Genomic DNA, 57,671 nt, shown 5'->3' on the forward strand with positions numbered 1-57,671 from the left:
TCGGATGGACAGAAGGTAAACTGGTTTTCGATAACGAACCCATTACCGAAGTGGCAGAGAAACTTAGCCGGATGTTTAATGTTGATATTGAAATTTCTGACAACATTAAAGACTTAACCTATACGGTTACGTTTATTAATGATCCTCTCTTTTTTATCCTCGACTTGATGAAGGAAACCACCCCTGTAACATATAAAACATTTCAACGGGAAAAGTTACCTGATGGAACCTATACAAAACAAAAGATTCGAATCATGAAACGACAATAAAATTAAATCAAACTTAAAAAAAATATGCCTATGAAATGAAAAAGCAATCTTCTTGAAGAGTCTAACTCCTTTGCATAACAAACAACAGGGAAATGCAGCAACACTTCCCTGAAGATTTTAAAAACCAACCCTGGAAAAACAGGGTAGTTTCAAATTATAACATCGTAAAAATATGAAAAAAAGCAATCGGTTTACGTGGGAATGCTACATTTCCAGGGTTAAAAAATTATTTAGAATAATGAAAGCGACAATTTTCTTATTGTTGATATCGGGACTAAGTGTTTTTGCCAGTGAAACTTATGCGCAAACAAAAACAATTACGCTTCAATTAAAAAACGCAAGCCTGAAAGAAATCCTTAAAAACATTGAGGATCAAAGCGAATTTTATTTCATGTACAGCGAGAAAATTATTGATGTAAACCGTAAAGTAACGGTTGACATCAAGAATAAAAAAATAGATGACGCGCTGAATCAATTATTTGCCGGGACTAATGTAATGCATTCCGTAAGAGATCGTTTTATTTTGCTTACTACTCCCGAAGTTTCAGATGTTCAATTTGCGGGTCAGCAGCAAAGGTCTGTTTCCGGAACTGTTACCGATGATTCAGGCCAGCCTTTACCCGGTGTTACGGTTGTGGTTAAAGGTACCACTGAAGGAACAGTAACCAATGCCGACGGAGTGTATACACTTGCCAACCTTGCCGGAGATGCCATCCTACAATTCTCGTTTGTAGGAATGCGCACGCAGGAGATAGAGGTTAATGACAGAACGGCCATTAATGTTAGCCTGGTTACGGATGCTATAGGCATTGATGAAGTAGTTGCAATTGGTTACGGTACAAAAAGGAGAGCAGATATAAGCGGTTCTGTTTCTGTGGTAGGTACCGAACAATTGGCAAAAGCGCCTCCTTCCCGTTCTGCAGAGCAGGCACTTCAGGGAATAGCTTCTGGTGTTACTGTTATTACTTCAGGTGCACCTGGTTCCTCCAGTCAAATCTTTGTGAGAGGTGTAACAAACTTCGGAAATACCCAACCACTTGTTATTGTAGATGGAATAGAACAGAGCTTAAACAATATAAGTCCTAAAGATATTGAATCCATGCAGGTGCTGAAAGATGCCGGTTCTGCCTCTATTTATGGAGTGAGGGGAGCTAATGGAGTAATATTGGTTACCACAAAAAAAGGAAAAACAGGAGCCCCTGTCATTACATACGATGTTACTTATGGCATCCAATATCCTAAAGGTAAAAATCCATTCAATTTGTTAATGGGTGAGGATTATATGAATATTTATAATAAAGTATTTCCCGCTAATGCGAAATTTCCGGATGGAATAATGCCTGATTATATGTACCGGGGACCGGGAGGTGCAGGTACTGCAATGGAAGGGGATCCTCGGGTTGATCCCTCGTTATATCACTGGGAATCTCCCAACAGAGGGAATAATTATATTATTCAAAAGATCAACAAAGAGGGAACAGACTGGTATAACGAATTATTTAAAAGGGCTCCAAATACAGAACACAATTTTTCTGCAACCGGAGGAACTGATAAAGCCAAGTACTTTTTTGGTTTGGGGTATATTAACAACCAGGGTACAATGGTCAAAAGTTATCTGAAAAGATATTCTCTCCGTGTAAATACCGAATTTAATCTGGGGAAACATATACGGGTTGGTGAAAATCTTAACATTATGCACCGGGATGTTAACCCTGCTGGTGGGATCGTCGGTGGAGTTATCAAAATGAATAATATGGTACCCCTGAAAGATATTATGGGAAATTGGGGAGGTGGATTTGGTGGCCCCGAGTTAGGGGATGCTGGTAATGCTGTTGCCGAAATGTACCGAAGGGACAAAAATATTAATTATGCGTGGTATACAGTAGGTAATATTTATGCTGAAGCTGATTTCCTGAAATATTTTACAGCGAGGAGTAGTTTGGGGTACAATATTAGTAATTCGTTTAATCAAAGTTTTTATTATACTCCTGTTGAAGGTCTTCAAACACATACTAATGATAATAGTCTTGGTGTAAGTTCAGGTTACGGGAGTACTATGACGTTTACCAACTCATTAAATTTCAAGAAGAATTTTGACAAGCATAATGTTGAAATAATTGTAGGTTCTGAAGCCATTGAATATAATGGGAGAAGTGTTTCCGGAAACAGAAGGAAATTTTTCTCTGATGATCTTAATTTTCTGATTCTGGGTAATGGTACTGATGCCATATCCAATAGCAGTTCTATTAGCTCCAATGCTCTGTTCTCTCTTTTTTCCAGACTGGATTACGGTTATAATAATAAGTATTTATTCTCTGCTACTGTCAGAAGGGATGGTTCCTCGGTGTTTGGGCCTAACAAACGATATGGAGTTTTTCCTTCTTTCTCCCTTGCATGGAGGATGAGTGAAGAGAAATTTATGGAAGGTATATCCTGGCTGGATGATATGAAAATCAGGGGTAGTTATGGTGTGTTAGGATCTCAAAGTAATGTCAGTGCACAAAATGCATTTAGCTTATTTGGCAGCGGAATGACCAGCACTTATTATGACATTACCGGATCGAGCAATTCAATCGTACAAGGTTTTGCTACAAACAGAATTGGAAACCTTGCCACAGGTTGGGAAGAAAATATTGTAACAAACATTGGTTTTGATATGGTTTTATTCGATAATACCATAGATTTTGCTGTAGAATATTACAAGAAAAAAATTGAAGGATTATTATTTACGGAGCCACTACCCGCGGTAGTTATTGGGGGTTCAAACGCCCCTTCTGTAAACATTGGGGACATCCAGAACACAGGGGTTGATGTTACTTTTAAGTATAATGGAAAAATCAAAACTGATTTTAATTATTCTATTGGAGCTAATATCACCAGTTACAATAATAAGGTTGTGGACATTCCCGATCCCGGATATTTTTATGCAGGATTTATGGGGACAATTTCCCAACAAGTAGGTAACGCGGTTCGCAATGAGGTTGGACATCCGGTAAGTTCATTTTACGGATACAAAATAATCGGACTGTTCAATAGTGATGAAGAAGTTGCGGCTGCTCCGCCTCAGGATGGTGCTGCACCTGGTCGCTTTAGGTATATGGATGTTGACAAGGATGGTGAAATTACAGGGGATGATCGTACACATCTGGGAGATCCTAATCCTGATTTCACATATGGGATAACTTTTAATATGGATTATAAGAATTTTGATTTTTCAGCATTTTTTTATGGTTCACAGGGTAACGAAATCTTTAATACAACGAGGGCTTATACTCATTTCTTTGCATTCTATCCTCCTACCAATAAAAGCAATGACTTATTGAATGCGTGGACCCCTGAAAATAAAAATACGAACATTCCAAAGATTGAGACAACTCCGTCTTTCAGTACAACCATGGCTCCTAATTCATTTTATGTTGAGGATGGTTCCTTTTTAAAATTGAAGTCCGTAATGCTTGGATACACCATGGATGCCGGATTTTTACAGAAGGTTTACATTTCCAAAATGAGGTTGTATGCCCAGGTTGCTAATTTGTTTACGTTGACTAAATTTTCAGGACTGGATCCGGAATTAGGAGGCTCTGCACGTAACTTTGGTATTGAGAGTGACGGAGGAAACTATCCGAACGAAACCAGCCTTAATTTTGGACTTTCCGTAACTTTTTAATAGTGTTTACTTTAAAATATGAAATCATGAAAATGCATATAAGAAAAGCGTCCTTTTTTTTAATATTATTAATGATACTATCTTGCCAGGAGAGCTTTCTGGAGATTAACCCTTTTGGATCAGTAAGTGAGGCTACGTTATCGAATGAAATGGGGGTTAATAAACTATTAATAGGCGCATATTCTTTATTGGATGGTGCGGGTGCCACAGGAGGAGGAATATGGGTTGGGCATTCATATCTCCGTGGAGGGGACGATGCCAATGCAGGCACTGAATTTGGCCCTTCCGGATATAGTGCTTTTTTGTACACGGAATTTGATCAGCGTATTGAAGATAACTGGAAATTTGGATATGCCGCTGTGGGACGGGCCAATGATGTATTAAGAATACTTCCCAAAGTGGAAGATTCAACACCCGAAAAATTATTACAAATAGAAGCCGAAGCAAAATTTTTACGTGGTGTTTTTTATCTGGAACAATTAGTGAAGTTTTACAGAAACGTTCCGTGGATAGACGAAACCATAAATTATTCTGATGGAAATTATCTGGTTCCCAATACAATTGATATTTTTCCGGAAATTGAAGCAGATTTTACATTTGCCGCAGAAAACCTGACAGAAACAAAAAGCGAGGTTGGAAGGGCCAATAATTGGGCAGCTAAAGCATATTTAGCCAAGACGTATATGTTTCAGCATAAATATGCTGCAGCTAAAGATTTGTTGGACGATATTATAGCGAATGGGCAAACTTCCAATGGGCTAAAGTATGCTTTGCTTGAACAGTATAACCATAACTTCATAACCCGGACGAAACATGGTGCTGAGGCTGTTTTTGCTGTGCAAATGTCTGTTAATGACGGAACAACAAGTGGGAATGGTAATCCAAGGGATCAGTATAATGGTACCTATGGCGGCCCGGCAACCTGCTGTTATGGTTGGTTGCAAGCTACATTCGACTTAGTTGATGCTTACCAGACGGATGCCGAAACTGGTTTACCTTTGCTGGATACCTACCAGGATTCACCTATTCCGCATGATAATGGTTTGTCTTCTGCTCAACCTTTTACTCCTTATGCAGGCACCCTGGATCCCCGGTTAGATTGGGTTGTAGGCAGGAGAGGAATCCCTTATCGTGATTGGGGAGTTCATCCCGGGATGGCTTGGGTCAGAAATCAAATTAATGCCGGTCCATATAACTGTCTGAAAAATATTGTGGAAAAAGCAAGAGTAGATACTGATCGAGGAACCGGAGGGGCTTCAAATAACCCATATAATTTGATTCGTTTTGCAGATGTATTGTTATGGGCAGCGGAATGCGAGGTTGAGGTTGGTAGTTTACAGAAGGCAGAAGATTATGTAAATTTAGTGAGAGATCGTGCAGCTAATCCCGAAGGTTTTGTGAAAAAATATATAAATCCTGACGATCCTTTAGCCGGATTTACGGATGAACCTGCTGCGAATTATAAAGTAGGTCTTTATGATGGACAATTTGTTGCAAATGGTAAAACCTACGCACGTAAAGCAGTTTATTTCGAACGGAGACTGGAATTAGCCATGGAGCATCATCGCTTTTTTGATATGGTGCGTTATGATGGACTTGATTTCGACATAAAAACTACGTTTGAAAAGTTATTTGTGCGCGAAGGAAATGAAATTACAAACCCAAGTAACAATTGGCTGGCAGGAGTGTTTGTGAGAAATAAACACGAATATTTCCCTATTCCACAAGGCCAGATTGATTTGAGTGTTGATAAAGACGGGAATTCGGTATTGGCACAGAATCCAGGTTATAATTAATGGTGATCAAAAATAGTTTTTGATTCGAATACTTGGAGATTAGTTATCAGCACTTTCGATTTCTAATAAAGTGCTGATAACTAAAAATAAAGGGGAATAATATTAGCAGATGGGATTTTATTGCAAAGAATATTATGTAGGCGGAAGGTTTGGCAGATGTTTTAAGGGAACGAACGTGCTGATTGTATCGTGGAGGCTGTCAGCGACCTCATACCGGAGAGCGGAAAAGTACTGATGAAATCCTGCAAATTAAAACTTTATAAACAAAAAGGGATTTCGTTTTTTTTTTTTTTAATAGCCATAATATCCATATATTGAAAGGATTAGCTTTCGTCTCTTTTGTTGTGTATTACAAATTTCCCAGTTGAATTATTTCGATATTAAATTTCAAAAAATGAAAAAAGAGAAGTCTAACATATCCCGGCGTAATATGCTTAAAAGTGCGACACTCGCTGGATTGGGCAGCACCATGATACCTTTTTCGGGGTATTCCAATCCTACACGTCAAAAAAGTGGTGTTGTAGCTGAGGAAAACAGTAAACCCGGTTCAGTAGAGTGGCAACTTCAGTTTACAGGTTTTACAACCCCGCCCACAATGGCTTCGTACCCTCTTATCCGGTATTTACGTTCTATAAGCATTGAGGGGTTTGCCTCCAAAACGAGTGTTTATCCGGGCGAGACTATAGATTTCAAAGTAAGTATGGATCCTCCCGGAAGGTTTGTGATTGATATCTACCGAATGGGATGGTATGGTGGAACAGGTGGCCGGCATATGGCGCGTTTGGGCTCTTTTGCAGGCCGTACCCAGGATGTGCCAATGATGTCTGTAGAAAGATTGAGAGAGTGCAACTGGGAAGCGGCTACTACATTCACAATTCCAGCGGATTGGCCAAGTGGGGTTTATCTGGGCAAATTATCACGGGATGAGAAATTTGGAAAGCAGAGTTATATCATTTTTGTGGTTAAGGAACGCCGGAAGTCGGATATCCTTTGTCAGGTAAGTGACCTGACGTGGCAAGCTTATAATAAATGGCCTGAACGGGATTCATTGTACGACGATGGAGGCCCATCCGTATGGTATACCGGGCCAAATGTCAGGGTCAGTTTTGATCGTCCGTATACTAAATATTGCCAGCTTCTTGATGCGCCGCTTTCAGCAGGATCAGGAGAATTCCTGTTGTGGGAACATCCATTGGTTTTCTGGCTGGAAGAACAAGGGTATGACGTTACATATTGTTCAAACCTTGATCTGCATTTTGATCCGGAAGTATTAAATCGGAGTAAAGCTTTTATATCTGTGGGGCACGACGAATACTGGTCACGGAAAATGTTTGACGAGGCCATTAAAGCGCGTGATAACGGTTTAAGTTTTGCATTTCTGTCCGGCAATTCTATTTCAGGAGAAATACAGTTTTATGATAGTTACCTGGGGACACCGGGTCGCGTTTTTGCCAAAACGAGCAATGTGCTTTTCGGAGACGAAGAAAAATTGATGGGGCTGACATCCTATGGCGTTGGATACGGCGATTGGGTAGTGAAAAACGCAGATCATTGGGTATATGAAGGAACCGGGCTTGAAGAGGGAGATAAAATACCTGCTGTTATAGGCTGGGAATTTCACGGGCCACCTGCGCTAAACATACCGGGGCTTGTTGTGCTGGCCGAAAGTGAACTTTCACAAACGGATAAGCTGCATTCCGGCATCATATACCCCGGGCCAAAAGGGAACTGGGTTTTTAATGCAGGCACATGCTGGTGGAACGAAGGTTTATCTCAACCGCCGGGTCATGTCCCGGCAGGCGACGGAGGAATGGAAGAGCCTCCATATCAATATGCTGAAGATCCATACGGACGTTCTGCTCCTGCCGGACACAATCCGGGGGGGCGTACATTCGGCGTTAATCAGCATGTACAAAAAATTACTGCAAATATTTTAAACCGGATGATAAAGGATTCACCCAGGTAAATATAAAAACAAAGTCAATATGAATTATTCACCATTAAAGTAGCGAAGAATGAAAGAATTAAATAATCAATCAAACAGGCGTAATTTTATAAAATTAACGGGCATCGGCATTGGAGCTGGTATATTAGGTATGAACCAGATTGCCTGCACCAATAGAGAAAAGGCTGCAAAAACCACAATTCAGGGGTTTGAAGACACCGGATCTGCAGCTGAAAGTTCAAAAATATGGACTCCGGTTTCAAGTAGAAAAGTTCGTGTTGGACTTGTGGGGTATGGGGTTTGTAAATTTGCAGCCGCCTTTGGTTTTCAGGATCATCCCAATGTAGATATTGTTGCGGTCAGTGATCTTATTCCTGAACGTTGCGCGAAACTGGCAGAAGTTACAAAGTGCAATAAAACCTATCCTTCTTTGGAAGAAATGGTCAAAGACGATAACATTGAGGCCATTTTTGTTGCCACTGACGCACCCAGTCATGCCCGGCATTGTATCGAAGTACTAAATCACGGTAAGCACGTTGCCACTGCGGTACCAGCCGTGTTTGGTTCATTGGAAGATGCAGAAAAATTGTTTGAAACGGTCAAACGAACCGGACTCAAATACATGATGTTTGAAACTTCGATGTTCCGGGAGAATCTATATGCCATGCGCCAGATATACAATGCAGGAGCTTTTGGCACCGTTGTTTATGCAGAAGGTGAATACTGGCACTATTCTGAAAATGGTATCGATTCCTTCAAAAAATGGCGGGAAGGTTTGCCGCCTCAATGGTACCCAACGCATTCTGACGCCTACTATATTGGGGTGACAAATGGAACATTTACCGAAGTTTCATGTCTGGGAATACCAAGTGCAATGGAACGTTATCATAAAAATCAATACAACAATCCATTTGCTACCGAAATTGCTTTGTACCGTACCAGCGAGGGAGGAACGGCCAGAATGGGTCGAAGTGCTGATACCCCGGGGCATGGTTATGGTTCTGAAACAGGAAGGGTAAGGGGAACTAAAGGTTCTTATTATGATAAGTATGATGGTATTGTTGAAAACCTTCCTGATTTGGAGCGCCCTCCTCTTCCTCCGGGGGTAACTTCAGGCGGACATGGTGGTTCTCATGGTCGATTAACTGATGAGTTTGTTTCAGCGATTCTTCAAGACAGAAAACCGCTTGTGGATGTTGCAATGGCTTTGAATATGACTGTTGGTGGGGTTGTTGCTCATCAATCGGCGATGAAGGATGGAGAGTGGCTGAAAGTTCCGCAATTTAAATTTTAGTCGCTGTAAAGAATTACTACACAAACAAGAGTGTTGTGGATGCACAATTGAAAATTAGCTGGATGTGTAAATGAATATAGAAGCAATCATTAAAAAATACCTTGCTTTCAGGTGGTATATCTTTATTCCTGTACTGATTGGTTTTTGTTCCTGTACATTTAAGGATAAATCGGATGAACAGGTTAAACGGTATAAATTTCCCGAAGGAGAAGTGTCTCATTTTACTCTGAAGAATAAAAATGGAGTAGAGGTGAAGATAATAAATTATGGAGCTACTGTTACACATGTTAGGGTTCCCGACCGACTTGGCAACTTATGCGATGTGGTGTTAGGTTTTGACTCAGTACGAAATTACCTGAGTTCGCCTAACCCATATTTCGGTTGTGTGGTGGGCAGATATGCCAACCGGATTGCAAATGCTCAATTTGTGCTAAACGGTGATACAATCAGACTGGCCAAAAACAACGGCGAAAATTCAATACACGGCGGAATTGAGGGTTTTGACCATAAAATTTGGGATGTTAAATCATTTACGGATTCTTCTTTAACCTTATCCTATCTGAGTAAGCATGGAGAGGAAGGCTTTCCCGGTAATTTGAAAACCCGGGTAACGTACACCCTTTCTTCAGATGATGAATTGATTATTGATTATTGGGCAACCACCGATAAACCAACGCCTGTTAACCTGACGAATCATAGCTATTTCAACTTGTCGGGTGGTAGAGATTCTACCATTCTTAATCATGAACTTTATTTGAATGCAGACCAATATACTGAGGTAAATGAAGTGTTGATTCCAACGGGCAACATTGTTGATGTAAGGGATGGCGCAATGGATTTTACCCTATCCAAAAGAATTGGCCGGGATGTGAGTCAGGTTGAAAATGGATACGATCACAATTGGATAGTAAATAAGCAAAAGGAAAAACTTTCGCTGGCTGCAGTGCTATACGATCCGGTTTCCGGAAGGAAAATGGAGGTGAGAACGACCCAGCCGGGGATACAGTTTTATTCAGGAAATTTCTTGAATGAATCAATTGTTGGGAAAAAGGGGATCCGGTATCAGAAATATAGCGGTTTGTGCCTGGAGACACAATACTATCCTGATTCGCCAAATCATCCTGAATTTCCATCCACCATTTTATATCCGAATGAGAAATATCGTGAAACAACTATTTACAGATTTTTTGTTGAATGAAAGACTCAATTGAAATAGCCTGGGGGCGACTTCATCCCTTTAATCAAAAGAACCGGTTAAAGAAGGTTTTACTTGGTTCGATATTTATTTTTTTGATTGTATCCGGTTGCCGGAACAATTCACTCTTGTTTATTCCCGGCGGCTTATTCGGGAACTGATTGGTATTTTGTAACTTATGATTGTGTTTTATTAATTAGATATAAAAAATTATGAACGGAAAATCTTTAAGACTGGAAAAACTCTTTAACAAAAGTGACAATGCAGTAATCGTTGCCATCGACCATGGCATGTTTGACGGCCCTATTCCGGGGATGATAAACCTGCAGGAGACGGCAAAAAAAATTAATCCCTGTGTCGATGGAGTGCTGCTAAGCCCCGGTATGCTAAAACATCTCCGGCCTGCTTTTAACAGCAAAGGCGCTCCCATGCCGATAGTGAGGTTAAACTGGAGCTCTGTTTACTGTTTTCACTGGAATTATAACCAGGCCTATACGGTTATTGCACAAACAGTGGAAGAGGCGGTAGCCAACGGAGCAGAAATAGTGTTGGTGTCGCTGACCCTGCAAACCGGGAGTGAGAAAACCGATACCGACAATGTTAAAGTTTACAGCCGGCTGGTAAACGATGCAGCCAAACTGGGGATTCCGGTTATCGGAGAATATTTTCCCACCCACTCCGGCACTATTTCGAAAGAACAAATGCATGAGCAGGTATTTTCGAGTTGCCGGATTTTAAGCGAGCTGGGTTGTGACATGATAAAAACATTTTACACCAATGACTTTAAAAAGGTAACCGAAAGTTGCCCGGTTCCGGTTTTTGGTTTGGGCGCAGACAAAACACCTACCCAGGTTGAGGCATTACAACTGGCATACGATGAAATCAGGGACGGTGCTAGGGGTGTTGTTTTCGGGCGGAATGCCATTCAGATCCCCAACCCTGCCGGTTTCCAGGCCGCCTTATGCGACGTGGTAAAAAACAACCTTTCTCCCCGGGATGCCATGGAAAAGCATGGGATTTCAGATGAAGGATAAAGTCGTTTGAGCAAAAATCAGCTAAATGGATAAAGAGGGAACCACTTATGTGATTGGCATCGATGCAGGGACCACCTCCATCAAGGGAATGTTGATGGATAATAAGGGCAAAATTATAACCACTGCAAAACAGGAATACGTTCTGGATACGGATGGGGAAGATATTTGTGAGTTGGACGCAGAAATCTATTGGAACGTTACCTGTCAGATTATCCGGGACCTGGTTTTTACATCAGGAATAAAATCAGAACACATCAGTGGGGTGAGTTTTTCCAGCCAGGGAGAGACATTCATTCCGGTTGACATTTCGGGGAACCCGCTCCGGAAAGCAATTATTTGGTTGGATAACCGGTCGGGGGAAGAAGCTGTTCAGATAAAAAATAAATTCGGGGCACAAGCCATCATGGCCAAAACCGGTCAGCCGGAAGTGCTTCCCACCTGGACGGCTACCAAAATCCTGTGGTTAAAAAAGAATGAACCTCAAGTGTTTAGCCAGGCATATAAGTACCTGTTGGTTGAAGATTTTCTTATTTTCCGGATGACCGGTACTTTTTGCACCGAGTATTCAGTGGCATCCTCCACACTCTGTTTGGATATTCTGGAGAAAAAGTGGTGGAAGGAGATGCTTGATTTTATTGGCATTTCGGAGAGTCAACTGCCTGATTTATGCAGCTCAGGTGTTCCTGTCGGAACGCTGACAAAGCAAGCTGCCTCTGCCACAGGATTGAGTATAAAAACCCAGTGTGTGACCGGAGCTTATGATCATGCCGCCGGCGCTATCGGATCGGCAAATATCCACCCGGGCAATGCAACCCTGACTATCGGCGCTTCGATGGCCATGTGTGTAACTGTTAACAATCCGGTGGTTGACTTTTCCACTCAACTCCCCTGCCAGTGCCATGCGGTGGACGGGTTATACTTTCTGCAGCCCTATGCGCAAACGGCAGGAATGGTGTTAAAGTGGTTTAAGGATGAGTTTTGTACACCGGAAATGGAAGAGGCCGGCCAGACAGGAAAAGATGTGTATGATTTGCTTACCGGGCAGGCGGAAAAAGTAGCCCCGGGCGTCCACGGGCTGCTGATGTTACCTCACCTGATGGGAACCGGCTCACCGGAGTTTAACCCGAAAGCAACAGGTGTTTTTTTCGGGATTAAAATGGGAATGGGCAAAGGGCATTTTATCCGGGCCATCATCGAGGCGGTGTGCCTGATGATACGCCATAACCTGGAGACGATGAAAGGCAGAGGGATTCATGTCAGTACCCTACATGCCCTGGGGGGGGCTTCCGGGAACAGGTTCTGGAACCAGGTACTGGCTGATATTACCGGGTTACCGGTAGTGACCCCTGAAAATACGGAGACCTCTGTAACCGGCGCCTGTTTGTTGGCCGGTATCGGTACCGGGATTTTTAAGGATCTGGAAATGGCATGTAAAATCTCGGTGAAACCCGGCTTTGCCTTCGAACCAATAATGGAGAATCACACATTGTATAACAGGCACTATAAGAGGTATGTGAAATTATATGAATCACTGGAGAATTTTTGGGATTTATAAAGGATGAAAGAAATGGAGTCAAAATCAAATTTTAAACGCCGCGACTTTCTAAAAACCAGTACCGGTGCGGGTTTGTATCTTGCAACCGGAGCTTACGGGAACCTTTTAGCCGGTTGTTCTCCGGAAAAACCGGTGCGCATTGGTTTTGTGGGTGTTGGTGGAAGAGGTATGGGAATGTTAAAAGTCGCCCTTTCTATCGAAGGGGTCGAAGTTCCCGCTGTTTGTGATATCGTGGAAGAAAAAGTGGCCAGGGCACAACGGCTGGTGGAGGAAGCCGGGCAGTCAAAACCAACCGGGTTTACCGGTCCGGAAGACTATAAGAAACTGGCAGAGTTAAATAACCTGGATGCCATTTATACCGCGACTCCCATTAATCTGCATACCCCGATTATGCTGGCTGCCATGCGCGGTGGAAAATACGGCGGGACGGAAATGCCTGCCTGCGTGGAATATGACCAGGCGTGGGAGTTGGTTGAAACATCTGAAAAGACGGGGAAACCATGTATGCTGATGGAAAACTATGCCTATATGCGAAACGTAAAAATGGTTCAGGTAATGAATCAATTGGGGCTATTCGGGGATCTTACCCATTGTGAGTGCGGCTACCAGCACGATGCAAGATATGCTGGTTTTGGCCCGGATGGTGAAATGCGCTGGAGAGCTTACGGAGGCCAGACAAACGGGAACCCGTATCCTACACATGCCATTGGCCCGGTTTCCCAATGGATCAATATTAACCGCGGAAATAGGTTCGAATACCTGGTTTCAATGAGCAGCCGTGCTCTCGGACAAAACTATTACGCTGAAAAGAAATTCGGGGCAGGGCATCCGGCCGCAACAAAAAAATATGCCCAGGGAGATGTAAATACGTCTCTTATACAGACCCATAACGGGATAACAATAACCCTTTATTATGACACGAAAAATCCGAGGCCGATGGATTGGATTTACCGGATACAGGGCACCAAGGGAATATACTCCGGGTCGCTGAATAAAATTTACCTGGAAGATAAGAGCCCGGTCCCGCATCAATGGGAAGAGATAGATAACTACGCATCGAAGTATGAGCATCCTTTATGGAAGCAATATGGAGAAAAAGCCAGGGAAACAGGTCACGGGGGCAGCGATTATTTGTGTATGCTGGATTTTGTTCAGGCAATACGGAATGGGACCGATACACCGATAGATGTCTATGATACTGCTTCGTGGAGTATCATTACCAAACTTACAGAAGAGTCGGTTGCCAGTAAAAGCAGGCCGGTCGATTTTCCCGATTTCACCCGCGGAAACTGGCAGGTGCGCAAGCCAGTAAAATTTGAATAAAATGAGGGCCCTGTTTGTATACATATTGACTCTGTTTCTTTTGGGGTGTTCCGGCGCAGGTAAAAAACAAGCCGGCGGGAGAGCTTTGCTGTTTACCATTTCTCTGGAGCCGAATATTTATGAAAAAAGCGATTACGGAGAGCCCCCGCAATTTGCAATCTGGCTCGAAAATAAAAAAACAGGCGGGATACAAACTGTGTTTGTTACCTATCGTACCGCAACTGGGAATTTTGAAGGGAAGGCAGAGTGCCCGGTTTCCCTGCCGGCCTGGATTGGGGCATTCCGGAAAGAAACCGGGAGGGATGATATTCCGTCATTAAAAAATCCGGCACCCGAAGCAATTACCGGGCCCACCCCAAAGGTAAAAACATTCAGTGTGGATGTACAAATACCGGAAGAATCCAACTGGTACTACTATATCGAAATGAATGTTTCCGGTGATTATACCCCGGACTTTCCACGGTTGAAATCGGACGGATGGTTCGATTTTCAGGGGAACGGGCAGCCATCGATTATTTACCGGGGAGAAATAACCGGCACGCCCGGAGAAAAATCCAGGCCTAAGCTCATTGGCCGTACGGAACAGATGTACCTGTCAACCGCGATAAATGAAGACCTTACCGGTATTGTAAATGCAAAGGAAGTGTTCAGTATGATAAAAGTCGAGTGTATAAACAAAGGAGGGTAAGGTATTTATTATGAGTAAAATATGGATGTTGGGATTACTGGTTGTGCTTTTTTGCAGGTGTCAGTACGAAACAAACAGAAAAGGAGAAAATATGTCTAAAACTTCGAATATGAATGTAATAAAACTAATGAAAAAGCAAATCTTGTTGGATTCTTCACCCGTTCTGTATGATAAAAAGGTAACTCCGGAAGAATTTGCAAAAAACTGGACCGTGCACCATAGTGAATGGAAAGTGGAAGGTGACTGGCTGGTGGGCGAAAACAGGGGAAACTGGCCGGGAATGGCGATTCCGAAACAAGATTTCCCGGGCAACGTGCTGGTGGAATTTGAGGCCCAAACCATCCTGCCCTCTTCGCATGACATCAATGTCATGTGGAACGGGGAATGGCTTGCCGAAACCGATCAGCGGGGAATAGCTTACGTGGCAGGCCTGCAGGGCTGGTGGACCGGCAAGGTAGGAATTGAAAAATCGAACGACTATAAATTTATGGTAGGTACCCCTTTATTTGACTTTGTTCCCGGGAAGGTATATAAAATCCAGGCGGGAAGCATCGACGGGCACTGTTTTATCCTGGCCAACGGGAGGTTGCTGCTTGAAGCGATGGACCCGGAGCCAATCGATACTGAAAAATATACAAAGGTGGGGTTTGAAGCCTACTGCAGTAAAATCAAAATACGCAATATCATTATCCGGCAGATTCATTGGGAACCTGTTGAAATGAAATATGAACCTGAATTCTAACAAAAAGATAACCAATATGAAAAAGATTAGAGTAGGATATGTATCCTTTGGAACGATGTTTTATGAGCCCGCCAATTTAAAAATGATAAGCGCCAGGGCTGAAAAGCAGTTGACCGATGCCGGGCTGGAGCTGGTAAAAACGGACCCTGTCTTTGGAGAAGGGACTGAGCCGGAGCGGGCCATCCGGGAGCTGAAACTACAGGAATGGGACTTTCTGTTTATAAATATTATTAACTGGATAGATACACGGGGTGTATTCAGGGTGTTACACGAGTTTCGGAATGAACCCATGATTCTTTACAGTTTGGGAGGTTTTACCGATCACGAAGGACAGTTTGGGGAAAAGGGGACCCTCATTTCCCCGGCAGCAGGGGCGGGTTCTACCTCTTTGCGTTTCCCCATGGAGCAGTGGGGAATAAAATTTAAATACCTGTTTAATGCCCCTGATTCTCCCATGGATATCGAAGGGATACTCTCTTTTGCAAAGGCCGCTGCCGCCATGAAAGGGTTACGGCATGCAAGGCTGGGAATGATTGGCTACAACGACATGGGACTGTATTCCACCGGTATTAATCCAACCAAATTGCGCGACCTGATTGGGCCCGAAGTTGAAAGTATGGATATGCTTCAGCTTCAGCGAAAGATGGATGCAATTCCTGAAGAGGAAATCAGGGCGGAAGCAAAACGGGTTTCGAAAGATTGGGAATACCCGCTTGGAAAACCCGGTGAAGAGGTGATTCAGAAGGCAGTCCGTATGTATATGGGAACGGTTGCTTTGTGCAAAGAGAAAAAGTTCGATACCTTCTCGTATAAATGTGTGGATGGCGTTGACCTGGAAATGGGGCTTACCCATGCTGTCCCGTCGTCTCTTGTGGCAGATGCCGGTTATCCCTATGTGGATGAAAATGATCTGGGAAATTCGGTGGCACAACTAATCCTGAAATGGATTTCCGGGAAGCAGGTCACCTTTATTGAACATTACGAACATCACCCTGAATGGATGTTGCTGGGAGAAGATGGTTACTGCCCTTCTGATTTTATTGAAGGGAAACCACAGATAAAAGATGTATCAACCGTGCTTCTGAAAGGAATTGCCCACTGCTCAAACATGAAAAAGGGGCGCATGACCCTGGCGTGTCTTTCCGAAACGAAAGAAGGATACCGGATGCATATTGTTACCGGCAAAGGGAAAGAACGGCCCCGGTGGGTTGAAATGGGCGTACCACTGCCGTCGTGGCCAAGTGTTACGTTTTATCCGGACGTTCCGGTCAGGCAGGTACTGGATCATGTTCAGTCGCAGCATTTTGCGGCGGTATACGGTACTTATGTAAACGAACTTGTCGACTTGTGCAAGTTGCTGGAGATTGAAGTTGTACTGGATGCCAGGATTTAAACTAAAGAAATGAAACATCAATACAAGCCTTTGTCTCTTCTTTGTCTTATGTTCCTGACCGTGGGGTCAATGTTTGTGATGAATGACATTTTGTTGCCTGCCGTGGTCAAACATTTTGAGTTGAGCTACTTTCAGGCCACCATGATCCAGTTTTCCTTTTACATCACTTACATTATCTGGCCACTGCCCATTGCCTGGATGATTCATAAATACGGGTATAAAATAAGCCTGGTAGTTGCCCTGTTTTTTAGTGCACTTGGATGTGCCATGGTGGTGCCGGCCAAAATGCTGGATTCGTATGCAATTGTGCTGATGGCTATTTTTACCTTGTCAACAGGCATAACAATAATCAATGTGGCCGCCAATCCTTTTGTCGTTTTACTGGGTGACAGGGAAGGGGCGCATATCCGGATGAATTTTGTCCAGATGTTTTCCCGGATAGGATATGCTGTTACGCCAATCGTTGCCACCTCCCTTATCTACAACGGTACTGGGGAATTGAGTTTTCAGAAGCCGTATGCATTGTTGTCATTGGTAATAATAGTTATCGGAACACTGATATACTTTTCCGGAATGCCACACATGAAGGCAGAAGAAGAGGACACATTTTCAGTGAAAGGAGTATTTAAAGGGGCGCGGCGTTACCCTCATTTGTTGTTTGGGATTTTTGCCATGTTTTTTTATGTTGGCGCCGAAGCCTGTACGGCAGGTTTTTTTATCCCATACCTGCAGGACATGGGTTTTACCCCGGAAGAGGCTTCGCGGTACCTGACGCTGTATTATGTTTTTGCTGCGGGAATGGGACTGGCTGCCGTTTTTATCCTCCGGTTTATCAAAGCACATTTGCTTGTCGGAATCTATGGCGTGGGCATGGTAGCCATATACGTTATTCTTATTTTCTTTCAAACAGGCTATAACGAATTTTTTCTTGCCGGCCTGGGGCTGTTTCTTGGGATAATGTTTCCAACCCTGTTCAGCCTGGGGATAGAGGATGTGGGAGCTTTCTCGGGCAGGGCATCGGCGCTTCTTAATTTTGCTATCGTGGGGGGTGCGTTTTTCCCTCCCATTCAGGGGGTAATTACCGACCAGTTTGGAGTGGAAGTCTCTTTTCTGGTTCCCGCTTTTTGTTTTGTAATGATTACCATTTATGCCTTGTTTTTTTCTAAGGCACCGCTCATGAAAAGGGTTTCGGAAAGGTATGTTTAAAATAAAATCAGTATGTACAAAGGATTAACGATAAAGCCGCCATTTTTCGAGATTGGCCCCAAAGCTTTTATGTACGGGGAGCGGATACTGAAGCTGGCACTGGCTGCCGACAAAGCCTCGGAAAAATATGATGTGCGCATCATTTTTACCCCGCAATATACCGATATCCAAATGCTGGCGGAAGCCACGCAGCACCTGCTGGTGTTTGCCCAGCACATGGACCCTCTGCCCGTTGGCAGGGGACTGGGCTCGGTACTTCCCGAAGCGGTGAAGGCAGCAGGGGCAGTGGGGGTAATGCTCAACCACGCCGAGCGTCCCATGACGGTTTCGGATTTAAACAAAGCCATCAAACGGGCCGACGAGGTTGGCCTGGTCTCCATTGTTTGTGCCGACACAATTGAGGAAGCAGAAGCGATTGCCCGTTTTTCGCCCAACATCATAGTGGCGGAGCCGACCGAATTGATTGGTACGGGCCAGCCCAGCGACAGGAAATACATCATGGAAACCACGGCTGCTATCAAAAAAGTCAACCCTGAAATACAGGTTTTGCAGGGCGCGGGCATATCCAACGGCCAGGATGTGTATAACGTAATAAAAGCGGGGGCAGATGCCACCGGCACCACCAGCGGCATTATGAAAGCAAAAGACCCGGAGGCCATGCTGGATGAAATGATCCGGGCAGTGCGAATGGCATGGGATGAAGTTCATAACTAAAAAATATAAAGTATAACGTAAAAACTAAAAGGAGGAATAAAAAATGAAAGTTTACAGAGGAACCATTGAAGTACAATCCAAAGACCACCGTCCGGATTTTCATAACGTAACGGAAGAGGTAAAAAAAGTCATTGAAGACTCAGGTGTAAAAAACGGGATATGCGTGGTGTATTCGCATCACACTACCTGCTCGGTGATGACGCAGGAGTGTTCCCACGACCTGAATTACTTTGGCCGTGAATTTTTGCAGCAGGATTTGAACAATATCATGGAGAGGTTAATCCCAACGTGCAGGACAGAAGGACAGTACCTGCATCCGGGTCCGAAACACATTGATTTTGCCCTTTCTATTCCGGGGGAAGAGGCCAAAGGCAGCCTGAACACGGATGCACATTTGCGTTCAGTGTTTTTCGGACGTTCAGAAACAATCCCCATTGTAGAGGGAGAATTATCGCTGGGCGATTTTGGGTACATCTATTTTATTGACTGGGACCAGGTTCGCGAACGTAAAAGGGTTTGTGAAGTACAGATTTTGGGAGAATAACAAATTGTATGAATAAGGTGCTAAGATCAATTCGATATTAAAAATTCCGGTTCCATCTTTTGTTTCATTAATGACAGAAGAATTTTGAAGGTTGAATAGAATCGCACGGGTTCATAAGAACATGAAAAAATGAAAAGAGAAAGAACCATCTTCTGCCCCGTTTTATCGCGTAACCCCGATATCCCGGGATATTCTGTCAATTTGTTAAATAAAAAATCAATCGGAAACCAGAGAGTTAAAATGGTACCCTAAATCATCGCAGTATATTCATTCATTTTTTGAAAATTTTATAAAAATTATACAAATGAAAAAGAAATCTATGTCCAGGCGTAACTTTATCGTTAAGAACGCAATGCTGGCGGGAACAGCCATCATAACCCCTTCTTTGATGGCAATAGAGCCTTCATTAAAAAAAATAAGAATAGGAATCGTGGGTGGGCGTTTTGGCAGCTCTTTTCATTGGCATGAACATCCCAATTGTATTGTAGAGGCGGTGAGCGACCTGGTGCCGGAGAGAAGAAACAGGTTAAAGGAAGTTTATAAATGCAGCAAATCTTATCCTTCACTTGAAGAGATGGTAAAAGACAAAAATATTGATGCGATCGCTGTATTTACGGAAGGCCCTAATCATGTAAAGCATACCATAGAATGTATGAAACATGGGAAACATGTTATCAGCGCTGTTCCTGCATGCTGGGGGTCTGTAGCCGAGGCCGAGTTACTTTTGGAAACGGTAAAAAAATATGGCTTAACTTATATGATGGCTGAAACCAGTTACTACCAGCAACACACGATTTCAGCACGGAAGATGTATGAAAAGGGGGAATTCGGTAATTTATATTATTGTGAATCGGAATATCAGCATGATGGTCTGGAGAATTTGTATATCGTAGATGGTGAAAGGACCTGGCGATATGGAATGGCTCCAATGCATTATCCGACGCATTGTACTGCTCACCTGGTTAGTGTTACCGGAGAAAGACTGACAGAGGTGGTTTGTAATGGCTGGGGTGACGACTCGCCCTACCTGAAAGATAATGTTTACAATAATCCTTTCTGGAATGAGTCTGCTCATTTTAAAACCAGTAAAGGAAATGCTTTTAAGGTTAATGTTTGGTGGAAAGGCGCTCACTTAGGTTTGGAACGGGCAAGTTGGAATGGAACAAACATGAGTTTCTATTGTGATAATCGTAGAAGTGGCGCAGCTTTGGTAAAGAAGACAAAAGAATTGGGGAAAGATGATGCAGGATTTGTTCAGAGTAAACCCAAATTAGAAAATTATGACCAGCCGGAATGGTGGAAAACAGATATGTTGCCGGAACCATTAAGGCATGATAGCGGGCATCATGGTTCACACACTTTTATTACGCATGAATTTATTGATGCATTACTAAACGAAAGAAAACCCACTGTTGACATCTACGAAGCATTAGCATATACTGTCCCTGGAATTATTGCTCACGAGTCTGCACTCAAAGGAGGCACATTGTTAAAGATTCCACAGTTTGGTTAATGAGGATAGGTATTGGTTAAGTGGCTGTCGTGTGGGTTTCTATGTGCCGGGTTTGCTATGGGGAAGGACAAAGCTGAATATTTGCCGGGATTAGAAATGTTGCAAGGCTGATTATTGTAAATATAATTCCAGGAGTATCAGTTGTGTCAGTGCTGTTTTTGTTTTGCACAATCCGTTTGCAGGCGTCACTACCTACACGGCAGCTTTTTTTGCTCATATTCATTGTAAATACAACGAAGCTTTAAAACCGGTGCAATGGCAGGCTATTCGGTTTTTGTTGTCAGTGGTTTTAGATACATTGTTTTATGGTCGGGAAACATTTAATTACCCAAAGGATGTATCTCTGTTGAAGCGTTTTTAGTTGGTTACTGACGATTATTTTAATGACCTTTAACCTGCCCGAAAAATAAATGTATTCTGAAAGAATCAACGGCAGAATCTATAATTAAGAGTAAACCTTATGTCATGATTTTAAGAATATTAAATTATCATCTGGGGAAAAAATGGTTTCCTGTTTCAGTTAGGTTAATGGCATTAGTGGTTTTTGTTGTATTGGTTTTCATTGGTTTTTCTTCTCCAACAAAACATCCTGTTTTTGTAAATCAGCTGAGCAAAATAAATTTAACTACCAGTTTTGTATGGAGGTTATGGTGGCCCCTGATTGTGCTTTCAGCCATATTTTTAGGTCGGGTTTGGTGTATGATATGCCCGGTTGAAATGGTTACTACCTTGTTTGCCAAAATAGGGCTCAAAAGAAAAAGGCCAAAATGGATTCTCTCGGGATGGGGCATCACTTTGTTCTATTTTTTTGTGCTGACAGTAGGTATAACAATTTTTGAGTTAGATGCGAATCCCATGTACACATCTTATTACTTGCTTACTATCATGGGCATATCAATGTTGTCGGGTTTGGTTTTCGAAAAGAATACGTTCTGTCGTTATTTTTGTCCTGTTGGTTACTTGCTTGGTATCTTTTCGAAAATGGCATTCTGGGGCTGGAGAGTGAAGGATAAATCCATTTGCCGTTCCTGTACGGATAAATCCTGTGTAAAAAGCGACTATATATATCAGTTAAACGAAAAGAGTTGTGGCGTTGATTTGTATCCTGCCCATGTCGATACTAATAATCATTGTTTATTGTGCGCCGGGTGCTTAAAAACCTGTAAAAAGTATACTCCGGATGATAAGTCCCTGCGTCCAAATCCGGGCATTGTAAAGATTGGGTTTGCTCAGGATTTAATGCAAGGGAAGCCGATGCAAATCGCTGAATGGTTTTTTTTGTTTCTTCTTACGGGGTCAATGATATTTGAAATGACGCATTTCCAAATTGTTTATGGGTTGAATCTTCTCTTTGCTTCCGGAAATATTTCGTCGGGGTTACATTTAAGTGAGGGGATACTAAAAGATGTCATTGAAGTCTTTTATTTGTATTTTCTGCTACCATCTATTTTATGGGTGTTTCCATATATATTGCTCTCATTTTTTGCCAAACGTGTTTCTGTAAGGCAGTATCTTCAATCCATAAGTAATATTTTTATTCCCGTTATCGCGTCATTTTTTGTTGGCCTTGTTTTTATGGAAGTCGTAACAAAACTTCCTTATTATAAATATATAATACGGGATCCCGGGGGAGTTGAAACAGTAAAAGCCGTGTTATTCCGGCAGATTGAAATGCCGCAGATGCCAGGTTGGTCTGAATGGGTTTTTAGTGCCATTTTGATTTTATTAATTGTTTTGGGTATTATCTTCAGTTTTAGGGTTATCCATAAGCTGGCCCCCAAAATGAATTTAGAGCAAAATGAAAAACTGCTTTTTGCCTTGCCCGTAGTGTTTATTGTAATATTATATGCAGAAGCGCTGGCTTATCAGTTATTCTAATATGGAATGCTGCTGGTAAATTATGCGTAACCTGATTTAAATAAAGTATTTGTAGATTTACTTGCTTTAGTTTGGAATGTTGGAGGATAAACCCATAAAAAGACTTTTTGGTGTGACGATTTTAATATTCACGGTAATATTATTCGTCGGTTGCAGAACAAACACCAGTGATAATTTAGAAATGCTGGATAGAGAACCTGTTATTGACCCCGACTATTCAGGGGTAACAGTACCAGGCAATATAGCGCCAATGAATTTTATCATCCGGGAAAAAGGCGGGCACTATATCGTAAAGGCCTTATCTGCCAATGGAGTGCAGTTATCCGTAAAATCAAAAAACGGGGTAGTCCGTTTTAACCTGAAACTTTGGAGAAAGTTACTGAAGAATAGTGTGGGGGGAAAGATTAAGTTCGAAGTTTATTCAAAGAATACGGATGGAACAGTAAGTCAGTTCAAACCATTTTTTATGAATGTGGTTGATGAGCTAATTGATCCATTTATTTGCTATCGACTGCTTTATCCTGGATTTGAAGCAGGAGGAGCAATGAAAATAGTCCAAAGATCCCTGGAGAGTTTTTATGAATCATCCGTTGTTGAAAACCAGTTATTGGAAGATAACTGTATTAATTGTCACTCTTTCAGGCAAAACAATCCAGAACATTTTTTACTCCATGTTCGGGGCTCTAAAAAAGGAACCTATTTTATTGAAGGGAACAGGGTGAAGAGAATGGAGTTACGCGTGGGAGAAATGACATCAAATGCGGTGTACCCCTCATGGCATCCTTTTGGACAATATGTTGTTTTTTCGTCGAATAAAATTGTGCAGGCTTTTCACATGGGGCCGGATAAGAGAAATGAGATTTACGATCTCAATTCTTCATTGCTTATTTATTCCGTGTATAATAATGAAATTACGCCGTGCTCAATCATGGATACAGTCAACACTGTTTATAACGAAACTTTTCCATGCTGGTCTCCTGATGGAAACCACCTTTATTATTGTAGCACAGAACAGCCCAAAGAAAAATTTGACTATAAAAACATAAGGTATAATTTAATCCGGAAACCTTTTGACCCCGGCTCGGGAACATTCGGACAACGCGAAGTGGTTTTTGATGCAAACAAAATAAATAAAAGTGTTTCCTTGCCCAGCATATCGCCAGATGGCCGGTTTGTTGTTTTTGCTTTGAGTGATTATGGTACATCTTCGATCTGGCATAAAAATGCTGACTTGTATATGTTGGATCTGTCAACAGGAAAGGTCAGCTGGTTGGCTCTGAATAGCAATGAGGCAGAAAGTTATCAGTCGTGGTCTTCAAACGGGAAATGGATTGTTTTTAGTAGTAAACGCAGAGATGGCTTAACGGCCAGGCCCTATATTGCCTATTTTGATTCTCCTGGAAATATGGGGAAACCATTTATTTTACCACAAAAGAATCCTGCCGTTTATGATAAAATGCTGGAAACATTTAATATACCGGAGCTAATTACCGGGGAAATCCTGGTTGGACCCAGGGATTTTGCCCGTGCATCTGAGAGGCCCCGACTGAAAGCAAACTGGGTAGGAGGCAAGGATTAAAAATAAAAGAAAGTGATTGAAACAGGCGGCATAACAAACCGGCGGATTTTGGTATTCAATAATTACGTCGCAATAAAGTGGATGCTTTATGCTGCTTCAGTGGTTTACTACCTGTTTTTTGGAAGTGGTTTGTTCTTTTACCAGGAAAACAGATCCCTTTTTATTTTTACGTATGATTATTTGCAACACTTTTTATCGAAACCTGGCGGGCTTTTGGTTTATATGGGAAACTTTTTAACCCAGGGATATTATTATAATGTCATTGGAGCTTTGCTTATCTCATCTTTCCCGGTTATCCTCATTTCTCTGTTGATGAAAAATTTCAGGCTTTTATCAAAAAGTAACTCCCGGGGAATGCATTTTTCGATCATCGCAGCTTGCGGGCTATTTTTTTTACAGACATTCTATGACCATTTTATATACCACAGTGTAGGATTGCTGCTGGGGTTACTCTGGATGTACGCTTTAATGAGCCTGAAAAAGAAATATCAGTTAATCTCCTTTTTTGTTTTATTCCCGGCTGTGTACTATTTCGCAGGGGCCTTTTCCTTATTTTACGTGGGGTTATATTTTAGTTTTATTCTTGCAGCCAGTCCGAAACCACAAAGACTACCGGGATTGATATTGCTATTTGTCAACAGCTTAGCCGTGTTTATTGTGTTCAAAGAGTTTGTCTTTTTACAGCCGGGAGATAAGCTTTTGTCATTTCCATTGCCGGTATTGAAGTTTTCAGTTTTTTCCATTTCATTTTATTCCTTTTGTCTTTATCTGATTTTTGTTCCCCACCTACCTGAAATCAACAGTATGGTTGTTTCTGAAAAAAGAAACATAAAGCATGTTACATCTGTTTCCGTAATTTGTCTGGTAACCATTTTTTTTATAACGCTAAAGTTCGATAAGGAGCAGGAAGATATAATGCAAATTGAGAAAATGGGATTTCAACAAAAATGGGATGCTGTAATCGAACATATCGAAAAATCTCCATCTGCAAATTTAACCGGGCAATATTACTATAATTTGGCTTTGTCCGAAAAAGGATTGTTGTGTGATAAGCTATTTTTTGGTAGCCAGGATTTTAAAGAAAAATCACTTTCATTGCCACATTTTTCGGAATATATCAATAGGGCATACTACTTTTATTATTGTATCGGACTCTCAAAAGCCGCAAATTATTTGGCATTTGAATCAATGGTCATAAATGGATACCAGCCCGAAAATTTAAAAATGCTTGTTAAAACGGAAATAATCAGGGGTAATCTCAAAATAGCAGAACGATTTGTTCATTTGCTCAAGCAGACATTAAATTATCGGAACTGGGCGTTGAAATACGAAAAAATAATTCGTGACCCATCGGCAATGTATTCTGATTCAGAGCTGGTTGAAAAAATGGAGCTAACGCCAGGAAATGATTTTTTTATTACGACAGATGACAACTATAATATGAATGCAATGCTTTGGGGAAATCCAAACAATCCAAAAGCTTTTGAATATATCATTGCCCGAATGTTACTGGAGAAAGATTTTAAGGCGGTTGTATATCAGGTGAAGAAAATGAAAGGCATGGGGTATAACTATATTCCCCGGCATATCGAGGAAGCCATTTTGCTCTATATGCATGAAGGACTGGAACTCCCGTACCTGGGAGAGTTAACGGTTAGCAACAAAACCTTAAAGGACTTTGAAAATTTTCAGTCTGCATTTCTCTCTGATACAAATTTTATACTTTCAGAGGATGATACGAAGAATGAATTGAAAAATACCTTCTGGTATTATTTTTATAAAAAAGAAATAAAGGATTTAAACTGAATGATTATGAAAAGAAAATATATGTTACTCGTTCCCCTGTTTACCTTTTCTCTGTTGTTTTTTACACTGAAAACCCATTCTAAGTTTTATTATACTTTGGAAGGAAAAACTCAAAGCGATGATTCAGGTACGACCAAATATGGAGCCCTGGCAATAGACCGGGGAAATGGAATTTACTATGGGTGGTCATCAGATTGTATATCGTTAGCGGAAGCTGAAAAAAAAGCGCTGGATGTTTGCCGTGAAAAAGGTGGAAACTGCACAATCGTTTTATCATTTTCGGGAACAGGATGCGCTGCATACCGTTTCATTACAGGAAATGTTGGAATGGGGTATGGATGGGGATTAGCCAAAACCAAGGAAGAGGCCGATGTAAAAGCGAAGAAAGAATGTGCAGAAAGAAGTTTTGGATTGCCTGCGCCTAACGTGGTTTTTAAGTGTAATAGCAAGGGCTCAGGAGAGCTAAAAGAAATATATGACGCGCATGATGAAATAAATGCCATACAGCCAGGCATAATAACTGATTATTAGTTCCATTTAGGTTCAATCTGATTTGAGAAAAAAGTTACCTGTAAAAATGTATCCTCATACAGGAAATACGCAGGTTCCCCGGAATTGACCTCATTTTAGAAAAATACGTTAGGAGTAGAGGTACCCAGTACCCTGTTTTTCCGTCCTTTTATATCTCTGACGAGGGAATTAACTTTGCTGATAAGTCCGGGTCGGGCATGTCTTTATCCAGCGGAAACATGGGCCGGTGAATGCGTTGGTAGCCCAGCCGTTCCAGGTTTTGATCCACGCCCCCCGGAGTCAGTGCCATAATCCAGTCGGCACGCATTTCATACAGTTCCGGCACCAGGTAGCCAATTTTCACCACCACAACATCCGTTTCCCGGGGATTCAATCCCAACCGCGTAAAATCTTTTTCCCGGTGGTAGGGTTTGCGCTTTTTGGTAACAATTACTTTTACACTTCCAGTCTGCACCACAACTACTGTTCCGGCAGTCGGGTCGTCCGTGTCAATGGCAAGAACTTTCCCTGTAAGTTGTATCGGCGGAGCGTACCGGTTGTCTACAATGGCGCCGGCCTTTCCCGTAACTTCATTGCCTACTCCTGCCTCCATTGCTTTTTCTACCAGATCGGGGCCCGGGAGGGAGGCATAGATCAGGGAAGGCCCGTTTCCTGTTTTGAACTCCGGGCGTTTTAAAATTTCAGTGAGAGTCCAGGTAACATCACCTGCGCCGCCTGCCGTCGGATTATCACCCATATCACTGATGATAAACGGTTTGTTATTACTGGCTACGGCTTTGTCAAGGCATTCCTTAAGCGGGGCCGTGGGAGCCACAAATTCAAATTCGTTGCGTACATCCCAAAAGCTTTGTGCGAGGTATTCCGCGCCCCTGGTCACCTTCTCCCTGTTATCACCGGTAACCATCACCACTCCGCGGTTACGGGGTTCGTCTGCCCAGGCGTAGCCAATCCAAATTGCTGCATCGATGATGCCTTCCTGATCAGCAACTTCGGGAACCCTGGCATACAGACTCTTTCCGGGTTCAATGCGGGTACTGGTTTTTTCACCCGGCAGTAAAACAGGTACCGGAATCCATGCTTTGTATTTTGGCTTCCCTTTTCCATTCTCCAAACGGTCGAGCAGGTTTTCCAGAGCCCGCTGCTTCGATTCCAGCGCGTCCTCGTGGGGCGCCATCCGGTAGCAGGTAATCAGGTCGGTATGTTGTGCCAGTCTTTCGGTAACATTGCCGTGCAAATCCATGGAGGTGGATATTACGGGATCTTTTCCTACCACTTCCCGGATTCTGATGATAAAATCGCCCTCCGGATCGTCGAGCCCTACTACACTCATCGCCCCGTGGATATCGAAAAAAATGCCGTCGTAGGGCAAACTTTTTTTCAGTAAGGCCAGGGTTTCATTTACCAGCGAATCGTAAGCTTCGCGGGTCACAATCCCACCCGGAATAGCATGGCCACGCAGGGTGGGGAACCATTCTGCCCGTTTCCGGTTGGCTGAACCTTCTGCTAAAAAAGGGTAATAAGAAAAAATCTCATGGCCGCGCCGCGTGCGGAAAGCATCGGCATGCGACACTGCAGGCGAGAAAGTGCTTGATTCGATGGCCAGACCACAAATTGCCACCCGGGGAAGCTTGGGAGAAGTAGCACTGTTTTGTTTTTTATTCCCCGGAACACAGGCGAGGGTCAAAGTCAGGGGCAGAACGATGATAGAAAAAAGAATATTCTTCATGTTGAACCTGTCTTAATAGTTTATTTGAATCTTTTTGTAAAAATAACATTTTTAGAGGATAGCGCCACTTTATTCGGAAGTCCGGTTTTTGCTTTGTATAAAATTTGTCTGAAAATAACGCTGGGAAAAATGTATTCCTGATTTTTTTTGGGGGTTGCCTGATGGATAAAAATATGCATGGTTAACCGGTCTGGTCGTGTTGAATTTGATTTTCAGATATTCTTTTGAGAAACAGTTAAAAGCAAGGTTCACTCTCGTTTTCCTCCTTCCAAATCTTGCTCTTTTACACAAAGAAAAAGAATGAAATAAGAAAGCCCTAATGGTTAGCTGTTTTATTGCAACAACTATCAGGTTATTTTTCTGCAGAAAATCATTTGTGCCCGGTTAAAAGATAATTTTATTGCGTTGATGATATTTTTTTGCACTAAACTACTTATTTATAGTACTAAAATAATTGGGCTAAAGCCCGTTTGCCGGAGATCCTATTTATTACCCCGGCTTTAAAGCCGGGGCTATGCATAATCTATAAAAAGAGGGGCTTTAGCCCAATTATCAATTTTTTTCCCCGACAGTAATAGTCGAAAATATAAAATGGTTACACAGAAGAGCACAGAGTTAAATAGTTATACTCTGTGCATCTCTGTGTGATTTCTCTCTGTGTATCCCTGCAATAATGATTTGATTTTAATAATTCCGGCCTCCTCTAATTAATTCAATATTCTAACCTTTGCGCGGGGAAGGAGGCAGTTTAGTTTCTCATTATGGTTACCCTAATCATTTGATCAACGGCAGGATACATAAATCCATCGTTAACCATCATCACATTTTCCATTTCGTCCACTCCTCCGGGGCCCTGGTGAATTCCGGCTCCGGGATACTCATTTACTTCGGTGCCGGCATCCCACAGTTCTACGTGAGCTGTAATATCTCCGTCCACCGCATCTATACCCTTAAATAAGCGTATCCCCATATCATCAGGGCCGAAGAACAGGTCGTTCGATTTACCCAGCATGGATGCAAAACTCAGGTACTCTCCTGCTTTCCCGTCCACTGTAAAAGTATACGAATCTCCGGGGAACAGTGGCCCGGGACTTCCGGCGCCATCAGGCGTATTGAAAACGCCGCTTTCGTAGCCTTTAGCCATCAGCGCTGCTGCCAGAGTCGAAGGGTCTCCCATTTCTGCAAGCGGTTCAAGTCCGTCTCCGTAGTCAGGCATTCCATCCGTAAAAATTGGCTTGTTGTTCTTTTTGTGAACCACCCAAACCCCGGGGGCAATGGGAGAAACATACCCACTGTTCATGGATAAATACTCTGCCAGCATTCCGGTTGCACCATCTTCCGCAAGGTGCTCCAGCCCCATTCCGTAATCGGGCATTCCTTCTTCAAACAAAGCATGGGGCATACTGTGAACCACCCAAACCAACGGCGAAAGTGGCGTGGAACTACCCGGCAAATTTTCAATCGTTAAAGTAAAGGTATCGGTTCCGTTATAGTCAAGCATTACTTTAATATTGTCCGCAACGGGCGGGTAGGCATACCCATCGTTTACGTCGTCAATATTCCTGACTGTTCCATTTTCATCAGGACCGGTATTCGGACCGCTTTGGTTGGGGCCGGTATTTGGGCCAACACCGGGTTCTTCATTGACTTCAGTTCCGGCATCCCACAACATAATCATCGAAGTGATATCTCCGGTTAACGGTGTGTCGCCGTCAAAAAGGGCGAGTCCTTCACCGGAGGGACCGTAAAAGAGATCGTTCGAAATTCCATACATGGTTGCAAAGGACAATTGGTGCCCTTTTCCACCGTGAAATGAAAACGTAAAGGATTGACCCGGGAATGCGGGTCCAGGACTGGATTCTCCAACCGGAGTGTTTATCATTCCCGATTCAAAAAAAGAGTAGTGCTCTGAGACATTTTCAATGGTAACTGTAAAACTCCCTTTAGGCGGGGCATCTGGCTTTTCCCCCTTTTTTAGCGATGGATCTTCTCCCGGGAGCGTATCCATAAGATTGTCTTTGTTGCATTGGGTAAACAACGCTGTTGCCAATGCCATAACCATAAATAACCGAATAACTTTCATAACTCTATTTTTTTGATTAAACTGATCTAATTTCCTGATAAAGTATCACGTCGAGGTCACAGAAAGATCAACTTTTTGTAAAATATTCAGCCCGTTCCGAAAAGTTTTAATTGGCACTAAATCAGCGAAGCATGGTGTGATTGAAATTCGAATCAGGAGTTGATTCGGGTATCCTGTCAAAACAAAATACACGGAGAATGTGTCGTATTACATTTGATGTGGTACCGGCCCGGGGAAAATCAGGAGAGACTTCGAAGCATTGGGAAAATTATATAGGTTGGTTGAAATTGTTTCATTATTATGGTCAAAGCAGGAAGAGGCCAAGTGTCATATTTATATCATGTTAAAGATTATTTTTTACAATAAACCCATTGTGGAATGTTTCGCGCACTCCTGAAATGGTATTGTATTAACCAGAAAATACTAATTTTGATTTATAATTTTAACAAGCTGCTTTGAAGATAACAAAAACCAATAAGGAACTCCTTCTGCTTATCCGGGATGATGACATGGTAGCTTTTTATCAGCTCTATGAACGTTATAGCAGAAGATTATATGGTTTTGTTTTAAGGTATATTAAGTTGGAGGCAGATGCCGAAGAGATTGTCCAGGAAGTTTTTATTAAAATTTGGGAATCCCGGAATAAGATTGATGTATATTCCTCCTTCGAGTCGTTTTTGTTTACTATTGCTTATAATACTACCATCAGTTTGTTCAGGAGGAGAACCAGCGAGAAAAAGTACCTGGAACATATAAAGTCTTTACAACAAATTGAAGAAGCGCCTGACCTGACCAACGAGATTTATTTCAATGAATTGAGCGAAAAGGTGCAGGCGTTACTGAGTGAATTGACCCCTCGCCAGAGAGAGATTTTTCAGCTAAGCCGGGAAGAAGGACTGGCGCATGAGGAAATCGCAAAAAAACTGGACATTTCTGTCAATACAGTAAAAAAACACATAACCAATACACTGTCATTTTTAAAATCCAGGATAGATAATAGATTGATAGTTAATTTGTTATTTGTTTGCTTGTTTCTTTCATAAAAAAAATCGGTTTTTATATACTTCCTTAACGCAGGTTGAGCGTATAACCTTAACGAAACAGAAAAATGGAAAGTTAATGTATAGCTTCGTTTAGTTGGGTAGTTTTATTTATGTCTCCCGGGTAACACTCCGGGAGGCATTTAGAATAGAAAAAATGACAAAAGATAAAATCATAAAGTTTTTAAATAACCAGTGTACAGATGCCGAATTGGATGAAACCATCCGTTGGGCCAATACAGAAGCCTTCAGTGAAGAAAGTATAAAACGGGCATTTGATGAATGGAAAACATACCGGGAAGAAAGTAACGAGGGGGACGACGAAAAATTTAGTTTGTTGTTTGATAAAATCAGGGAGCGAATAAATAGTGAGAGACAGAAACGAAACAAAACGGGCAACGGAAATCAGATATTTGTGACCCGACTGACTCGAGCCGCTGCCATTTTATTACTGCCTGTCCTTGCCTTTCTGTTTTATACTCTTTCTGAAATCTATGACATGAAGTCGGAATCAGTTTCGCTGATGCAACTGCCGGTTGACTCATTGGAGATTATTGCGCCGGTTGGGTCAAGAACTGTGGTTCAGCTGTCCGACGGCTCCAAGGTTCATTTAAATTATGGCAGCAGACTGAAATATCCGCGAACTTTTACTGGCAATACCCGGGAGGTACTGTTGACAGGAGAAGGATATTTTGACGTGGCCCACAACCCTGAAAGGCCTTTTATTGTTCAGGCCGGGGAGTTTAGTATAAAGGCTTTGGGTACTGCTTTCAATGTAATGGCTTATACGGACAATGATGAGATAGAAACCACATTGGTTGAAGGGAAAGTGGTTTTGGAAAAGAGTGGTCCGGAAGGGAAAATTATAAAGAATGTTGGAGCTATTCTGCCAGGACAGCATGTAAGTTACAACATAAAAACAGGTGCGGTATCCTGTACCGAAGTGAATGTGGAGAAATATATCGCCTGGAAAGACGGTAAACTGGTTTTTGATGAGGCCAACATTCTCCAGGTTGCAGAAAGACTGAGCCGGATGTTTAACGTTACCATTGAAGTGGATGATGATATAAAAGATTATACCTATACCGTTACGTTTGTGGATGAGCCTCTTTTTCAGATACTCAATCTGATGACCATCGCTACTCCGGTTCGATATAACGCATTGCCCCGGAGCAAATTATCAGATGGTACCTATTCAAAACAAAAAATAATATTTGGGAAAAAGCAATAGAACAGAAATGAATTAACTTAATTAAAATGTGGTGCCTATGAAGTAAGAAGTTTTTTAAAACAACAGGGAAATGCGTCAACATTTCCCTGGAGAGTAAGTAATCGACCCTACTGTAATAGGGTAGTTTTAAACTAAACAATGCAAAAATATGAAAAAAATGATTGATTTGTTTGGGAATGCAAAAGTTCCTGGACTGAAAAAATTATTGAGGCTTATGAAATTAACAGCTTTCTTTATCCTAATCTCCCTTGGAAGTGTTTTGGCCACCAAAACCTATTCGCAATCTAAAACACTTACCCTGCACATGGAAAATACCACGGTGAAAGCCGTTTTATCAGAAATTGAAAGTCAGAGTGAGTTCCGCATCATGTACAGCGGTAAATTTATCGATGTAGACAGGGAGGTAACCGTTAATGTCGAAAGGAAAAAAATTGAAACCGTCTTGAACTTATTGTTTGACGGGACTGATGTAGGCTATACAGTAAAAGACCGCTTTATTGTTTTAGTTACCCCGGAACTGATTGCTGAAGGAACGTTTGCTGTTTTGCAGCAACACACTGTTTCCGGTAAAGTTACTGATGTCAACAACCAGCCTTTGCCCGGTGTAACAGTGGTGGTAAAAGGCACAACACAAGGTACGGTTACCAATGCCGACGGAGAATATATTCTTGCCAATATTCCCGAAAATGCCACGCTGCTGTTCTCGTTTGTGGGTATGAGAACAGAGGAAATGGTTGTTGGAAACCAGACTGTTGTAAATATGAAGATGACAGAAGAGACAATTGGTTTGGAAGAAGTAGTAGCCGTAGGATATGGATCCCAGAAAAAAGTTAACCTCACCGGGTCTGTTGCAAGTATCACCAGTGAGCAACTTGAGAAAAGAACCGTAACGAAAGCTTCGCAAATTCTGGCAGGCCAGATGAGTGGTATTTCTGTAAGGCAATTGTCGGGAAATCCGGGAAATAACGGGGCTTCGCTTTTGATTAGGGGCCGCGGGACTTTCAGCGGCGCAGGAACCAGCCCATTGGTACTTGTGGATGGTATTGAATCTTCTTTAGATAATATTGATCCGAATGACATCGCAAACATTTCTATATTGAAAGATGCTGCCTCTGCTGCCATATATGGTTCAAAAGCTGCCAATGGGGTTATTTTGGTTGAAACCAAAAAGGGAGTATCCGGAGAACCTGTTTTCAGCTACCAAACCTTTGTGGGAAAACAAAAACCTACCATGTTGCCCGAAATGGTAAATTCATGGGAATATGCCCAGATACTGAATGAAGCACAGGTGAATATGGGTGGTTCAAGAAGGTATACAGATGAAGAAATTCAGAAGTTCAAATCCGGAAGTGATCCACTGAATTATCCAAACTTTGACCATATCGGCTATTTGTTTGATTCAGGAAGTGGCGTGGAAACCAAACACAATGTGAGCATGCGGGGAGGTACAAAAGGTACGCAATATCTGTTTTCTGCAGGGTATTATGACCAGCAGGGATTAATAAAAAATAATGGCGCCGACAGGTTTGATATACGATTAAACCTGAACACCGAACTGCGCGAGAACCTTAAATTCAGCGTAAAACTGGCAGGAAATAAATACAAGGAACAAGAACCATCAAGCCCTTACAGTGCGGGTGTGGGAATGATAGTAAGGGGAGCCATGAGAAATTCAAATACTATTCTTGGTGTACATCCCGATGGTTATTACGGAAGAAATGAAACGTTGCACCCGGAAGCTGACCTGAACAGCAAGTCATTTGTAAAAAGCGGAAGTTCCTATTTTTACGGGAATGTCGATTTGGTTTGGGAAATAACAAAAGACTTGTCTGTTAGAGGACAGGCCGGTTATACTTACGGGGTTTCTGATTACAAATTTTTTGTTGCAACACAGCAGATTACACCGGATTATGGTATTGGTGTAAATAGTTTAAATAACAGCTGGTCAAAAAACGATGCTTTAACATTGCAGTCTGTTATTGAATACAACAAAGTGGTAAATAACCATACATTCCATCTGTTGGGAGGTATCTCCGGGCAGGCGTATGATTACAGGTATATTGCTGCTTACCGGAATAAGTTCCCGAACAATGAAATCCACGAGATTGATGCAGGTTCAACAGCACAGGGTACTCAAAACGGAACCGGTTCTCAAAGCTCTCTTTTGTCCTATTTTGGAAGGGCCAACTATAATTTTGGCAGCAAGTATCTGTTTGAAGCAAACTTCAGATACGACGGCTCGTCACGTTTCCCCGAAGGAAACAGGTGGGGGCTTTTCCCTTCATTCTCTGCTGCCTGGAGGGTGTCTGAAGAGGGGTTCTTTCAGGATGCCGTTTCGTGGTTAGATAATTTTAAGCTCCGCGCTTCGTGGGGTGAACTGGGTAACCAATCCATCGGCAATTATCCTTATCAGGATCTTGTGGCCCTTGGGCAAAATTATCCTTTTGGGAATGAACTGTCGGCTGGTGCAGCTGTTACCACCATCGCAAACAAAGAGATTACCTGGGAAACTACAAAAATCATTGATGTTGGAATAGACCTCGGATTTTTTGACAATAAACTTGCCTTTACAGCAGACTACTTTCAGAAAAATACCTTCGATATTCTTTACAATGTTTCCGTATCAAGAATGTTAGGGGCCTCTCCTTCATCCACCAATGCCGGGGAAGTTAAAAACACCGGTTGGGACTTCGACCTTTCCTATAAAAATAGTGTAGGGGACTTTTATTACGGCGTTTCAGCTATTTTTTCTGTTGTGCATAACGAGGTTGTTAAGCTATACGGAGATCTGGAAGAGGATATTAACTCCGGGTTATTTGTCGGTCATCCTATTGGAAGTTCTTACGGATATACAAGTGATGGATTGTTCGTGACCGACCAGGAGGTTGCAGCTTACGCCGATCAGCCTTACCCGGTAATTGCCAATGCCGGAGGGATTAAATTTGTTGATATCAGTGGTCCTGACGGAACTCCTGACGGGAAAGTTACTTCTGCTTATGACAGGCAGGTAATTGGCCAGCCTCTTCCTATTACAACCTATGCTTTTACCCTGAACGGAGGGTATAAGAATTTTGATTTTAATATTTTGCTTCAGGGAGAAGGAGGAAGGAATAGTATGGTCAGTATAGATCATTTCTTCCCACTGGATAATAATGGAAACGTTCAAAGAGACGCTTATGAAAACAGGTGGACCGCCGAAAATCCGGATCCCAATGCAATCTATCCTAAAATAATGATTACCGGAACGGATTTCTACCGGAATAATCTTGTAGACTACTGGTTCAGGGATGCGTCCTTTATCAGGCTGAAAAATGTTCAAATCGGATATACACTGCCTGAAAGCATACTAAATAAGACCTTTTTGGACAGGGTACGTATTTACGTAACAGGCGAAAACCTGTTTACCCTGACCGGCTATTATAAAGACTGGGATCCTGAAATGAGTACAGGAGGATCAACCCGGTTCTATCCGCTCTCAAAACTTTATGTAGCTGGTATCAATATAGATTTTTAATCAATAAAAAGGAAATTATTATGAAATCATTACAAAAAATAGGTTTGTTCCTGGGTGTGATATTGATTTTTTTGCTGGGCCAAACTGGGTGCCAGGACGAATGGTTGGACAAGCAGCCACTTGCCGCTCTTTCAGAGGCCTCCTTTTGGACCACTGAGAGTGATGCAATGCTTGCTTTAACCGGTGTTTACCGGAACAGTAATACAGGCCTCAACGCTTATACAAACGAATTGCTTATTATGTCGAGCTTTACCGATGACTCCGGGTACAAACACGGGGCTGTTGGCGTAATCTACAGTGGCTATTTAAATGAAGGCGACGGACAGGTTGTTAAAGCAATATGGGATAGGGCTTATGCCACCATTTTTAAAGCAAATTATTTTCTTGCCAATATTGACAAGGTGGAAATGGATGCGGCAAAAAAAGCGGAAATAACTGCTGAAGTAAGGTTTTTAAGGGCATATGAATATTTTTATCTTTCCGTATTGTATGGTGGCGTTCCTTTAATTACGGACGTGTTGACCATTGAGGAGGCAAATAATCAGACGCGTAATACATTACAGCAAATCGTGGACTTCTGTATTACTGAACTTACTGCTGCTTCTTCAGACCTTCCTACTTCAAGGCCTGAAAATGAAAAAGGGAGAATACTAAAAGCTGCTCCGCTTGCCATAAAAGGAAGGTTACAAATGATCCATAAAAATTGGTCGGAGGCCGCTGCTACCTACAAACAGATCATCGATTTGGACAACCATATTATTGATCCAAAGTATAAGGAGATTTTTGAAGAAGTGGGTGAAAACAGCAAAGAAATCATTCTCTCTACCAATTGTGTGGCTGGTCTTTTTGGTAATCCGCAGAACCAAAGAAACTACCATCCCGACTTTTATGGAGGTTACCAGGAAGACAACCTTTATCAAAACCTGGTGGATGCCTACCTGATGAATGACGGGCTGCCCATTGAAGAGTCACCATTATACGATCCGGCAAATCCTTTTGAAAACCGTGATCCACGTCTTTATGCAAGCGTGTTTTTACCGGGATATACCATGTTCCGCGGGAGGTTATTTCCAACCGATCCGGAAGCCACAAAGGTTGGTTCTTTGCGGGGAGCAACCGGGTATGGATGGAAAAAGTACGTAACAGAAGATTATGGTGGCGACTGGGGTTCCTCTGGTGATGATATTATCCTGGTACGCTATGCCGAAGTGCTGCTAAGCTATTTGGAATCGAAACTGGAAGCCGGGGATAATATAACGCAGGAATTACTGGATCAAACAATTAATCAGGTACGGGGAAGGGAAGCTGTAAGCATGCCACCGGTAACTGAAACGGATCCGGCTGAATTGAGAGAAATTATCCGTAGGGAAAGACGTGTGGAATTTTGTCAGGAAAGACTTATAAGATACATGGATATTCGCAGATGGGGTATCTTCCTGGAACGCCTTAACAGGAAATTTTATGGGATGAAGCTTACTGATGATCCTGATAATTACGATGCACACACTGTGGAAACAACAGGAAAATACAGAGGTCACTATATTGCGCTCGATAAAACCGGGAGTTATACAGAAGACCATGCCCTCCTGCCAATTCCTTTATACGAAATAAACATTAACCCTGCCCTGGAACAAAATCCGGGATATTGATATAACTAATGCTGCAGGCTGTTTGAATGAAATGCCTTTTGATGTAAGGGGAATTTTAATTCAAATTGCCTGCAGCTAATTCTAAAATACCTTTTGATTTTCTCATTTGTAAAAGTTTGATTTTTAAAGATATCTTTAGTTGAATGGTTCGTTGTGCCTGAAGTTCTTTGAAATTATTTTTATTTATAAATGTGTGATGTCATTTTTTATATGGTCTTGTCTGAATTGCTCCGGTTAATTTTGGAGGAAAGGATTTTTATATTTTGTTGATAAAGTGAACTTAGCTGGTAGTGTTGAGTTTGGACTGAAGTTTCGACAGTTTGTTATAGTTGTCGATGGCAACAAAGTAGTTGGGATCTTCCAAAACATTCACATCGCAAATAGCTTCTGCTTTTTTTACCAGTTTGATACAGTCTTTGCTTAAATGGCGTAAGTGAATTGTTTTTCCTGCTTTGTGGTATCGTTCGGCGAGCTTGTTTATGGCCTCGATAGCAGATTGATCCATAATGCGCGATTCTTTAAAATCTACTATCACCTCGCTCGGGTCATTCTGAACTTCGAATTTTGTTTGAAAAAGTGTTGTTGACCCAAAGAATAGAGGGCCATAAATTTCATAATGTTTAATGCCGTGTTCGTCTGTTGTTTTACGCGCACGAATACGTTTGGCATTCTCCCAGGAGAATACCAGCGCAGAAACAATTACTCCGGCCAAAACGGCGATGGCAAGGTCGAAAACGACAGTTAATCCGGTAACCAGGATAATCACGATTAAATCGGACAGCGGAATTTTGTTGATAATGTTGAAGGTGCTCCAGGCAAATGTCCCGATAACTACCATAAACATAACACCTACCAGGGCAGCGATCGGGATCATTTCAATGTACGTTGATGCAAATAATATAAACATCAGTAACATAACAGCGCCCACAATACCTGATAATCGTCCGCGGCCACCCGATTTTATATTGATGATACTTTGACCAATCATGGCGCAGCCACCCATTCCTCCGAAGAAACCATTTACGATGTTTGCAGCGCCTTGTGCAACACATTCACGGTTTCCGTTTCCGCGTGTTTCGGTTAGTTCGTCCACAAGGTTCAGTGTCATTAACGACTCAATTAAACCTACGGCAGCTAAAATAAGCGCGAAGGGGAATATCAATCGAAGTGTTTCAAAATTGAAGGGAATAAGAGGTACATTAAAGATCGGCAGTCCGGCTTTAATACTTTCTCCTCCCCGGTTTTGAATAAAGCTTTTTACGGTTTCCGTTTCAATGTTGCCGAATATGACCAAAGCAGATACCACGAGAATTCCTACCAGTGCTGCCGGTATGGCTTTACTGATTTTGGGAAGAATCAACATGATTGCCATGGTAACAGCAACCAGTCCAACCATCATATAAAGGGGGGCTCCGCTGAGCCATTCGCCACCTGATTTAAACATGTTGAGCTGAGATAAGAAGATTACAATGGCTAATCCGTTTACAAATCCCATCATTACCGAATGGGGAACCAACCGGATTAATTTTCCGAGTTTAAAAACGCCGAATAAAGCTTGTATGGTTCCGGCCAGAATTAAGGCGGCTAAAAGATATTGAAGTCCTTGCCCGTCGCCTAGTGCATTTCCTTTTTGAATCAGGCTGACTATTACAACAGCCATAGCGCCGGTTGCTCCTGAGATCATTCCTGGACGACCGCCAAAAATGGAAGTTATCAGGCCCATCATAAAAGCTCCGTAAAGTCCTACAACGGGCGAAACACCTGCAACAAAAGCAAATGCTACTGCTTCGGGCACCAATGCCAGCGCTACGGTTAATCCCGACAGGATATCGTCTTTGATGCTTCCCTGTTTTTTGTCGATAAATTCAAATTTCATGCTGGATAATTAACTCGGAAAGTCGGAGACCTCAGCACGACGGCTGGTTAGATGAAAGTACACTGTTCTCATCCGAAGTCTTGTCCCGAGGGATTATTAATAAGTTATTTAAAGAGTGCCTGTTTTGCAGTTCTCAAATTTCAGGGCGCGAAAATAGGGCATTTTCTGAATTTTATGTTGTAGGGCATGTTTTGAGATATATTGTTAATGTAGGGATAAACAAGCTACCCGGAATAACGTTGTTGCTTTTTTTGTTTTTAAGTCCAAATGACATCAAATAGAAAGCATCTTGTCATTGAACCTTTTCTTGTAATTTAAAGGAGTGTATCCCGTTATCTCCTTGAATTTTTTTATAAAATAGGAAACGCTGGTGTATCCGCAGGTATAACAAATGGAAGCAACGGAGTGGTCTTCTTCTACCAGTAACCGGCAGGCATGCTTGATTCTTATTTCATTGAGGAACTGAATAAATGTTTTGTTGGTTCTTTTTTTGAAATAGCGACAAAAAACAGCAGGTGAAAGATTGGCAATTGAAGCTGCTTTTTCCAGGGACAGGTCTTCCTGGTAGTTGCTGATAATGTATTTATAAACTTTATTGAGCCGGTCTGAATCGTGTTGGTTTATCATTCCCCGGGCAGTGGGACTGGAGAGGAGTTGATATTCTTTACCCGAAGCAATTTCTTCAAGCATGGAAAAAAGCAATGCAATTCGTTTGAATCCGGAGGCCTTGCTGATTGATTTCATGAAGGCGGAAACCGGAATTTTGGTTTTACCTTCTATCTTAATCCCTCGCTGAGAAAGTTGAATAAGGTCCAGGATGCTTTTCGATTCTGGCAGTTGCCAGAAGCTTTCCCCGAAAACATCTTTTTTGAAAAGTACAAATATTATTTCGGAGGAAAGGTTGTTGTCCTTGCGCATGTATTTCTTATCACTGTACCAAACGTGCGGAACATTCTCTCCGATTAAAACCAGGTCACCGGGATTAAAACGTTCGATGGAATCACCCACAATCCGGGTGCCGGTTCCCCGGATAACCAGTAACAACTCAATGTCGGGGTGAAATTGTAACGGATTGGGAAAGTATTTGAACTTCATGTGTTCCACATAAAAGGAGTGGTTGAAGTTTGCTTCTATTTTTTGAAAAACGGGTAACATGTCAAAATCAAGGTATTTTAGGATAAAATAATTTTACATATGAACATGAGAACTAACCTAACTTTAAGCATCCAAATTATTTAGGATTATCCTTGGTAATTTTTGCCGTCCGTAAGGAGCCTAAAAATAGTAAAAAAATGACTATTTAAAGAATGTAACAAAAGTGTAACCAATAAAAATAAATCATGAAAATAGTAATAAGTATCTTTTGCATTATTCTTGCTCTGCCGGCTATATCACAGCTGAAGAGCGAAGAAAACGGCAGGTCTGAAAATATCCATCAACCCAAATATTGTCTTTTTTACGATAACCATACCATGCCGGCTATTCCGGATGTCGGGAAAAATTTTGATGTGGAAGCATTTACCGACAGGATAAAGGATTGTGGGGTAGATTACCTCACATTTCATGCGCGCTGTAATCTGGGTATGGCTTATTACGATACAAAACTCGGGATAAAGCACCCCTCCCTTGAATACGATCTTTTCGGGCAACTGGCTGATGCCTGCAAACGAAAAGGGATTACCCTTACCGCCTATTTAAATGGAGGGATCAGCAGCGCCGAAGGGGTACAACACCGCGACTGGACAACGCTCTACTTTGATGGGAGAGAGTATCGTGAACCCCGTTTTACACCTTACGTCAGGACGATGTGTTACAACAGTCCTTACCGGGACCACCTGGTGGCCATGGTGGAAGAGATTGCACAAAATTATCCGGTGTCAGGTTTTTTTATTGATTGTTTACAGAATTTTCCCTGCGTTTGCCCCATTTGTCTGAAAGAGATGAAAGAGAAGGGGATTGACTGGACAAACAGGGAGGAAGTGGTAAAATTCTCTGGTTTTTCAGCTTTGAGACTGGCAAAAGATATTTACGATGCCGCTACGGCAATTAATCCCAATTTGTTGATTTATCACAATAATCCCGGCTACGAAGAGCAGGCTGAATTCAGTACCTACTTCGAAGTGGAATGCCTTCCTGCGGGAGCCTGGGGGTACGAATACCTGCCGGTACTTTCGCACTATGTTCGTACGTTGGGCGATATGCCGGTATTAAACATGACCGGCCGTTTTTATGATTGGGGCGATTTCGGCGGCCTTCGTCCTGAACCTGCCCTCAAGTCAGAACTGCTGTATGGCCTGGCAAATGGCATGCGCCCGAATGTCGGGGGGCATTTTCATCCCCGGGGCGATTTAAATAATGCAGTATTCGACCGGATAGAGAAGATATATAAGGAACTGCAAACCATGGAACCCTGGTTTGACAATGCAAAAAACGTAACAGAAATAGCCATCGTTTATCCGAAATCTATACAAAATATTCGGGGCGACAGGCAATTGAAAAGTGCGGTACGCATGCTTAGCGAACTAAACCATCAGTTTGATGTGGTTACCACTTTTTCAGACTGGAGCAAGTACAAAGTGCTGGTTATCCCGGACGGTATCACCTTTAACGAGGAGGTTACGCGTCGCGTAAAAGAGCATTTGGCAGCGGGCAAGGCCGTAATATCCAGTGGGAGCTCTGGGTTAGATGCGGAAAAGACCCGGTTTGCCCTGGAGAAGGAATGGGGGCTAACATATGAGGGGGAGAATGATTTCGACCCGGCTTACTTTACCGTGGGTGAAAATTTTAATTCGCACCTGCCGGACATGCCTTTGTCACTTTATGCTTCCGGGATAAATGTTGAGCCATTGCCCGGAACAGAGGTGGAGGCCTACCTGATTAAACCGTATTTTAACCGTCACTGGGACGGGGAATATGCCTTTTATTATACCCCGCCCGATCAGGTAACAGAAAAACCGGCGCTTACCGTAAATGGAAACGTAGCTCATTTCAGTCACCGGATATTTTCGGGGTATGGAGACAAAGCCTCGGTAGAATTACGGACTGTTTTTTCCAATGTCCTGGACAACTACCTTTCCCGCCCGCTTTTTAAGTCGGACGACCTTCCAAGTTTTGCGCGGGCATTTGTTACGGAACAACCCGGACGAAAGATGGTCCATCTACTGTCGTACGTTCCGGAAAAGAGGGGCCACACGGAAATGATAGAAGAGCCGATAGAATTGCACAATGTAAAGATTTCACTCCGGAATGACGGGACCCGTCCCAAACGGGTTTACCTGGCACCCGAGAAAAAATCCCTTCCCTTTAAACAGGTTGATGATTATATCGAAGTGACGGTACCAAAATGTAAGGGGTATTCACTGGTCGTTTTCGAATCAAAGTGATAAAATATTGATGAACAGAGATTAAAAATCCGGTATGAATTACCATCAAAAATATAAACGAATGAAACGAATAGTAGGCTTGTTCATATTTATGAGCATTATATCAATATCATGCACCCAAAGTATAACAGTAGATAGTGATGATGTCGTTATCGAAAATGAGCAGTTTAAGCTCATTGTGGGAAGTGACGGGATTTCTAAAAGTCTTGTGCTTAAGTCTTCGAATGAAGAATGTCTGGTTCCGGGAGACAAAATCCCCATATTTTCTGTGACACAGGAACGGCCGTATCATAACGAAATTAAACTGGCCCATCCCAACAAAAGGATGACGTTTCAGGCAAATTCCGTTAAAAGGGAAGGCGACAAATTAATTGTTGGTTTTGAATTAATCCCGTATGAAGCAATTGTCCGGATAAAGGAAACCTCTGATTATATAAGCTTTAGCTTCGACGATTTTATTGTTGATCCTGACGATTATCCGGCCTATTTGAAAATTACGCCGCCACCTGCTACCGAACTTTGTTTTATCCAGTTGCCCGTTAAAGACAGAAAGCATTTTGGTGAATGGCTCAATGTGAGTTGGGACGAGAATGTTTCTGTCAACCTGTTAGGCACCGATCCGTACGCACGGATTGATGCGGAAAAACGCAATGGATATCGTATTCTGAAGGCAGATGCCGAGAAAGAAATAAAATTTAAAGGAGTTGGAGCTGCTTTAATTGTTTGCAAGACCAATGAACTGTTGGACAAAATTGCCCGTGTGGAAGAAGACTATAATCTGCCCAAGGGGGTAAAAAGCCGGCGGAATGAACAGATAAAATTATCTTATTACTGGTCGGGTAATGTAAATCCCGGGAATCTTCAGCAACATCTGAAATATGCCCAAATGGGTGGATTTAGAAACATGATGCTTTATTACCCTGCTTTTATTGAAAGTAATGGGTACAGGAAGATCGGTGATTACGACTGGAATAAATCCTTGTATCCGAAGGGTAAAGAGGATTTGAGAGAGATGCTTCAGGCCATTGAAGGCAAGGGGATTGTACCGGGTTTTCATTTCCTTCATTCCCATATTGGAAGAGACAGCAGGTATGTTACTCCCAAACCCGATTACCGGTTGAACCTGCTCCGGCATTATACCCTGTCAGCGCCTTTGGGTAAAAACGACACCGAAGTGTATGTGGAAGAAAACCCTGACGGAACCACAATAGCAGATGGTGCCAGAGTGCTTAAAATCGGGACTGAACTTATTTCTTATGAAGGATATACCACCACACCACCGTATAAATTTACCGGGTGTGTTCGGGGTATAGACGAAACAACAATCAATACCCAGCCGGCAGGATATATTTTCGGATTGCTGGATGTGAGTGAATTTGGGGCCACCAGTGTTTATATTGATCAAAATACCAGTTTGCAGGACGAAATAGCAGAAAAGCTTGCCAATATTTATGATGCCGGTTTTAAGTTTGTCTATTTTGATGGTTCAGAAGGTGTTAATCCTCCGTTTTGGCATCACGTTGCTGCGGCACAATACAAGGTTTTCAGCCGTCTAAAGCCTGACCCCATATTTGCTGAAGGAGCTGCCAAAACCCATTTTAGCTGGCACATGCTTAGCGGGGGGAATGCATTCGATATTTTCAGCCCCGAAACGTTGAAAGAGGAAACACGAAGGTGGCCGGCAGAAGAAGCTCCCCGGATGAAAGCCGATTTCACCCGCATTAATTTTGGCTGGTTGGGGTATTGGGTACCGGATGAAAAAACCATAGGCACACAACCCGATATGCTTGAGTTTGTCACAAGCAGGGCAGCAGCATGGGATTGTCCGGTTTCAATTCATGCGAGCCTGAAAAAGTTTGATGCACATCCCAGAACCCCTGATAACCTCGAAGTTCTGAGAAGATGGGAAGAAGTAAGGGCTAACAACTGGCTGACCGAAGAGCGAAAGCAAATGCTTCAAAACCTGGAGCAGGAACATATTCTGCTGCTGAATGAGCAAAAAGAGTTTGAGTTGCAACCGTATGAACAGATTGAAAATGTGGCCGGTGGCAGTAAAGAAGTGCGGGCATTCATCATTCAGCGGGAAAGCGAATTATACGTGGTTTACTGGCATATTTCAGGAAGCAAAAAACTGGAATTACCATTGAATAAATCGAATGTGCAATTATTTGAAACACTTGGGGTAGAGAAGAATATTGATTCCGGAAACGGTGATGCCATTATTGTTCCTGTTGACAATCGTCGTTTTTTGAAAGCAGGGAATTTATCAAAAGAGCAGCTTGCAAATGCTTTTTCCAAAGCTAAAATTTTAAACTAAAATGACTTCAAAAGGCTTTACACGAAGGGATTTTTTGGGCAGAACAACGGCTGGCCTGGCAGGAGCCGCTGTCTCACCCGCGATTCTCGGATTTGACAGGCAAAGTGCTGGAGAAACCACCGGGAATCAATTCCAACGTTCAGTTTCGGATTTTAATACTGAAGTGGAACGGCTACCTGCTGAAGAACTGTATGATTACCATAAAAGGCTTTCTTCCGGGCCTGTGCATGTATGGCGAAGGGATTTGGAAACGCAGCGGGAAAAAAACGAGATGTCTGTTCCTGATAAGGGCTGGACAATAACCTGGGCAACGGGCAGCGGCGTAATCATGGAAAATGCAGTCCGGGATTTTTGCGATTACCTCGACAAATCGCATCGTGTTCAGGTTGAACGGGAAGCGAAGGACTCGCTCCGTGACTGGAAACGCTATCGCCGGCGAATCGTTGCAGGGACAAAAGAACAGTTGCCCGGATGCGGTAAAACGCTTGAGAAAACCAAGGATTACGAGATACAGGTAACGCCTGATTCTATTGTGGTATGTGGCTACGATGAACGGGGAACAATGTTTGGCTTGTATAATCTTGAAGCCCGCATGAACCTGAGGGAGGCTCCCTTTTTACCAAAGGATCTTAAAGTCGTTCGGCACAGCCTTTATAATACCAGGATGGTGTTATCCTGGATGGGCTGGATGGAATGGCCTGACCAGCTCCTGTCTCATTTGGCACACGACGGATTTGACGGGATTTTTGCCGGAGTATATACCAATCCAAACGGAGATCGTACTACGGCCGAAACATCTACTGATTTTTATGCCCGGTTAATGTATGGAGTCCGGAAACAGGATCCGGAAAAAATTAAAGATCTGATAAAAAGGGCATCGGGCTTTGGGATAAAAGTATATACTCCCATAATATGGCAATACCTCGGCACAAAAGAAAGTGAAGAAGAGTTGCGCAAACTGGTGCGGGATATTGTAACAGAATTTCCCGACATCCGGGGATATGTTCTTTTAACAGAAGGATTCTGGTACAAAAAGTGGGGTGGTGGCCATGGCGCCAGCAAGGAATACCTTCAGGAATGGGCGCGAAACTGGTCTTATGCGGCAGGCATTGTGGAAGAAGAATGCCATAAAATAAATCCGGATATTGAGATACTTCCCTGGGAGTACAATATTGATTTTCGTCCGCAGAATACGGAGATAAAACGCTATTTCATTCAGCAGCTTCCGGAAAATACCACGCCCATGCTTACCTGGGAAAACGGAAAAAGTTTCGAGATTGACGGCATGCAGGGATACCTTCGCGATTACTCCCTGAACCAGATTGGACCGGCAGAAGTAACCGATGCCCAGATTGATGAAGCCCGGAAACGTTCCATGAATGTTTTTTCAAAAGTAGATACGTTTGCAAGCTGGCAATATGGAACCATTCCTTATTTGCCGTGCCCGTACCAGTGGTACGACCGGTATAGTGCCCTGGAAAAGTATGGCATAAGCGGCACCCTGGAAAGCTGGAGCAGCGGGTATAAACCGAATTTTATAAGTCAACTCCGTGCGTGGACCTGCTGGACAGATTATCCTTCCCGCGATGAGCTGTTAAAACAAATTGCTTCGGTAATTTTTGGGAAAAACCAACAGGAACAGGTATTGAAGGCATGGGAACACTTTAGTCAGGCCATTCGCTTTGTTCCGGATACTGGCCCTAATATGGGAACCAATAATGCTGTCGGGAACCCGCTTTTTTTCCAGGTCCCGCCGGCAAGGACCGGCACCTTCGATTATTCATGGGGGGATCCGTCATGGAGGGTGCCATTCAATCCGTACTGGCCGTTCACTGTTTCACGGATGGTGTTTTTCCCCGATTTTTCCAACCGAATCAATAAAGCAGAACAATATGCCAGGAGTGCTACGGGGATTGTGGCGGGGAAAGAAACCAAAATTTTACCGGTTTTTCTCAAATACCTGAAAAAAGCCATAGACGAAATGGAGAAGGGCTTAATTCTGTACAGAGCGGCTGCGGTGAACAGTCCGGAGAGAAAACGGGAGGAAGCAGTTAGAGAAGTGGTGGTGGCAGAGCAATTGCAGCGGATGATGCAAAGCGATTATGCCATCCTTGAGTTTGAAGACCTTCGGTTGCAACTGGTAAAAGAAAAGAATAAAGGGGCTTTTGAAACGATTCTGGATCGTATGGAAAGCGTTCTTAAAGACGAAGTTGAAAGAACAAAACTATCCTTGCTGGCTGCCACAAAAGATTCGCGTTTGGGCTTTCAGTTTGAACAGGACTATGTTTATACTCCCTATTCTTTAACCGAAAAGCTAAAGGTTTTAACCGATACGCTGAACAGTCAACTTCCGGACGCCAGAAAAAAGGGATACTTTTAAAATAGTAAACTAATACATTAAGAGCATTTAAAATTATAATTATGAACACGACAACAATTCCGCAGAGTGAATTTGAAGAGAGAATTAAAAGGTTTCAGGCAAATATCAGGAAAGAAAACCTGGATGCCTGTCTGGTACATGCCACAGAATCTGATATGGCGCACGTAAGGTACCTGAGCGAATACTGGCCCACGTTTGAAACAGGTGCCGTTTTTGTGCCTGCAGAAGGAGAACCGGTATTGCTGGTAGGCCCGGAAAGCGACCTGTACGCCTCTCATCGCAGCTTTTTTAAGAACATTGAAAAGTTAATTGAATACAGGGAATCGGCAGAGCCGGATGCGCCGGGTATGTCTTTTATCACGTATAAAGATCTGATTGCGAAATATGTTCCGCAAGGCATTAAAAAATTAGGTATTGTAGGCTGGGCAATTACCTCCCTGCCGGTTTATATGGCTTTAAAAGAACAGCTTCCGGGAGTGGAACTGGTAAAAGCTGACATGACCCTTTGGCCTTTACGTTTTGTGAAAAGCGACAATGAACTGGCATGCATGCGTAAAGCTTTTGAAATATCGGAACTGGCTGTGGAGGCTATTCTCAACGAAATAAAACCGGGGATGACGGAATTCCAGGTGATAGGAATCGCCCAGCGTGAAATCTATAAACATGGCGGAGAATATGAAGGACATTCCTTGTATTGCTTCTGCGGGGAATCAACCAATAATGCCATTTCCCGTCCGACTCATAATAAAATTGTAGAGAACGAGGTAATCCAGTTGAATATTGGCGCACGGGTAAGTGGTTATTCATCCAGTGTAGGACTGCCATTCTCCATAGGCCCGTTGCCGGAACGTAAAAGACGTTTGGTTGAGTTTGGTTTGGAAGCCCACAAAAAAACAATAGAATTGCTTCGCGCCGGAAAACCGGCAGGTACCGTTGTCAATGAGTACGAAGCATGGGTAAAAGAACAGGGATTTGGTCAATATTTGCTGTACGGACCATGCCATTCAATAGGTATGATGGAAGTGGAGCGTCCCTGGATGGAATCAACATCAGAATACCTGTTGGAAGAAAACATGACTTTTCAGGTTGATACCTTTTTTTATGATAAGGATTTTGGATTGCGTTGGGAAAATGGGGCCATCGTAAAAGAAGGCGGAGCAGAGTTGATGTCGTCTAAATTTATGAAATACACTGAGATTTAATCCTGATATTTACATTGCAAGAAAAACACATGACTGAAAAAGAAAAGATGTTGAATGGAGAGTTATACATGGGATCGGATCCTGTGCTTTCCAGTGAACATCTTCGTTCCCTGAAATTATGGAGAGAATTTAATTCGGTGAGTCCGGAAGACAAAGAAAGAAAGCTTGAAATACTGAAAAAATTGTGCCCAAACCAGGGGACAAATGTCTGGATTTCGGGACCTTTCTATTGTGATTATGGTTATAACATTCATTTTGGGAATAATATCTATATAAACTTTAATTGTACAATACTTGACGTCAATAAAGTAACGATAGGTAATGACGTGTTGATTGGCCCATCGGTCGAGATTTACACTGCGGCCCATCCCATGGACTGGGAAGAAAGAGCCACAAGAATAGAGTACGGGAAACCTGTTACCATTGGCAATAATGTCTGGATAGGTGGCAATACCACCATATGTCCTGGTGTTACAATTGGAGATCGCAGCGTTATTGGGGCGGGCAGTGTTGTTACTAAAGATATTCCTGAAGATGTGGTAGCTGCCGGAAATCCGGCAAGAGTTATAAGACACCTGAAATAAATTATCCTGTTTAAAATGTAGAATTTACCAATTAATTTTAAAACAAAATACTATGCGTTATGAATTAATGTTCCCGGATCAAATCCGTGAAGCGATTGACAAAAATACACCTGTTGCTTTAGCATTGGGTGTTTTGGAATACCATGGCGAACACCTTTGTCCGGGTGTTGATACCCTGGTGGTTCAGAGGGCACTGGAAATGCTCGAAGATGACATGGAATTAATCGTACTTCCGCCGTTTTATTACGGCGCAGGTTCTTATGCTGTTGCCGGTCCTGAGCGTAAAGGCGGCGTGCATATTGATGCCGAAACCTTAAATAAATTTGCCCGCCAGTTATTTTATAACCTGTTGCGTATTGGCTTTCGTAATGTCTATGTATTTTTTCACCATCAGAGTGAAAACTTTGTCAGCGGAATGCCTACCGACCTTGCTTTCAGGTTGGCAGCCAAGCAGGAGATTTTTGCTTTTATCGAGAATGAAAAAGGCGATGGCTGGTGGGGAGAAGATACCGCTTCTGCCAACTATTATGAGGAACATGACAGTGGTACAGACCCGTTTAGCTGGATTCGCGTTGAACCGTTTATGAGCGGCGAGGCCCAGAAGCAATGGCCCATAGATCATGCCGGCGAACAGGAAACGTCTTTAATGATGGCATTTGCTCCCGATGGCGTGGATATGAAACGCTTTGACGGAAAACAATGGTATGCCCAGTCGGCAGTCAAAGCCAATATGGATTATGCCAATAAAGCAAAAGCATTCATTTTGGATGATTTGAAAAAGAGGATGAGCAAATAACAGTAAGATGACAGGCAGGGAATTAACCGATTTGCTCTCTCAATCGTATCGTCGCTGGCATCTGACAGGTACTCTGGAAAACGGCGTTATTGCTGCGCTGGATATGGAAGGCAGACTGTTTACCGTTGTTAATAATAAAGTCATTAACCGGGTGGTGCCTTCTGCCATAAAAAACCGCTCCAATAAAAATGCCTATCAGAACCCCGGTGGCGATGCGCTCTGGCCTGCTCCGGAGGGGACTACACTGGGATACGAATATGCAACCGGCGCCTGGCGTGTGCCTCCGGCAATAACCGGGGCTGTTTGGGAAGTCGTATTGCAGGCAGAGAATCATTTTGTTATAAGGGCAGAGATAGATCTCATAAATAATTACCAGGCAGGGATTCCCTGCGAATTTGAGCGCCATGTCAAAATGGATAGCGGTGATAATTTTGTTACCCAGCATGTAACTGAAGTCATTCGCTATATTGGTGGGAAGACTCTCCGTAATGGAGAGTTTTCACTGGCGCCCTGGTCACTTTGCCAGTTCGATTCCGGGAAAAACGGAAAAGTAACCTTACCCCCTCCTGAAAAGAGGGATGTTTGGGACATGTACGGGCCGTCCGGTTCTCAACGCCGTTTAACCAACGGAGTGTACGTTGTGAAAACTGAAACGAAAGACCGGTTTCAACTGGGGATGAGTCCGAAAGTTCCCTGGATTGAATATACGCTGGAGAATCAGTTCCGGGTGAAACGTTATGCCGGAGAATTAGCCAATGGTCAGTCTTATATTGATATTGCCGATTCTCCTCCGGATCAGTTACCCTCGTCCAGAGGGGTCAGTTTAAGTGTTTATTGCGATCCATCCGGTTTTATGGAAATTGAAGCATGCGGCGGTTGTTCGGAGGAACTGGCACCGGGGACTGAACTTCGGGTCGGGATAACTACTGAATATGTAATGGTTTAAATAAGAACAGAATATTTATTATCTACTTTGTTATGAATTCTAATAAAAAGAACATAATTGTCCCAATGCTTTTGATCGGGGCCATGTATGCAGTGCTGGGCTTTGCCCTTGGGATTAATGCCTTTTTTATCCCCTTTGTGAAGGAGGCCTTTAACATTTCAACCGCTGAGTCATATCTTATTATGACGGCTACCTTTTCCGCTTTTGTTGTCTTCGGGGCTTTTTCCGGCGGAATACTCAAAAAAGCAGGATATAAAGGAGGAATGGTCATTGCCTTTGTACTTATGGCAATAGGTTTTTTCCTGATAACACCCGCGGCCCGCTCCATCAGTTTCCCCATGTTGTTGCTGGCATTGTTTATAAGCGGGCTGGGGCAGGCCCTTTTGACAGGCGCTGTTAATACGTACGTTTCGATAATTGGTCCGGAAGAAAGTGCTGCCAAACGAATAGCCCTGATGGGTATTTGCAACAAAACATTTTATGCTGTAGCGTCGCTGATGCTTGCTGTATTTATGGATTTGGCCAATGTGCGAATTGAGGATACCATTCTTCCGTTTTATATTATTACAGGTGTTTTACTGGTTATGGGGCTTTTCTATTATTTTTCTCCCCTTCCCGAAATCAAGGCGGTTGGTGAGGACGATGACGGAGAGGATATCCCGGAAAATTCAACATATTCCAGGTCAAAAACAAGTATCTTCCAGTTTCCGCATTTGTTACTGGGAGTTGTTGCCATTTTTTTTGTTATTGGATTGGAAACGGTGGCCCTTGGTACGATTAACGATTATGCCACAATCCTTCATTTAGCTTCACCGGAGAATTATATCTGGCTGGTATCAGCAGGTATGGTTATCGGTTATTCGCTGGGGGTACTGCTTATTCCAAAGTATGTGAGTCAGGGACAGGCTTTGCTGTTCTCCACTGTCTCCGGTATTTTAGTTACTTTAGCCATTATTATGGTGCCGGAAAGTGTGTCAATCTATCTTGTTGCCTTTTTGGGTCTGGCCAATGCCATGATGTGGCCGGCAGTATGGCCACTGGCTATAGCCGATCTGGGAAAATTTACAAAAATGGGCAGTTCGTTGCTGGTAACCGGGATTATTGGCGGTGCATTTCTTCCTTTGTTGTTTGGGTATGTGGCCGAACAGGCATCGTATCAGAATGCTTATCTTGTTTGTTTGCCGGCCTACCTGTACATAATTTATTATGCATTGTCAGGATGCAAAATAAGAACTAATATCAATTGAATTTGATGGTGAGCCTTAAATTGTTTTGATTATTTTGGGTTTAGGCAAGGCAAAAAATTGAGGCATAGCCATAGCTACGGCGATATTTTTTAACGAAGCATAAACTCAAAAGAACGGAAGAATAAGGCTCAGGGTCATGTTTAATTGGTATAAAACGGATAAGTAACTAAAAACGAATGGACAATAAAGATAATCAGGCCACAACCACCCGAAGAAACTTCATCAAAGCAGCCGCAGTTGCCGGTGCCGGTATTATGATTTTACCGCGGTGTACGTTAGGCGGCAAAGGATTTGTTCCGCCCAGCGATAAGATTAACATTGCCCTTGTTGGGGCAGGAGACATATCCATGCATCACCTGAATGAGGTCTTTAAATATGACGATGTACAAATAATTAGCATTGCAGACCCTGCCGAATACTGGGATAACAAAGTTCTCAACAAGCAGGAAAGCGGCCGGAGGCCAAGGAAGAAACTCATAGAAAGTCATTATGCCCAGAAAACGCCCAACTACAAAATAACAGAATATGAGGATTTCCGGGTAATGCTCGAAAAAGATTCGGCCATTGATGCTGTCATCTGCTGCTCCCCGGATAATACCCATGCGCATATTTCTATTCTTTCGATGCGGGCAGGCAAACATGTGTACTGCCAAAAACCACTGACGCATAATATCTGGGAAGCCCGGAAAGTGCGTGAAGTTGCCCGGGAGACGGGGCTGGCTACCCAGATGGGCAACCAGTTGCATGCCCTGGATACCATCCGGCAAACGGTTGAATACCTTCGTTCCGGTGTTATCGGGACAGTCCACGACGCTTATTCATGGGTAGGGGCCACAAGGTACTGGAAAGGGATTTCAGGTTATCCAACCGAAAAGATGAAAGTTCCCCGGGGGTTTAACTGGGATGTATGGCTTGGCCCCACAAGTTTCCGTCCTTACCATAGCGCTTATACTCCTTTTACCTGGCGTGATTTCTGGGATTTTGGGAATGGGGCGCTGGGAGATTTCGGGTGCCATGACATGGATGCAGCAACCTGGGCATTCGGTTTGGATTCGCCCGAGAGTGTGCAGGTATTTCCTGCCGGGAACAGGGGGAGCAGTGAAATGACCCCTTACGGAGAAATAGGGCATTACTATTTTGGGGGGAATGATAAACGTTCCCCGATAAAACTAACCTGGTTCTCAGGCGGTCTGCTGCCGGAGCATCCGGCCGCTTTGCCGCGGGATGTTAAGCTAAATAAGTCCAGGGGGGCTATGTTTATTGGCGATAAGGGGCTTATCCTTACCAATGGAGGGGCCAGTGGCGCCCCGGAGATATTTCCAAAAAGTTTGCGTGAATCTTTTACCCCTCCACCAGAGTCTCTACCCCGTTCCAAAGGGCACCATCGCGAGTGGTTTGATGCCATAAAAGGCGGGGAGATGCCGTTGTCGAACTTTGAATATGCATCCAAACTCACCGAGATAACCCTTTTGGGGGTATTGTCGTTACGGTTGGGAGGAGAAAAAATCCTTTGGGATAAGGAAAATATGAAAGCGATTGGGTTACCCGAAGCGGACCAAATTATAAAGGAACCCGTAAGACAAGGTTGGGAAATGTGTTAGTTCCGGTTGTTATCCTGTTGCGCCTGAATCGGAATAGACTCAGGAACATGTTGCCGGAAGGTGAATGGGAAAAGAAATTAAAGTGTAAATTTGAGTAGTATAAAATGAGCATAAGTAAATAATTAACACGGGAGTAATAATTGAAAACTCATGTGAATTCCATCTGTTATCATAAAAAAAATAAAATTTTAAACGAATGAAACTGTCAATTTCTTTGATTATCGCCGCCACTTTATTGCTGACGGTTAGTGTGGCCAAAACAAATGCTTCTGAGCCTTCTGGACGTATAAGCGCTGCTTCCGGTGAGAAGGCAAAACTAAAATTGTTCAATGGTAAAAACCTGGAGGGTTGGTACACTTTTATAAAGGGCAAAGGGAAAAATATGGATCCCAATGAAGTGTTTACAGTCCGGAATGGGGTAATAGCGATCTCTGGTGAGGAATATGGTTGTATTACTACAAACGAAGAATTTGAAAACTACAAACTTGTTGTTGAGTTTAAATGGGGCGAAAATACCCATGCTCCCCGGCTTGAGAAAACCAGGGATAGCGGCATTCTTTTGCACTCAATAGGTGAAGATGGTGGTTATAGCGGAATATGGATGCATTCAATCGAATGTCAGGTAATTGAAGGGGGAACCGGCGATATCATTGTTGTTGGCGACGGATCGCCCAATTTTGCTGTTACCTGTCCGGTTGCTTCAGAAAAACAGGGTAATTCGTATGTTTTTAATCCTGAAGGCGAACCCGTTACTGTACACCAGGGAAGGATAAACTGGTACGGACGTGATCCGAACTGGAAAGATGAAAAGGGCTTCAGGGGAGCTAACGATGTGGAAAAACCTGTGGGCAAATGGAATAAGATTGAATGTATTGTAAAGGGAAAAGAGATCAAGATATACCTTAACAATAAACTGGTAAATCATGCATTCGATGTAAAACCCAGTAAAGGACGGATTCAGATACAATCTGAAGGGGCAGAAATATTTTACAGAAAGGTGGAACTGACATTATTGCCAGCTGAATAAGCCCCCGTTACATTATACAAAGGAAGTGGTGAATCAACGCATAATTTTTATGGAGAAAAGAAGTTTTTATGCCCGGTATCTGCACCTTGTTATGCTGCTTCTGGCAGTCATCTTAGCAAGCTGCGGGAGAGAAGGAATTGTTTTTGAAAATGAATATTTCAGATATGAAATTACTCCGGAGGGAAAAAACCTTCATTTTATTGATAAGCAAAATAATGCAGATTATTTGAAAGATGATGGCATATCTTATTGCGCTTCAGTGAAAAAGGAAGGCAGGGAATATAACGTAACCGGAATAGCCCTTGAAGGGGAAATATTGAAATTGAATTTTGACGAAGCGGGGGTATCCGCCGAACTTTTGGTTACAAAAGCGAAAGATCACATTAACTTTAAAGTAAAAAACGTAACAGGCGATCCATGGTCACTGACTTTTATGAATGTGCCTCTTAGTTTGGAGGGGATGTCGTATGAACCATTTGGGGCCTGCTTGTTGGCAATGAACCTAAATACCCATGTTGTTCAGCTTCCTGCCCTGCAAACCCTTATGAAGGCAACCTGTTATTCCCGTTTGGGAATGGAAGGAGCTGAAATTTCCATGCTGGGATTGCCCCAAAAGATGGTGTTGCCCGCCATCAGGGACATTGTAAAAGGTGCAGAAGGTATTCCCTTTTCTGATCAGGGAGGAGCCTGGGCGCAAATGGCAAAAGAAGGCTTTGGTTCATACCTGATGAGCGGGGGAGGACGCCTGACCGAGGAAACAGTAGATGAGTGGATTGAATCATGCAAAAGTTTAGGATTTAATCAGATTGATAACCATGGAGGAGGTGCCTTCTTTAAATTTGGCAGCTTTGAACTGAATAAAGAAAAGTATCCTGACGGGTGGGAATCTTTTAAAAGAATAAATGAAAAGCTTCATGAAGCCGGAATTTCATCCATCTTACATACCTATTCATTCTTTATTGATAAAAATTCGAATATAGTAACACCGGTGCCCAATGAAGGGCTTGGTTACTTTGAGGGCTTTACCCTTGCCGCCCCTGTTGATGCCGGTGCCGATGAAATTATTGTTAACGAGTCAACCGCTGATGTTTCAACCACAACCGGTTTTTGGGTAAGAAACAGCACTACGCTCAGAATTGGGAACGAGCTTATCGAATTTACAGGCGTAACCAAATCTCCGCCATATAAGTTTACCGGTTGTAAAAGAGGGGCGTTGGGCACCCAGGCCCTGGAGCATCCGGCAAATGAGAAGGCTTTTCACCTGATGGAGATGTTTGGAAGATTTGTTCCCGGAGAAGATACCGAGCTTTTCACGGATATCGCCAAACGAACAGCCCAAATAGTCGATGAATGTAAATTCGACGGCATCTATTTCGATGCAGCCGACGGAAGTGACCTTTGGGGAGGCGAGGAATTTTACTGGCACTATGGGCCTAAGTTTGTTTTTGAAGTGGCCCAAAATCTTAAAAAACCGGTAGGTATGGAAATGGCAGGTATGACGCATCTCTGGTGGCACTACCGATCACGATGGCAGGCGTGGGATTCGCCGGTCAGAGGGTACAAACGGTTTGTGGATATTCACCTGGCCTCAATTAAATCTGATACCTATAAACACGGGGAATTTATGGGACATACTCCTGTGATTGATAAACTGGCAAGAGCCGAGCACAGCCCTCTAATGCTTCCGTTGTTTTTGGGGTGGTGGAGAAATTATCCGTGGACTGCTTCTCCCCAGGTTGAGATGACTCATACCGATGATATTGAATATTTGTGCAGCAAGATGATTGGGAACAACGCAGGCCTTTGTGTGCAGGGGAGTGTTGATAAGAAAGCAGTTGAAGATGTTCCCCTCCTGGGGCAGTTGCATGCCATTATCAGACAATACGAAGAGTTAAGGCACAAGAAATATTTCCCAGACAGCATTCGAACCATTTTGCGTGAACCGGGGAAGGATTTTACCCTGTTTCAGGAACAAAACGGAGACTGGAATTTTAAACCTGTCGTTTATAATGAACATAAAGTAACCGGGCTGAGCGATGGTTCCGGTAGCTGGACTGTACAGAATGAGTTTTTCCAGCAGTCCCTGAAACTGAGGATTCAGCCGTTGATGTCGGTAAAGCCTTTTGATGATCCTTCGAATATTTTGTTAACAGAATATGCAGCCAATGAATTCAGTAACGAAGGGAACGCCACGGGCGTGACAGGAGAAGTCACCACCTCGGATGACCTTCCTGAAAATGCCGGCGCTGCAATTAATTTCTCCGCACGGAGTTCCGGGGCTTCCCCCAGGGAGGGAGCATGGATAAAGATGGAGAAACAGTTTACCCCGTTGATTGATCTGGAGAACAATCAGGCGCTTGGGGTCTGGATAAAAGGGGATGGCAACGGACAGCTGCT

Annotated in this window: 39 protein-coding genes (2 of these 39 cut by a window edge); 35 read left to right on the top strand and 4 right to left on the bottom strand. The window is 42.9% G+C overall.

All coding sequences use genetic code 11. The annotated features are described in order from the left end of the window. The 20 genes from D1164_RS00390 to D1164_RS00490 all read left to right on the top strand — a co-directional run. Nucleotides 1-269: the final stretch of a FecR family protein gene (locus tag D1164_RS00390; protein ID WP_119347953.1), read on the top strand. It extends 799 nt beyond the left edge of the window; the window shows 269 of its 1,068 coding nt (coding positions 800-1,068); its start codon lies beyond the left edge, outside the window; its stop codon occupies nt 267-269. Nucleotides 270-507: 238 nt separating this feature from the next. Further along, on the top strand, nt 508-3,936 hold the full coding sequence (locus D1164_RS00395; RefSeq protein ID WP_172594274.1) for a TonB-dependent receptor: 3,429 nt from the start codon (nt 508-510) through the stop codon (nt 3,934-3,936). 71 nt (nt 3,937-4,007) lie between these two features. Beyond that, entirely contained in the window at nt 4,008-5,732 is a 1,725-nt protein-coding gene (locus D1164_RS00400) for a RagB/SusD family nutrient uptake outer membrane protein (protein ID WP_206610881.1), read from the top strand. Nucleotides 5,733-6,126: 394 nt separating this feature from the next. Beyond that, nucleotides 6,127-7,698: a N,N-dimethylformamidase beta subunit family domain-containing protein gene (locus tag D1164_RS00405; protein ID WP_119348317.1), complete on the top strand. Its 1,572-nt coding sequence runs from the start codon at nt 6,127-6,129 to the stop codon at nt 7,696-7,698. 49 nt (nt 7,699-7,747) lie between these two features. Further along, entirely contained in the window at nt 7,748-8,971 is a 1,224-nt protein-coding gene (locus D1164_RS00410; protein WP_119347955.1) for a Gfo/Idh/MocA family protein, read from the top strand. Between the two features lie 70 nt (nt 8,972-9,041). After that, the gene (locus D1164_RS00415; protein ID WP_119347956.1) at nt 9,042-10,169 is read left to right on the top strand and encodes an aldose epimerase family protein; all 1,128 of its coding nucleotides are present in this window, start codon (nt 9,042-9,044) and stop codon (nt 10,167-10,169) included. 209 nt (nt 10,170-10,378) lie between these two features. Continuing rightward, nucleotides 10,379-11,200, top strand: coding sequence for a class I fructose-bisphosphate aldolase (locus D1164_RS00420; protein WP_119347957.1), 822 nt, complete (start codon nt 10,379-10,381; stop codon nt 11,198-11,200). Between the two features lie 25 nt (nt 11,201-11,225). Further along, nucleotides 11,226-12,755 (top strand): xylulokinase, encoded by a 1,530-nt coding sequence (locus D1164_RS00425; protein WP_119347958.1) that lies wholly within the window; start codon nt 11,226-11,228, stop codon nt 12,753-12,755. A gap of 12 nt (nt 12,756-12,767) precedes the next feature. Beyond that, the gene (locus D1164_RS00430) at nt 12,768-14,078 is read left to right on the top strand and encodes a Gfo/Idh/MocA family protein (protein WP_172594275.1); all 1,311 of its coding nucleotides are present in this window, start codon (nt 12,768-12,770) and stop codon (nt 14,076-14,078) included. A 1-nt stretch (nt 14,079) separates the two neighbouring features. After that, on the top strand, nt 14,080-14,766 hold the full coding sequence (locus D1164_RS00435; protein ID WP_119347960.1) for a hypothetical protein: 687 nt from the start codon (nt 14,080-14,082) through the stop codon (nt 14,764-14,766). Between the two features lie 109 nt (nt 14,767-14,875). Next, nucleotides 14,876-15,508, top strand: a complete 633-nt coding sequence (locus D1164_RS00440) for a hypothetical protein (RefSeq protein WP_172594276.1) — start codon at nt 14,876-14,878, stop codon at nt 15,506-15,508. 16 nt (nt 15,509-15,524) lie between these two features. Next, complete coding sequence (locus D1164_RS00445; RefSeq protein WP_172594277.1) at nt 15,525-16,901, top strand: hypothetical protein; 1,377 nt, start codon at nt 15,525-15,527, stop codon at nt 16,899-16,901. A 9-nt stretch (nt 16,902-16,910) separates the two neighbouring features. Then, nucleotides 16,911-18,107, top strand: a complete 1,197-nt coding sequence (locus D1164_RS00450) for an MFS transporter (protein WP_119347963.1) — start codon at nt 16,911-16,913, stop codon at nt 18,105-18,107. 12 nt (nt 18,108-18,119) lie between these two features. Then, on the top strand, nt 18,120-18,821 hold the full coding sequence (locus D1164_RS00455; protein WP_119347964.1) for a triose-phosphate isomerase: 702 nt from the start codon (nt 18,120-18,122) through the stop codon (nt 18,819-18,821). Between the two features lie 43 nt (nt 18,822-18,864). After that, complete coding sequence (locus D1164_RS00460) at nt 18,865-19,365, top strand: secondary thiamine-phosphate synthase enzyme YjbQ (protein ID WP_119347965.1); 501 nt, start codon at nt 18,865-18,867, stop codon at nt 19,363-19,365. A gap of 304 nt (nt 19,366-19,669) precedes the next feature. After that, nucleotides 19,670-20,878 (top strand): Gfo/Idh/MocA family protein, encoded by a 1,209-nt coding sequence (locus D1164_RS00465; protein WP_206610882.1) that lies wholly within the window; start codon nt 19,670-19,672, stop codon nt 20,876-20,878. Nucleotides 20,879-21,343: 465 nt separating this feature from the next. Next, nucleotides 21,344-22,756, top strand: coding sequence for a 4Fe-4S binding protein (locus tag D1164_RS00475; protein ID WP_119347967.1), 1,413 nt, complete (start codon nt 21,344-21,346; stop codon nt 22,754-22,756). Nucleotides 22,757-22,937: 181 nt separating this feature from the next. Continuing rightward, nucleotides 22,938-24,335 (top strand): TolB family protein, encoded by a 1,398-nt coding sequence (locus tag D1164_RS00480; RefSeq protein ID WP_172594278.1) that lies wholly within the window; start codon nt 22,938-22,940, stop codon nt 24,333-24,335. Nucleotides 24,336-24,347: 12 nt separating this feature from the next. After that, nucleotides 24,348-26,141, top strand: coding sequence for a DUF6057 family protein (locus D1164_RS00485; RefSeq protein ID WP_147371970.1), 1,794 nt, complete (start codon nt 24,348-24,350; stop codon nt 26,139-26,141). Between the two features lie 6 nt (nt 26,142-26,147). Further along, nucleotides 26,148-26,672, top strand: coding sequence for a DUF4189 domain-containing protein (locus D1164_RS00490; protein WP_172594279.1), 525 nt, complete (start codon nt 26,148-26,150; stop codon nt 26,670-26,672). Nucleotides 26,673-26,820: 148 nt separating this feature from the next. Here the strand turns inward: D1164_RS00490 and D1164_RS00495 are convergent, their stop codons facing one another. Beyond that, nucleotides 26,821-28,398 carry a M81 family metallopeptidase gene (locus D1164_RS00495; protein WP_119347971.1) on the bottom strand — a complete coding sequence of 526 codons (1,578 nt, stop codon included), beginning with the start codon at nt 28,396-28,398 and terminating at the stop codon, nt 26,821-26,823. A 748-nt stretch (nt 28,399-29,146) separates the two neighbouring features. Continuing rightward, the gene (locus D1164_RS00500; protein ID WP_119347972.1) at nt 29,147-30,481 is read right to left on the bottom strand and encodes a spondin domain-containing protein; all 1,335 of its coding nucleotides are present in this window, start codon (nt 30,479-30,481) and stop codon (nt 29,147-29,149) included. Between the two features lie 455 nt (nt 30,482-30,936). Here D1164_RS00500 and D1164_RS00505 point away from each other — a divergent pair, with 455 nt between their 5' ends. From D1164_RS00505 to D1164_RS00520, 4 genes are all read left to right on the top strand, one after another. Next, nucleotides 30,937-31,524, top strand: a complete 588-nt coding sequence (locus D1164_RS00505) for an RNA polymerase sigma factor (RefSeq protein ID WP_119347973.1) — start codon at nt 30,937-30,939, stop codon at nt 31,522-31,524. A gap of 154 nt (nt 31,525-31,678) precedes the next feature. Continuing rightward, on the top strand, nt 31,679-32,752 hold the full coding sequence (locus tag D1164_RS00510; RefSeq protein ID WP_119347974.1) for a FecR family protein: 1,074 nt from the start codon (nt 31,679-31,681) through the stop codon (nt 32,750-32,752). 148 nt (nt 32,753-32,900) lie between these two features. Next, on the top strand, nt 32,901-36,266 hold the full coding sequence (locus tag D1164_RS00515) for a TonB-dependent receptor (RefSeq protein WP_119347975.1): 3,366 nt from the start codon (nt 32,901-32,903) through the stop codon (nt 36,264-36,266). Between the two features lie 20 nt (nt 36,267-36,286). Beyond that, nucleotides 36,287-37,915, top strand: a complete 1,629-nt coding sequence (locus tag D1164_RS00520) for a RagB/SusD family nutrient uptake outer membrane protein (protein WP_119347976.1) — start codon at nt 36,287-36,289, stop codon at nt 37,913-37,915. 280 nt (nt 37,916-38,195) lie between these two features. Here the strand turns inward: D1164_RS00520 and D1164_RS00525 are convergent, their stop codons facing one another. Then, on the bottom strand, nt 38,196-39,791 hold the full coding sequence (locus tag D1164_RS00525) for a SulP family inorganic anion transporter (RefSeq protein ID WP_119347977.1): 1,596 nt from the start codon (nt 39,789-39,791) through the stop codon (nt 38,196-38,198). Nucleotides 39,792-40,064: 273 nt separating this feature from the next. Continuing rightward, the gene (locus D1164_RS00530) at nt 40,065-40,946 is read right to left on the bottom strand and encodes an AraC family transcriptional regulator (protein WP_119347978.1); all 882 of its coding nucleotides are present in this window, start codon (nt 40,944-40,946) and stop codon (nt 40,065-40,067) included. A 185-nt stretch (nt 40,947-41,131) separates the two neighbouring features. Between D1164_RS00530 and D1164_RS00535 the strand changes: the two genes are divergently transcribed. From D1164_RS00535 to D1164_RS00585, 11 genes are all read left to right on the top strand, one after another. Continuing rightward, nucleotides 41,132-43,174 (top strand): alpha-amylase family protein, encoded by a 2,043-nt coding sequence (locus D1164_RS00535; protein ID WP_119347979.1) that lies wholly within the window; start codon nt 41,132-41,134, stop codon nt 43,172-43,174. Nucleotides 43,175-43,235: 61 nt separating this feature from the next. Further along, the gene (locus tag D1164_RS00540) at nt 43,236-45,491 is read left to right on the top strand and encodes a hypothetical protein (RefSeq protein WP_147371972.1); all 2,256 of its coding nucleotides are present in this window, start codon (nt 43,236-43,238) and stop codon (nt 45,489-45,491) included. 1 nt (nt 45,492) lies between these two features. Next, a complete protein-coding gene (locus tag D1164_RS00545) occupies nt 45,493-47,871 on the top strand; it encodes a hypothetical protein (protein WP_119347981.1) in 2,379 nt (792 codons plus the stop codon). Nucleotides 47,872-47,912: 41 nt separating this feature from the next. Next, nucleotides 47,913-49,073, top strand: a complete 1,161-nt coding sequence (locus D1164_RS00550; RefSeq protein WP_119347982.1) for a M24 family metallopeptidase — start codon at nt 47,913-47,915, stop codon at nt 49,071-49,073. Between the two features lie 29 nt (nt 49,074-49,102). Beyond that, on the top strand, nt 49,103-49,657 hold the full coding sequence (locus D1164_RS24150; protein WP_119347983.1) for a sugar O-acetyltransferase: 555 nt from the start codon (nt 49,103-49,105) through the stop codon (nt 49,655-49,657). A 52-nt stretch (nt 49,658-49,709) separates the two neighbouring features. Then, nucleotides 49,710-50,453, top strand: a complete 744-nt coding sequence (locus D1164_RS00560) for a creatininase family protein (RefSeq protein WP_119347984.1) — start codon at nt 49,710-49,712, stop codon at nt 50,451-50,453. Nucleotides 50,454-50,460: 7 nt separating this feature from the next. Then, entirely contained in the window at nt 50,461-51,399 is a 939-nt protein-coding gene (locus D1164_RS00565) for a hypothetical protein (protein WP_119347985.1), read from the top strand. 65 nt (nt 51,400-51,464) lie between these two features. Further along, a complete protein-coding gene (locus D1164_RS00570; RefSeq protein WP_241558235.1) occupies nt 51,465-52,646 on the top strand; it encodes an MFS transporter in 1,182 nt (393 codons plus the stop codon). A gap of 176 nt (nt 52,647-52,822) precedes the next feature. Continuing rightward, nucleotides 52,823-54,247, top strand: a complete 1,425-nt coding sequence (locus D1164_RS00575; RefSeq protein ID WP_119347986.1) for a Gfo/Idh/MocA family protein — start codon at nt 52,823-52,825, stop codon at nt 54,245-54,247. A gap of 196 nt (nt 54,248-54,443) precedes the next feature. Beyond that, nucleotides 54,444-55,274, top strand: a complete 831-nt coding sequence (locus D1164_RS00580; RefSeq protein WP_119347987.1) for a 3-keto-disaccharide hydrolase — start codon at nt 54,444-54,446, stop codon at nt 55,272-55,274. Nucleotides 55,275-55,323: 49 nt separating this feature from the next. Then, nucleotides 55,324-57,671 carry the 5' portion of a CIA30 family protein gene (locus D1164_RS00585; protein ID WP_119347988.1) on the top strand. It continues 583 nt past the right edge of the window, so 2,348 of the gene's 2,931 nt are visible here — the first part of the coding sequence; its start codon is at nt 55,324-55,326; its stop codon lies off the right edge, out of view.

The organism is Mariniphaga sediminis (genome assembly GCF_003573545.1).
Classification (GTDB): domain Bacteria; phylum Bacteroidota; class Bacteroidia; order Bacteroidales; family Prolixibacteraceae; genus Mariniphaga; species Mariniphaga sediminis.

Bases quoted from the DNA above. Each gene is read 5' to 3' on its own strand.
- D1164_RS00395 (WP_172594274.1), top strand. From the start codon at position 508: ATGAAAGCGACAATTTTCTTATTGTTGATATCGGGACTAAGTGTTTTT.
- D1164_RS00400 (WP_206610881.1), top strand. From the start codon at position 4,008: ATGATACTATCTTGCCAGGAGAGCTTTCTGGAGATTAACCCTTTTGGA.
- D1164_RS00405 (WP_119348317.1), top strand. From the start codon at position 6,127: ATGAAAAAAGAGAAGTCTAACATATCCCGGCGTAATATGCTTAAAAGT.
- D1164_RS00410 (WP_119347955.1), top strand. From the start codon at position 7,748: ATGAAAGAATTAAATAATCAATCAAACAGGCGTAATTTTATAAAATTA.
- D1164_RS00415 (WP_119347956.1), top strand. From the start codon at position 9,042: ATGAATATAGAAGCAATCATTAAAAAATACCTTGCTTTCAGGTGGTAT.
- D1164_RS00420 (WP_119347957.1), top strand. From the start codon at position 10,379: ATGAACGGAAAATCTTTAAGACTGGAAAAACTCTTTAACAAAAGTGAC.
- D1164_RS00425 (WP_119347958.1), top strand. From the start codon at position 11,226: ATGGATAAAGAGGGAACCACTTATGTGATTGGCATCGATGCAGGGACC.
- D1164_RS00430 (WP_172594275.1), top strand. From the start codon at position 12,768: ATGGAGTCAAAATCAAATTTTAAACGCCGCGACTTTCTAAAAACCAGT.
- D1164_RS00435 (WP_119347960.1), top strand. From the start codon at position 14,080: ATGAGGGCCCTGTTTGTATACATATTGACTCTGTTTCTTTTGGGGTGT.
- D1164_RS00440 (WP_172594276.1), top strand. From the start codon at position 14,876: ATGAATGTAATAAAACTAATGAAAAAGCAAATCTTGTTGGATTCTTCA.
- D1164_RS00445 (WP_172594277.1), top strand. From the start codon at position 15,525: ATGAAAAAGATTAGAGTAGGATATGTATCCTTTGGAACGATGTTTTAT.
- D1164_RS00450 (WP_119347963.1), top strand. From the start codon at position 16,911: ATGAAACATCAATACAAGCCTTTGTCTCTTCTTTGTCTTATGTTCCTG.
- D1164_RS00455 (WP_119347964.1), top strand. From the start codon at position 18,120: ATGTACAAAGGATTAACGATAAAGCCGCCATTTTTCGAGATTGGCCCC.
- D1164_RS00460 (WP_119347965.1), top strand. From the start codon at position 18,865: ATGAAAGTTTACAGAGGAACCATTGAAGTACAATCCAAAGACCACCGT.
- D1164_RS00465 (WP_206610882.1), top strand. From the start codon at position 19,670: ATGAAAAAGAAATCTATGTCCAGGCGTAACTTTATCGTTAAGAACGCA.
- D1164_RS00475 (WP_119347967.1), top strand. From the start codon at position 21,344: ATGATTTTAAGAATATTAAATTATCATCTGGGGAAAAAATGGTTTCCT.
- D1164_RS00480 (WP_172594278.1), top strand. From the start codon at position 22,938: ATGCTGGATAGAGAACCTGTTATTGACCCCGACTATTCAGGGGTAACA.
- D1164_RS00490 (WP_172594279.1), top strand. From the start codon at position 26,148: ATGAAAAGAAAATATATGTTACTCGTTCCCCTGTTTACCTTTTCTCTG.
- D1164_RS00495 (WP_119347971.1), bottom strand. From the start codon at position 28,398: ATGAAGAATATTCTTTTTTCTATCATCGTTCTGCCCCTGACTTTGACC.
- D1164_RS00500 (WP_119347972.1), bottom strand. From the start codon at position 30,481: ATGAAAGTTATTCGGTTATTTATGGTTATGGCATTGGCAACAGCGTTG.
- D1164_RS00510 (WP_119347974.1), top strand. From the start codon at position 31,679: ATGACAAAAGATAAAATCATAAAGTTTTTAAATAACCAGTGTACAGAT.
- D1164_RS00515 (WP_119347975.1), top strand. From the start codon at position 32,901: ATGAAAAAAATGATTGATTTGTTTGGGAATGCAAAAGTTCCTGGACTG.
- D1164_RS00520 (WP_119347976.1), top strand. From the start codon at position 36,287: ATGAAATCATTACAAAAAATAGGTTTGTTCCTGGGTGTGATATTGATT.
- D1164_RS00525 (WP_119347977.1), bottom strand. From the start codon at position 39,791: ATGAAATTTGAATTTATCGACAAAAAACAGGGAAGCATCAAAGACGAT.
- D1164_RS00530 (WP_119347978.1), bottom strand. From the start codon at position 40,946: ATGTTACCCGTTTTTCAAAAAATAGAAGCAAACTTCAACCACTCCTTT.
- D1164_RS00535 (WP_119347979.1), top strand. From the start codon at position 41,132: ATGAAAATAGTAATAAGTATCTTTTGCATTATTCTTGCTCTGCCGGCT.
- D1164_RS00540 (WP_147371972.1), top strand. From the start codon at position 43,236: ATGAAACGAATAGTAGGCTTGTTCATATTTATGAGCATTATATCAATA.
- D1164_RS00545 (WP_119347981.1), top strand. From the start codon at position 45,493: ATGACTTCAAAAGGCTTTACACGAAGGGATTTTTTGGGCAGAACAACG.
- D1164_RS00550 (WP_119347982.1), top strand. From the start codon at position 47,913: ATGAACACGACAACAATTCCGCAGAGTGAATTTGAAGAGAGAATTAAA.
- D1164_RS24150 (WP_119347983.1), top strand. From the start codon at position 49,103: ATGACTGAAAAAGAAAAGATGTTGAATGGAGAGTTATACATGGGATCG.
- D1164_RS00560 (WP_119347984.1), top strand. From the start codon at position 49,710: ATGCGTTATGAATTAATGTTCCCGGATCAAATCCGTGAAGCGATTGAC.
- D1164_RS00565 (WP_119347985.1), top strand. From the start codon at position 50,461: ATGACAGGCAGGGAATTAACCGATTTGCTCTCTCAATCGTATCGTCGC.
- D1164_RS00570 (WP_241558235.1), top strand. From the start codon at position 51,465: ATGCTTTTGATCGGGGCCATGTATGCAGTGCTGGGCTTTGCCCTTGGG.
- D1164_RS00575 (WP_119347986.1), top strand. From the start codon at position 52,823: ATGGACAATAAAGATAATCAGGCCACAACCACCCGAAGAAACTTCATC.
- D1164_RS00580 (WP_119347987.1), top strand. From the start codon at position 54,444: ATGAAACTGTCAATTTCTTTGATTATCGCCGCCACTTTATTGCTGACG.